This window comes from Sanguibacter suarezii NBRC 16159 (assembly GCF_001552735.1).
Taxonomy (GTDB): Bacteria; Actinomycetota; Actinomycetes; order Actinomycetales; family Cellulomonadaceae; genus Sanguibacter; species Sanguibacter suarezii.
In genome coordinates, this window is the sequence record NZ_BCRT01000009.1 from 1 (window position 1) to 57,671 (window position 57,671).

A 57,671-nucleotide genomic window follows, 5' to 3' on the forward strand; every position below is an offset into this window, starting at 1 on the left:
GGGGGGGCGGGGCTCGGACCGCAGCGGGGCGGCCCGGCCGAGAGGCGTGAGGTCAGACGGCGGCGGGGGTGCGCCCCTCGGCAGCCGCAGCGGCCGCAGCGGCCGCCGAGGCGTGGCGCTCGCGCCAGTAGGACCCGTCCGGGAAGCGGTACTCGGCCACCGACGCCGGGTGCATCTCGGTCGAGTAGCCGGGCAGGCTCGGCAGGACGTAGGCGGCATTCGTGACGACGCAGGGATCGGTGAAGTGCTCGTGCAGGTGATCGACGAACTCGGTGACGCGGCCCTCGCGGCTGCCGGAGATCGCCACGAAGTCGAGCATCGACACGTGCTGGACCATCTCGCACAGCCCGACGCCGCCCGCGTGCGGGCAGACCGGGACGTCGAACTTTGCCGCGAGCAGCAGCACCGCGACGATCTCGTTGAGGCTGGCCAGGCGGCCGGCGTCGAGCTGGCAGAAGTCGAGGGCGCCAGCCTGCATGAACTGCTTGAACATGACCCGGTTGTGGCAGTGCTCGCCGGTCGCGACCCCGATCGGCGCCACGCCGCGCTTGATGGCCGCGTGGCCGAGCACGTCGTCAGGGCTGGTGGGCTCCTCGATCCACAGCAGGTCGAATGGCGCGAGGGCGTTGGTCCACTCGATCGCCTGGTCCACGTCCCACACCTGGTTGGCGTCGATCATGAGCACACGGTCCGGACCGATCACCTCACGGGCGATCGCGCAGCGGCGGACGTCGTCCTCCAGGTTCCCGCCCACCTTGAGCTTGATGTGGTTGTAGCCCTCGTCGATCGCCTCCTGGCAGAGGCGGCGCAGCTTGTCGTCGGAGTAGCCCAGCCACCCGGCCGATGTCGTGTAGCAGGGGTAGCCGGTGGCCTCGAGCTCGGCGATGCGCCCGGCCTTCCCGGACTCCTTGGCGCGGAGCATCGCGACGGCCTCCTCGCGGGTGAGGGCGTCGGAGAGGTAGCGCAGGTCGGCGACGTCGACGAGCTGCTCGGGGGTCATGTCCGCGAGCAGGCGCCACACCGGCTTGCCGGCCAGGCGCCCGGCGAGGTCCCAGGCGGCATTCATCACAGCAGACAGCGACAGGTGGACCACACCCTTCTCCGGGCCGAGCCAGCGCATCTGGGCGTCGGAGGTGAGGAAGCGGTACACCCCGCCCATGTCCGCCACCATCTCCTCGACGTCCCGGCCGACGAGCTGCTCAGCCTGCTGGCGCGCGGCGACGGCGACGATGTCGTTGCCCCGCCCCGTCGTGAACGTCAGCCCGTACCCGGCGAGCGGGGAGCCGTCTGCGGCGGTGCCGTCGGTGCGCAGCACCACGTAGGCGGCGGAGTAGTCGCCGTCCTTGTTCATCGCGTCCGAGCCGTCTGCGGTGAGGGAGGTCGGGAAGCGGACGTCGTCGATCTCGATGCTGGTGATGCGGGCCATGTCTGGCACCCCTTCGTCATTGATGGGTGGGTGGTTCGAGCGAGAACAGGAGCAGACGTAGCCTAGCAATCATCTGATGACTGAGGCAAAGTAGTCCCGACTGCGCGGCGCAGAGCCGCTAACTACTGTTATAGATCAGATCTTTAGTGGATCGCGCCTCCTTCGAGGGGTCACCGGTCCGGAGACGAGGAAGCATGACCCACCGCCAGCGCACCCCGGGCCAGGAGTATGTCGTCGGGCTCAGCTCGGACGTGACCGCACCGGACGGCTCGACGATCTTCGGCGACGTCGGCCTGGACCGGCTCACCGAGGCGGGGCTGCGCTGGGAGGTGATGCCCGCGCTCGCCGGTCACGACCCGAGCGCCGCCGAGCTCGCCCCCTACGACGCCGTGCTGTCCTTCGGTCACTGGGGCTACTCCCGGGAGGTCGTCGCCGCGGCGCCCCGCCTCAAGCACGTCGCCCGCTTCGGAGCGGGCTTCGACGGGATCGACCTCGCCGGCCTGGCCGCCGAGGGGGTCGTGGTGACCAACACCCCGAACGGCGTGCGCCGGCCGCTCGCCCTCGCGGCGATGACCCTGCTGCTCGCCCTGAGCCATCGCCTCATGGACAACGGCCGTGCCGCCGCGCAGGGCCGCTGGCAAGACCGCGGGAGCTACCGAGGGCTGGGGCTGGCGGGGCGGACCGTGGCGATCATCGGCGTCGGCGGGGTCGGCACCGACCTGGCTCAGCTCATCGCCCCGCTCGGGGTCCGGATCGTCACGGTGGACCGCCCGAGCGTGCGCGCCCGCCAGGCGGCCGGGGAGCTGGCCGGCGTCGAGCTGCTCAGCCTGGAGGACCTCGCGGCGAGGGCCGACTACGTCGTCCTCACCGCCTCGCTCACCCCGTCCTCACGCCACATGGTCGACGCCGACTTCCTCGCGCGGATGCCGCGGACCTCCTACGTCATCAACGTCGGGCGCGGGCCGCTGATCGACCAGGACGCCCTGGTCGAGGCGCTGCGCACGGGCAGCATCGCCGGGGCCGGGCTCGACGTGCTCGAGCAGGAGCCGCCGGCCGCCGACGACCCGCTGCTCACCATGGACAACGTCATCGTCACCCCGCACGCCCTGTGCTGGACCGCCGACTTCGTCCGCGACGTCTCCACGAGCGTCGTCGACGCCCTCATCGACGTAGCCCACAACCGCCCCCCAACCCACCCCCTCAACTAACCCCACCCCACCCCCCCGCTGAGTGCTGGCTTGTGCACGCCCATATCGGACATCAGGCGTGCACAAGCCAGCACTCAGCGGGGGCGGATGGGTGGGATGGGGGGAGTGGGGTCGGCTGGGCCGGGGGTGGTGAGGGCGTGGGCGGCGCGGGTGCCGGCCTCGGTGAGCCAGCGCGCTGGGTCGGCCAGGGCGGCCGCCTCGCCGGCGAGGTCCACCAGGGAGCAGTGCCAGACGCCGTGCTCGTCCAGCCAGCGCGCGTCGGGGATCGACCCGGCGACGACGGCGGTCCGCAGCGCGGGACGCGACGCCAGGCCCACGACCTCACCGACCACCTTCCCGTCCAGGCTCGTCCCGTCGAACCGCCCCTCCCCGGTGATCAGCACGTCGGCGCCGCTCAGCAGCTCCGGGAGCCCGACGAGGGCGGCGACGTGCGCGGCACCTGAGACGACGCGCGCCTGCCAGGCGGCGATGAAGCCGAAGCCGGTGCCGCCCGCCGCTCCGGCGCCGGGAACCTGCCCTGCCCCGTCCAGCACCTGCGCGAGCCGCGCCAGCCCAGCCTCCAGCTGCTCGACGTCGCCCGCGGACGCGCCCTTCTGCGGGCCGAAGACCCGCGCCGCCCCCCGCGCGCCGAGCAACGGGTTGTCCACGTCGGTCAGCAGGACCACCCCACCCGGGGGAGGTGGGCGCAGCCCCGAGCGATCCGCCGTTGCCAGTTGGCCCAGCGCCCCTCCGCCGTCCTGGAGCACCGCGCCGGTCGCGTCGCGCAGCACCAGGCCGAGGGCGCTGAGGGCACCGGCCCCGCCGTCGGTCGAGGCCGACCCGCCGAGCGCGATCGTCACGGACTGCGCGCCGGCGTCCAGCGCTGCTGCGACCACCTCACCGAGCCCGCGGGTGGTCGCCCCCAGCGGGTCCGGGGCCGCCATCAACGTCAGCCCGCTGACCTGCGCGAGCTCGACGACCGCGTGGCGACCAGGCAGCTCGAGCCAGCGGCCCACCACGACCCGCCCGTCCGGACCCGTGCAGCCCGGTACCTCATGGACCAGGGCGCCGGGGACCGCCGCGGCGATGACCGCGAGGGTCCCTTCACCGCCGTCCGCCAGGGCCACGGTCCGCACGTCGTCGCCCGGGCGCACCGCCCTCCAGCCGCGGGCGATCGCCGCCGCGGCGCCGGCCGCGTCGAGGGATCCCTTGAAGGAGTCCGGGGCGACGACGACGCGCACTCAGACCCCGCCGACGAAGCCCGCCTGGCGCCACGCCTCGTAGATGACGATGGACGCGGAGGAGGTGAGGTTGAGGGAGCGGCGGCTGGGCAGCATCGGGATCTTCACCTGGTCGGTGATGCGCGGGTGAGCCAGGACGGCGTCCTCCAGGCCGGTCGGCTCCGGGCCGAAGAGCAGGATGTCGCTGGGACGGTAGACGATGTCCGCGTAGCGGGTCGTCGCCTTCGTGGTGAAGGCGAAGACCCGCGCGGTGAGGTCGCCGGCGAGCAGCGCCTCGAAGTCGGGGTGCACGCTGACGGAGGCGAGGTCGTGGTAGTCCAGGCCGGCGCGCTTGAGCTTGGGCTCGGACAGGTCGAAGCCGAGCGGCTCGACCAGGTGCAGCCGGGCACCGGTGACCGCCGCGAGGCGGATCGCGTTCCCGGTGTTCTGAGGGATGCGGGGTTCGTGGAAGGCGATGCTCGGCAGGGTGTCAGTCACCCGATGATTCTGCCACCCGCGCGAGGGGCTCAGCCGATCCACACCGCGGCGTCGGCGGCGTCGAGCTCCAGGCCCGCTCCGACCAGCAGTGCGAGCGACTCCCGGGCCAGGGCGAGCCGCTCGGCCGCGGAGGCCTGCGCAGGGCGCGCGGTGACCTTGACCCCGACGAAGGCGAGGTCAGCGTCACCGGCGGCGGCCAGCGCCGCGGCCACCTCCTCGACCCCGAGCAACGAGGCCGACGACGCGGCGAGGGCTGCGGACTCGCCGCGCGGTGCCATGTGGGTGTCGTCCCAGGCCGGACCCCAGGCGGTCGCCTGGTCGGTGGCCCCGGAGAAGATGATCGAGCGCAGCAGCCCGGCCTCGGCGGCGACGCGCACGTGCTCGGTCGCGGTCTCGCTCGAGCGTCCCTCGATCGCGGACCGGCCCCAGTTGATCCCCACCCCCAGTCGCGCGTCGGGCTGTGCGGCGAGCACGGTGCGGATCGCGGTGATCTCGTCGTCGATGGTGAGGAATCCCTTGACCGGTGCCTGCCCGGGGACGAGCGCGTCACAGTGCTCGACGACGATCTGCGCGCCGCCCAGGTCCCACGTCGCCAGCTCGGCGAGGGACTGGGCAAAGGCGTCGACCGACCCGAGCTCGGGGCCGGGGGCGCTGTGCACCTCGATCGCCGTCACCCGCGGACGGCCGCTCGCGGCGGCGAGGGTGTGGGCCAGGTCCCGGGCGACGGCCAGGTCCGCCAGGGCGGCGCGCCGCCCCTCGGCGTCGGTCGAGGCGAGGCCGTAGCCGGGGGAGGTGGCCAACCGCATCATGGTCCGCGGGATGCACGTGATCATGAGGTCCCACTCGGGGCGCAGCGTGCTCAGGATCCACTCCGGGTCCAGGGCCGGTGCGCCCTCGCCCAGCAGCGGGAGCTCGATCGTGGCGACGGGGAGGTCGCCCAGCCCGGTGTAGAACTCCGCCTCGGCGCGGCCGGCGTCGGCGTCGGGCCCGGGGGTGAGGGCGTAGGCGCCGAAGGTCAGGGAGGGGAGGGGAGCATGCGTCATCGGGACTCCAGGGGGCGGTCGCGGTCGCGCGGTCTTCTCGTCTGAGGACTCCATTGTCGGCTACCGCAGGCGTGGAACCTCGTTCCACGCCAGCGCCGCGCCGAGGTGTTCCACGCGCGGCCGGGACAGGCGCCCGTCGGCCACGGCGACGCGCACCGTGCGGGTCTGGGGTGCTCCGGGGGCCAGGACCGTCTGCCTCTCCCAGGCGATCGCCGAGCCGACGCCGGGGTAGGAGGCGGCGCGCACCACCCACGGGTCCGCGGCGGTGGGCGCGTCTCCTGCGGCGAAGACGAGGGTGAAGGGTGCACCGCCTCCTACCCCGGCGTCGCCAGCGTCGCCGCCGTCGCCGCCGTCGCCCGACGGCGTGGCGGTGGCCTGCCAGGCCACCCAGGGTGCGAGCGAGCCGTGCACGGCGTCCTCCCCGACGCGGTCCGGGGACCACACGTCGATCTGGCTGCAGGGAGCCACCCGCCAGAAGAACCCGCCGTACCCGCCGCCCGGGCGGCCGTTGGACCCCGGGCTGCCCAGCACGACGTCGCGCTCGGCCGCGGCGGTCAGCGTCGAGCTGGTCTCCAGGGCCCACGCCGCCTCGTCCAGCTGCCACCAGCGTGTGGTGCGCCGCTCGGTGAGCAGCGCCGAACCGTCGTGAGCCAGCCAGGTGAGCGCGTCGGTGACGTGCTCCGCGTCCTGGGTCAGCGTTCGGTCGTGGCGGATCGACCCGTGGTCGTCGCGCCAGAGGTAGCCGTGGTCACGGACGTAGGTGCGTCCGCCCCAGAGGTTGTTCCCGTCCACGTCCTGCACGCCGATGCCGGCTCCGGCGTGCCAGGTGTGGTCGGCCGGTCGGGCGTCGGTCACGGTGACGCCGGCCAGGGTGCGCACCGGGTGCAGGTGCGGGCGGGGGGAGTCGGAGGGACGCGAGCCCGACCCGTCGACGAGGCGGGCGACCTCGACCCCGGCCACGCGGGCGGTCGCCAGCTTGCGGTGCGGACCCTCGGGGGAGGGAACCGTCCACGGTGCGCCGAGGGTGGTGAAGGTCTCCAGGTGCTCGGCCACCTGCTCGCACCAGTGCTCGACGTCGGCCACCACGATGTGCGGGGAGACCGGGGGCGCGACGGTGGTCGCGGGCGGAGCCGGTGCAGCCGGTTCAGCCGGGTGCCCAGCTGCCCCCGGGAGCACCGTGGTCAGGTGCTCAGGTGAGATCTCGGCCGGGTCCGGGGCCGCCCGGACCGCATCGAGGACCCGCATGAACGCCCCCGTCCCCTGGACCGGGCACAGCAGCGCAGCGCCGTCGCGGATGTGGTCGACGAGGTTGGCCAGCAGCCCGGTCCGTCCGTGCTGCTCGGTCGTGACCTCGGCGCCGCGGCGGATCTGCACGGTGTCGGTCGTGTAGAACAGCGTCGCGCTCGCGGCCGACCCGTGCACCACGATGCGCGGCGCGGTCTGGACCGGCGCGCACAGGGTGAGCCCGAGGGCGATGACCGTGCCGGTCCGGGTCCGGATCCGCACGCTCGAGGTGTCGTCCGCCTCGATGCGGTTGCCACGGTAGAGGTCCGTGGTCACCTCGGTCACGTCGCCGGCCAGGGTGGAGCCGTCCACGGCCAGCGCGGTCGCGACCGCGTGGGCGAGCGGGTTGGTGACCACGCCGTCCACGACGGGCACGCCGTCGAGCGTGCGGCGCCCGGCCCAGCGGGCGCGCGCCCAGTAGACCTCGTCGCGGGTCCACGTCCCCACCGCGCCGATGCCGCGCACGGTGCCCAGCTCACCGGAGGTGACGAGCTCGCGGACCCGCGTGAGGGCGTGGGAGCCCAGGGACTGGAATCCGACCTGGCAGGCCAGGCCGGAGCGCTCGGCTGCGGCGAGCAGCCGCTCGAAGGTGGCCAGGGACGGGGTGGTGGGCTTCTCGAGGAAGACGTGGCTGCCGTGGGCGAAGGCCAGCTCGGCGAGCTCGAGGTGGGTGTTGATGGGCGTGCAGATGATGGTGATGTCGGGGGAGTGCGCCGCGAAGAGGTCGGCTGCGCTGGCGTAGACCCGGTCGGCGCTGAGGGTCTCGGTGATGGTGGCGGGCGGGGCCGGGTCGGCGACGGCGACGAGCTCGACGAGGGCGGGGCGCCCTTCCCGCGCGGTGGACAGGTCGGCGATGACCCGCAGGTGGGATCGGCCGTGGCCGCCGGCGCCCAGGAGTGCGACGGTCAGCGGTGACCGGTCGGAGAGTGGATGCGGCGTGGGGATCGGTTCGGTGGTGGCGACGTGCACGGTACGTGCTCCTGACTCGCGTGTGTCCAGGTGGTCATGACACCCGCCACACAGTCGTCGTTGACATGTGTCGTGCATCACTGCTAAAACTACTACATGAGTTGGAGAGCGCTCTCCAACACTCCGGGCTATCAACGAAGATTGCCGAGGCACCATGTCTGCACCAACGGAACTGCGCTCGACGACCCGCACCGCTGGACGGCGTGGTAGACGAGGGCCGGCGACCGCGTCCGAGAAGAGGGATGCCAAGGCAGCCCTGTTCTTCCTGGCCCCCTGGGCCGTCGGGCTCGTCCTCATCACCGTGGGGCCCATCACGGCCTCCCTCTACCTGTCCTTCACGGACTACAGCCTGCTCGCGCCGCCCGAGTGGATCGGCCTGGAGAACTACGAGCGGATGATCGACGACCCGCGCCTGCACACGGCGCTGGCGGTGACCTTCCGCTACGTGTTCATCTCGGTCCCGCTCCAGCTCATCGCGGCCCTCGGGCTGGCGATGATCCTCGACCGCGGTGTCCGCGGGCTCGCGATCTACCGGTCGATGTACTACCTGCCCTCCCTGCTCGGCGGGTCGGTCGCCGTCGCCATCCTGTGGCGTCAGGTCTTCGGCACGGACGGGCTCGTCAACCAGCTGCTCGCCTTCTTCGGCATCCAGGGGCAGGGCTGGGTGTCTCACCCGGAGTACGCCCTGGGCACGCTCATGATCCTCAACGTATGGACCTTCGGGGCTCCGATGGTCATCTTCCTCGCCGGGCTGCGGCAGATCCCGGAGATGTACTACGAGGCGGCCGCGATCGACGGCGCGGGCAAGGTGCGGCTGTTCTTCTCCATCACCATCCCGCTGCTCACGCCGATCATCTTCTTCAACCTCGTGCTGCAGGTCATCAACGCCTTCCAGTCCTTCACGCAGGCGTTCATCGTCTCGGGAGGCTCGGGCGGACCCGCCGACTCGACGCTCTTCTTCACGCTGTACCTCTACCAGAAGGGCTTCGGAGCCCTGGACATGGGGTACGCCTCAGCGATGGCCTGGCTGCTCCTGGGCATCATCGCTGCACTCACCGCCGTGAACTTCTTCGCCTCGAAGTATTGGGTCTTCTACAATGACTGATTCCCTTGTCCTCGCCGAGAAGTCGTCCGCGAGCGCCGGCCAGAGCTCCTCCACCTCGCGACGTCGCGAGCACCGCAAGCCCTCCGCGGCCAAGCGTCGAGCCAGGGCGGTGGTCAAGCACACGCTGCTCATCATCTTCGGCCTGATCATGCTGTACCCGCTGCTGTGGATGCTGGCCAGCTCCTTCAAGCCGAGCTCGTTGATCTTCCGGGACCCCTCGCTCATCCCGTCCACGGTCGACCTGAGCAACTACACCGGTGGCTGGAACGCACTGTCCCACCCCTTCGGGCACTACATCATGAACTCCGCGATCGTGGTGGCCGGGTCGCTGCTGGGCAACCTCATCGCCTGCTCGATGGCCGCCTACGCCTTCGCCCGGCTGAACTTCCGCGGCCGCAAGCTGCTCTTCGCGATCATGCTCATGACGATCATGCTGCCGATCCACGTCATCATCGTGCCGCAGTACATCCTGTTCTCCCAGCTGCAGTGGATCAACACCTTCCTGCCGCTGATCGTGCCGAAGCTGCTGGCCACGGACGCGTTCTTCATCTTCCTCATGGTCCAGTTCTTCCGCGGGATCCCCAAGGAGCTCGACGAGGCCGCCCGCCTGGACGGCTGCGGTCACATCCGCACGTACTTCCGGATCATGCTGCCGCTGTCGGTCCCGGCCTTGGCCACGACCGCGATCTTCACGTTCATCTGGACCTGGAACGACTTCTTCAGCCAGCTGATCTTCCTCACCCGACCGGACATGTACACGGTCCCGGTGGCGCTGCGCACCTTCGTCGACGCCACGGGTCAGACGAGCTGGGGGCCGCTGTTTGCGATGTCCATCGTCTCCCTCATCCCCATCTTCCTCGTCTTCCTCTTCGGCCAGAAGTACCTGGTCAAGGGCATCGCCACGACCGGTATCAAGTAGGCCGGCCACGCTGCCCCTCACGACGCACATCTCACCGGAACGACCCGTCAGAGCACTGCAAGGCACAAGCAAAGGAGCATGATGTCTCAGCACAGCACCTCACCGTTCCCCCCGTCCCACCCCCCACGCGCCCGACGCCGGTCGATCGCCACCACCGCGGGCCTCGCCGTGGTCGGCCTGCTCCTGGCAGGCTGCGGCGGCGGCGACGGCGGGCTCGCGCCCGCCGAGGCGTCCCCCAAGACCAGCACCTCCGCCGGCGGCGACGAGAAGGTCGAGCTGCGGTTCTCCTGGTGGGGCTCGGACACCCGGCACGCTCTCAACCAGGAGGTCATCGACCTCTTCACCGCTGAGCACCCCAACATCACGATCGTCGCCGACTACACCAGCTGGGGTGACTACTGGGACAAGCTCTCCACCACCGTCGCAGCCGGGGACACCCCGGACGTGATGATGCAGGAGGAGCGCTACCTGCGCGAGTACGCCACCAAGGGCGTGGTCCAGGACATGTCGGCCCTGACCAGCCTGGACCTGAGCGGGATCGAGGAGGAGATCCTCTCCGCCGGGAACTTCGACGACGGCCAGTTCGGTGTCCCCACCGGTATCAACACCTACGCCTTCGTCGCCGACCCCGAGGTCTACGCGGCAGCCGGCGTGGAGCTCCCGGACGACACCACGTGGACCTGGGACGACTACATCGAGGTCACGACCGCGATCTCCGCCAACTCTCCTGACGGTGTCTACGGCGCGCAGGACTACGGCTTCAACGAGCCCGGCTTCGCGATCTTCGCCCGCCAGAAGGGTGAGGAGCTCTACAACCCCGACGGCAGCCTGGGCTTCAGCAAGGAGACCCTCGCCGAGTGGTGGAGCATGTCCCTGACGCTGCAGGACGCCGGCGCGACGCCGCCTGCGACCAAGAGCGTGGAGGTGGAGAACGGCGGCCCGGAGATGTCCCTGGTGGGCACCGGGCAAGGCGGCAACTCGCTGTTCTGGACCAACCAGCTCGGCGCGCTGACCAGCGCGGCCGGTCACGAGCTCAAGCTGCTGCGTCACCCTGGCGAGGCGGACGGGGAGCGGACGGGCATGTACTTCAAGCCCTCGATGTACTACTCCATCTCCTCCACGACCGAGCACCCGGAGGAGGCGGCCCTCTTCGTCGACTTCATGCTCAACGACGTCGAGGCCGGCAAGATCATCCTCTCCGACCGTGGCCTGCCGGCCAACACCTCGGTGCGTGAGGCGGTCCAGGAGAGCTTCACCGACGTGGACAAGCAGTCCGCAGCCTTCCTGGCAGACCTGGGGCCGGTCATCGTCGACTCCCTCGCCACCCCGCCCGTCGGCTCGGGTGAGGTCGTGAACATCATCAAGCGCATCAACGAGCAGGTGCTGTTCCGTCAGATCACCCCGGAGCAGGCGGCCGAGCAGTTCATGTCAGAGGTCGAGCAGGCCACGAGCTGATCCCTGCCGGCCGGGACGCGGCACCGATCAGTGAGCTGATCGTGTGCAGCGGCTCGCGCTGACGTACTACCGTCGGCCCAGACCCGCCGGAGGGTCTGGGCCGACGGTCCGTGACAGACAAGAACAGGAGCAGTCCACGTGGGAGACAGTGCAGGTGGTGCAGTGCGACGGTACGCCGTCGTCGGGGCGGGGCACCGTGCGCAGATGTACGTCGACTCGATCCTCGCCGACCACGGCGACGTCGCGCAGATCGTGGCGTGGTGCGAGCCCAACCCCGTGCGTGCGGACTACTTCGACGGGCTGCTCCAGGCCGCCGGGCTCCCCGCGGTCCCGCGGTACCTGCCGGCCGACCTCGAGGTGATGATCGCCGACGAGCGCGTCGACACCGTCATCGTGACCAGCCCGGACGACACCCACGCGGAGATGGCCACCCGGGCCATGCGGGCCGGCGCGGACGTCGTCATCGAGAAGCCGTTGACCACGGATCTGGCGGGCAGCCGCCGATTCATCGAGGCGCTCGAGGACACCGGCCGGTCCCTCGTCCTGACGTTCAACTACCGCTACGCCGCGCGCAACTCCGCCCTCAAGGAGGTCATCTCCTCCGGGGAGATCGGGGAGGTGACCTCGGTGCACTTCGAGTGGCTGCTGGACACCATGCACGGAGCCGACTACTTCCGGCGCTGGCACCGTGACCGGGAACGGTCCGGCGGGCTGCTGGTCCACAACTCCTCCCACCACTTCGACCTCGTCAACTGGTGGCTCGACGACTTCCCCTCCCGCGTCTTCGCCAGCGGCGGCCTGCGCTTCTACGGAGACGTCAACGCCAAGGCGCGCGGCCTGGGCCGGCGCCCCGAACGCGGCACGACGACGCCGCCGAGCAACGACCCCTTCGCCCTGGACCTGCGGGACGACCCCCGCCTCAAGGCCCTCTACCTCGACGCCGAGGAGCACGACGGGTACCTGCGTGACCGGGACGTGTTCTCTCCCGGCATCACGATCGAGGACAACATGTCCGTGCTCGTCGACTACACCCGCGGCGCCTCGCTCACCTACTCCCTCAACACCCACAGCCCGTGGGAGGGGTACCGGGTGGGGATCAACGGCACCGAGGGACGGGTCGAGCTGGAGGTCGTCGAGCGCGGTGCGCTGCTGCCCCGGGCCGACGGCCGCCGCGACCTCGACGCCTCCAAGACCGGGCACGAGGACGCGCCCGGCGAGCTGCGCCCCCGCGGAGAACGCATCCTCGTCCAGCGCCACTGGGAGGCCTCGCGCGAGGTGGCGATCCACCGCACCGATGGGGCGCACGGCGGCGGCGACGCGCAGATGCTCGCCGACGTCTTCCGCGGCCCGGCCCCGGACTCCCTGGGACGACCGGCCAACTACAAGGACGGGCTCCGGTCCGTCGTCGTGGGCATCGCGGCCACGTCGTCGTTGCGGATCGGCCTCCCGGTACGCATCGCGGACCTCGGGCTCGACCTGACCTGAGGCGATCGCGCGACCTGCCCTGCTCAACCCGCCCTGCACCCACGCTTCGTCGAACCGAGAGTGAGCTCATCATGACCACCCGCCGCAGATACGCCGTCGCAGGGCTGGGCAACCGGGCCGAGATGTTCGTCGAGGCCATCGCCGGCCCCCACCAGGACGTCGCCGAGCTGGTGGCCTGGTGCGAGCCGAACCCCACCCGCGCGGCGTACTACGACGCCAGGTGCGCTGAGCTGGGCATCTGTGCGGACCCGCTGCCGCGCTACGACCCCGAGGCCCTCGAGGCGATGATCGCCGAGCAACGGGTCGACGTCGTCATCGTCACCACCCCGGACTACACCCACGCTGACCTGGTGACCCGCGCCATGCGCGCCGGGGCCGACGTCGTGGTGGAGAAGCCGCTGACCATCGACCTGGCCGGCGCCCTGGCCATCGAGGAAGCCCGCGCCGAGACCGGGCGGGACCTGACGGTGACCTTCAACTACCGCTACTCCCCGCGCAACAGCGCCCTCAAGGAGGTGCTGCGCAGCGGCGTGATCGGTGAGGTGACGTCGGTGCACTTCGAGTGGGTGCTGGACACACGGCACGGCGCCGACTACTTCCGGCGCTGGCACCGGCTCAAGGAGCAGTCCGGGGGCCTGCTCGTCCACAAGTCCTCGCACCACTTCGACCTCGTCAACTGGTGGCTCGACGACGTGCCGTCCCGCGTCTTCGCCAGCGGCGGGCTGCGGTTCTACGGGCCGGAGAACGCGGCCGCGCGCGGGCTGGAGGACCGGCCCGTGCGCGGGACCGGTGACCACGCTGCGAGCGACCCTTTCGCCCTCGACCTGCGCGACGACCCCCGCCTGCGCGACCTCTACCTCGAGGCCGAGGACCACGACGGGTACCTGCGTGACCTCGACGTCTTCACCGGTCCCATCACCATCGAGGACAACCTGGCCGTGCTCGTCGACTACCGCTCCGGGGCCACCCTCACCTACTCCCTCAACGCCCACGGCCCCTGGGAGGGGTACACCGTCGCGGTCAACGGCACGGGCGGGCGAGCGGAGCTGTCAGTCGTGGAACGGACCTCGGTCCCACCGTTCCCCGGCCACGGAGTCCTCGACGCGAGCGCCCACGACGAGCCCGGCGGGGCAGCGCGCACCCCCGGCGCCGTGAACGAGGACCTCGAGCCCGCGCGGGTGCGCGGCAACCGGCTGGTGGTCCAGCAGCACTGGGGCGAGGCCCGCACCGTCCCGGTGGCGGAGGGCGCAGGAGGGCACGGCGGGGGAGACGCCGCGCTGCTGGCCCACGTCTTCCGCGGGGTCAGCCACGACCCCCTCGGCCTGCACGCGGGGCCCCGGGACGGCTTCCGGTCCCTCGCCGTCGGGATCGCGGCGAACGCCTCGCTGGAGTCCGGCAACGCCGAGCGTGTCCTCGAGCTGGGACTGCCGCTGCACTGACACGATCCCTGAGATTTCGATCTCTGGGGAGCGCCCGCACATAACTGGCGCGAAAACAATGGTGGACATCACAGCCTTCCTAAGGCAAGATCTCTCGAGAGATCGATCTCTGCGGCAACGATGCCGCTCGGCCTGGGGAGTTGAGATGCATGGGCGACGACCCCTGGGGCCACCTCCCCGTCCGCGTCGAGGAGGACGCCGCCTCCCGCACAGAGCGCATCTCCTTCATCCTCAGCGCTGCTGACGAGACCGCTCCCCAGCTGCCGAGGCTGACCACGCACGCCTGCGCCGTCGCCCTGACCCGCCGTGAGCGGGAGACCACCCGTGCCGCGGGTCGGCTGCGACGAGCGGAGCCGAGGACCACGGTCGAACCGACCGGGCGACACGAGAGGACACGACAGACATGAGACAAGCACTCGTGGTGCGCGGGGGGTGGGACGGTCACCAGCCGGAGGCTGCGACCGACCTCTTCGTGCCCTTCCTGCGCGAGCAGGGCTTCGAGGTGGACATCGAGAAGGACAACGAGGTCTACGCCGACGCCGCACGGATGGCCGAGGTCGACCTCGTCCTGCAGAGCGTGACGATGACCGAGATCAGCGGCCCCGCCGTCGCGGGGCTGCGGGCAGCCGTCGCCGCCGGGACGGGCCTGGCCGGCTGGCACGGAGGGATCGCCGACTCCTACCGCAACAGCTCGGACTACCTCCAGCTCGTCGGGGGCCAGTTCGCCACCCACCCGGGCAAGCACCCGCAGGAGCGGGTCGGCGACGCCAGCGACAACTACCTGCGCTACACGGTCGAGGTCACCGACGCGGGGCGAGAGCACCCGATCATGGCTGGCATCGAGGACTTCGAGCTCGAGACGGAGCAGTACTGGGTGCTGCACGACGACCTCATCGACGTCCTCGCCACCACGACGCACCCCGTGCAGCCGTGGCACCCGTGGCACCGTCCCGTCACCTCGCCCGCGGTCTGGACCCGGCTGTGGGGCGCGGGACGCGTCGTCGTGGTCACCCCCGGGCACTCGCCCGAGGTGCTCACCGACCCGAATGTTCGCACGATCGTGGAGAGGGGCCTGCTGTGGGCGAGCCGCACGGAATCGGAGTAATCGGTCTCGGCGTCATCCTGGACGCGTATCTGACGACGCTGGCTGACCACCACGGGGTGCGGATCGCCGCCGTCGCCGACCTCGACCCCGCGCGGGCCGCGGCCGTCGCGGACGCCCTCCCCGGGACCCGAGCGTGCTCGGTCGACGAGCTGCTCGGTACGGACGACGTCGAGACGGTCCTCGACCTGACGACCCCCGGGGCGCACGCCGAGATCGCGCTGGCCTGCGCGCGCAGCGGGAAGAACCACTACGGCGAGAAGCCGCTCGCCTCGACGCTCGACGACGCCCGCCGCGTCGTCCAGGCGGCAGGCGCCGCGGGGATCGGGCTGGGCTGCGCGCCCGACACGGTCCTGGGCACCGGCGTCCAGACGGCGCGCGCCATCATCGACGCGGGGCTCATCGGCACCCCGACGGGCGCCGTGGCGACCTGGGTCTCACCCGGGCACGAGGCCTGGCACCCCAACCCGGACTTCTACTACCTGCCCGGCGGCGGCCCGCTGCTGGACATGGGTCCGTACTACCTCACGAGCCTGGTCCACCTGCTCGGTCCGGTCGTGGCAGTGACCGGGTCGGCCGGTCGTCTGCGCGACCGGCGGACCATCGCCTCGGGGGCCCGCGCCGGTGAGGTGGTGCCGGTGGAGGTCGCCACCCACGTCGCCGGCACCCTCGAGCACGCCACCGGTGCGATCTCGACCGTGACGGTGAGCTTCGACGCGGCCGGCACCCGGGCCCGGCCCATCGAGGTGTACGGCGACGAGGGCGCGGTCGCCGTCCCCGACCCCAACACCTTCGCGGGGGACGTCGAGCTCCTCAGGCGTGGCAGCACCTCGTGGGACCTCGTGGCGCCGCGAGCCGGCTTCGTGGACTCCTCGCGCGGCCTCGGGCTGCTCGAGATGGTCGGCTCCGCCGGCCTCGGCGCAGCCCCGGAGACGGCGCGGGCGAGCGGGGCGGTCGGGCTGCACGTCATGGAGATCATGACCGGGCTGCTCGAGGCAGCGAGCAGCGGCCGGCGCACAGCCGTCACCACGGCACCTGCCCGTCCCGACCTCGTGCCGCTGACCGAACGCGAGACGTGGCGGTGGGGCATATGAGCACCGACCACCGGACAGGGACGGCGTCGCTGCGGCTCACCAGCGAGAGCGGGGAGACGCTCGCGCACCGCGACGTCCGGGTGCGCCAGGTCCGCCACGCCCTCGAGTTCGGCTGCGCCGCCTTCGAGGTCGCCCAGGCGGGCGAGGACTACCAGCAGCTCTGGCTGGACCTCTTCGACACCGCGACGCTCCCGGTCTACTGGGGACGCTACGAGCCGGAGCGCGGCGCGACGCGACGCGACGACCTCATGACCGCGGCGCGCTGGTTCGCCGAGCGCGACGTCCGGCTCAAGGGCCACCCCCTCGTGTGGCACACGGTCAAGGCGCCGTGGGTCGACGCGCTCGCGCTCGAGGAGGCCGAGGCGCTGCTGCGCGGACGGGTGCGCCGCGAGGTGGGTGACTTCGCCGGGCTCATCACCACCTGGGACGCGATCAACGAGGTCGTCATCATGCCGCGCTTCACCAACGAGCCCGACGGCGTCCCGAACGCGATCACGCGCCTGTGCGCCCAGAAGGGGCGCGTCGAGATGGTGCGCCTCGCCGTGGAGGAGGCCCGCTCTGTGGGCACGACGCCGCGGCTGGTCCTCAACGACTTCGACCTCGGTCCCGAGTACGAGCAGCTCATCGAGGAGGTGCTCGCCGCCGGCATCGAGATCGACGCCATCGGTCTGCAGTCGCACATGCACCAGGGCTTCCGGGGCGAGGAGCAGCTGTGGGAGATCTCCGACAGGTTCGCGCGCTTCGGTCTGCCGCTGCACTGGACCGAGACGACGCTCGTCTCGGGCGACCTCATGCCGGCCGAGATCACCGACCTCAACGACCACGTCGTCGCCTCCTGGCCGAGCACCCCCGAGGGGGAGGCACGCCAGGCAGACGAGATCGTCCGTCAGTACACCACGCTCGTCGAGCACCCCGCGGTCGAGTCGATCACGTACTGGGGCATGGGTGACGCGGGTGCGTGGCTCAACGCACCGGCCGGGCTGGTGCGAGCCGACGGCTCCGCCAAGCCCGCCTACCACGCGCTGCGCGACCTCGTCCGTGGGACGTGGTGGCTCGACCCGACGACGGTGCGCACGGACGAAGACGGCCGCCTGCCCCTCGCCGGCTTCGCTGGGAGGTACGAGCTCGAGCTCGACGCGAGGTCTGCTCAGGTCGACCTCGCTCCCGGGGACCAGGCCCTGGACGTGGTGCTGTGAGCGACGACGCCGGGCTGAGGCCGCCCTGAGGACACCGCGAGGCACCCGCACGCACCACCCCCCCACGCGTCACCCACGCAGCAGACACCGACGTCCGCTGACACCGAGCAACCCGATCTCAACGAGGAGAATCATGGTTTACCGACCCACCCTTCGACCCACCCGCCCCGCCCTGCTGCGCAGGAGCGCCGCCTTCGCCGCCGTCTCGACCCTGGCGCTGGTCGCCTGCTCCTCCGGAGGTGGCGGCGGTGGCGGCGCCGCCGCCGAGGCCGGCCCCGTCGATCTCACCTGCTCCGTCGAGGACTACTCGGCCGACCAGCAGTTCACGAGCCCGGAGCCGATGGAGGTGAGCATGCTCTGGACGGACTGGCCCGAGGCGACCATGAAGGACTCCTGGGAGCTGTTCGACGAGATCGAGGCGCGCACCAACGTCACGATCACCACCACCCACATCCCCTTCAGCGACGCGCTCGAGAAGCGCGGGCTCCTCATCAGCGCGGGCGACGCTCCGACCGTCATCCCGCTCATCTACACAGGTGACGAGCGCCAGTACGCCGCCTCCGGCGCGGTGCTGCCGCTGAGCGACTACGCCGAGTACATGCCCAACTTCCAGAAGTACCTCGAGGAGTGGGACCTCGCCGGCATGATCGACAACCTGCGTCAGGCCGACGGCCGGTACTACATGACCCCGGGCCTCCAAGAGGTCTCGGTCCCGATGTTCTCCCTCATCATCCGCAAGGACGTCTTCGACGAGGTCGGCGCGCCGGTCCCGGAGACCTGGGAGGAGCTCGAGGCGGGCCTGGCGCTCATCAAGGCGAAGTACCCGGACAGCAAGCCGCTCGCTGACGGCTTCGAGGGAGCCTCGATGCTCAACTACGCCGCGCACGCCTTCGGCACGGTCGCCGGCTGGGGCTTCGGCACCGGGATGTTCTACGACGAGGCCGCCGGTGAGTTCGAGTACGCCGCCACCTCTGAGGAGTACAAGAGCATGCTCGAGTACTTCAACGGCCTCACCGAGCAGGGGCTGCTCGACACGGAGTCCTTCACGGCACCGAACGACGGCACCGGGACGGTCATCGAGAAGTTCGCCGCCGAGTCCGTCTTCGCGGCCTCCGGCGCCCCGGGCACCGTCCAGGAGTTCGCCACGGCCCTCGACGCAGCCGGCGTGACTGACTACGAGCTCGTCCAGATCGCACCCCCGGGCGGGGACGCGGGCCAGGTCGTCGAGCCGCGCAACTTCTGGAACGGCTTCATGATCACCGCCCAGGCGAAGGACGACCCCAACCTGTGCAGCACCATCCAGTTCCTCGACTGGCTGTACTACAGCCCCGAGGCGCGCGAGCTCATCCAGTGGGGCGTCGAGGGTGAGACGTACACCAAGGCTGAGGACGGCGCCATCACCTTGAACCCGGAGTACAAGTACGCCGCCTACAACCTCAACATGGACACCGGCACCACGGACATCAAGCTCGACCTCGGCTACGGCAACGACGTCCTCGCCGGGTCCACCGAGTCTCGCGAGCTCAAGGAGTCCTACAACTCCCCGCAGTACGTCGAGTACATCGACACGGTGCTCGCCACGCGGACCCCGCGTGATCCTTTCCCGCCGGCTCCGCTCGACGAGGCCGACCTCGAGCAGGCCTCGCTCCTGGGTACCCCGCTCAAGGACTCCGTGGACACCGCGACCCTGCAGTTCATCCTCGGGGAGCGTGACCTCGCCGAGTGGGACTCCTATGTCGCCGAGCTCGAGGGTCAGGGCCTGTCCGGCTACGTGGACCTCATCAACAACGCCAAGGACAGCTACGCCGAGAACAAGGGCTGACCAGCTCTGACCAGGCCTTGCGGGGTGCTCGGCCGCCGGATCACGGGAGTGCCGGCACCCCGCAGGGCCCCTGACGAAGGAGTACGGCATGACTGTCACACCCGAGCCCGCTCCGGCTCAGCCGGGGGCCGCCGCCGTCGCGGCCCCGGTCGGCCTGCTGGACGACGACACCGCGACGCCCGCATCATCCTCGACCGGTCGAGAGGCCGGTCCACCTCCAGGCCTCCGCTCCCTCCGGGTGCCCTGGAAGATGGCGCTGCGACGCGACTGGCCGCTGTACGCGATGGCCCTCGGCCCCGTCCTGTTCCTCCTGGTCTTCAAGTACATCCCGATGCTGGGCAACGTCATCGCCTTCCGGCGGTTCCGGCCCGGCGGGAGCATGTTCGGGGACGAGTGGGTCGGGATGCGCTACATCGACCTCTTCATCAACGACCCCTCGTTCTGGAAGGTCTTCGGCAACACGGTGGTGCTCGGTGGTCTCACCCTGCTCTTCTGCTTCCCGCTGCCGATCATCCTCGCGCTCATGCTCAACGAGGTGCGCAAGAAGGCCTTCAAGCGGACCATCCAGTCGATCTCCTACCTTCCCCACTTCCTCTCGATCGTCATCATCGTCGGGATGACGATGCAGATCCTCTCGGTCCAGGGCACGGCCAACCAGATCATCACCGCCTTCGGTGGCGACGCGATCCCGTTCCTGCAGCGCGCCGAGTGGTTCCGCACCGTGTACGTCGGCACCGAGGTGTGGCAGACCGTCGGGTGGGGGACGATCCTCTACCTCGCCGCGCTCACGACCGTGGACTCGAGCCTCTACGAGGCAGCCCGCATCGACGGGGCCAACCGCTGGCGCCAGACCTGGCACGTCACGCTGCCCGGCATCCGGCCCACGATGATCACCCTGCTCATCCTCAACATCGGCTCCTTCCTCAACGTCGGCTTCGAGAAGGTGCTCCTGCTGTACAACCCCTTGACCTACTCGACCGGTGACGTGATCTCGACCTACCTGTACCGCGTCGGGCTCGTGGCCAACAACTTCAGCTATGCGGCGGCGATCGGCCTGTTCCAGGCGATCATCGGCCTGATCATGATCCTGAGCGCGAACTTCCTCTCGCGCCGAGTGGTAGGAGCAAGCCTGTGGTGACCCAGAGCGCGATGACGACGCCCACCGCCTCACCGCGCGGCGGCAAGCCGGTGGGAGTGCGAGACAGCCGCGGGTACCGGGTGTTCACCTGGGTCAACGGGACACTGCTCCTCCTCATCTGTTGCGTGATGCTCTACCCCTTCGTGACCCTGCTCGCCCAGTCGTTCAGCAGCTCGGGCGCGATCAAGGCGGGCATGGTCAACGCGTGGCCGGTCGAGTTCAACATCGACACCTACCGGGCGGTCGGGCAGAACGAGATGTTCTGGCGCAACTACCGCAACACCGTCGTCTACACGGTCGTGGGAACGACCATCGCGATGGTGCTCACGACCCTCTTCGCCTTCGTCCTGTCGAAGAAGCACCTGCGCGGCCGCACTGTCCTCATCTGGATCGCGGTCTTCACGATGTTCTTCAACGGCGGCCTCATCCCCAACTACGTCCTCATCTCGACGCTGGGCATGAAGAACACCATGTGGGCTCTCGTCCTGCCCGGTGCCATCTCGGTCTTCAACCTGCTCGTCATGAAGTCCTTCTTCGAGAACCTGCCGACCGAGCTCGAGGAAGCAGCCCAGATCGACGGCCTCGGGTGGTTCGGGATCTTCGGTCGCATCGTCCTCCCGCTCTCGAAGGCGGTCATCGCCACGATGATCCTCTTCTACTCGGTGGCGATCTGGAACGACTGGTTCCCCGCCTTCCTCTACCTGGACAAGCAGGAGCTCTTCCCCGTGACGCTCTTCCTGCGCAACCTCGTCGCGGGAGCCTCGAGCACCGCCTCGGAGGGGGCGGCGGCCTCCGGCAGCACGACCGCGGCGATCTCGGCGAACATCCAGTCGGTGACGATGATCCTCACGATCATCCCGATCCTGTGCGTGTATCCCTTCGTCCAGCGGTACTTCGTCTCCGGCGTCATGCTCGGGTCGGTCAAGGGATGAGCACCGCCCACGTCGTCACCGGGACCGGCGCGCTGTCCCAGCTGACCCAGGCGGTGTACCAGCACGCCGCGCTGGCGCTGTGCCTGGTGGCAGGGTGCGCGCCGACGGTGGTCGCGCTCACGCTGCTCACCGGGGCGCCGGCCAACCTGCCGTTCTTCGTGCTCGCCCAGCTCCCGGTGGCTCCGGTGCTCTCCGCCGGGCTCTACGCCGTCCGGGGCTGGCGAGCCGACGCCGACCAGGGGCCCGTCGCCCTGTTCTGGCGGGGGTGCAGGATGAACACCCGCGACGTCCTGCGCTGGTGGGTCCCCGTGGTGCTAGTCGCCATGGTGCTCGTGGTGAACATCTGGGCAGCGGACAGCGTGGCGGGGGCTCAGATGCTCCGCCCTGCGGCCGTCGTCCTCCTCGTGATCCTCGCGCTCTGGTCCGGGCAGATGCTCCTCGTGACGACCTTCTTCAGCTTCAGGACGAGGGACGCCGCGCGGATCGGTGCCGTCATGGCCTTCTCGCGATGGCGCGTGACAGCCGTCCACGCCTCCTTGCTCGTCGTCGCCGTCGGCGTCACCACCTTCGGTTCCGACGTCCTCCTCGCCCTGTCTGCCTGGGCTCTCGTCTCGATGCTCGAGGCGGTCTCCCGTCCGGTCGTGGTCGAGGTCACCGAGAGGTTCACGGTCCGCGACGACGCGTGACCTGGCGGCTCCTGCGGCCGATACCGGCCGCAGGAGCCGTCTACACAGACTCCCGGACGACCAGCCGCGTCTCGGCGAGGACGTGTCGCGGCTCGGTGATCGGGGCTCCGAGGGAGCGCACGACGAGCCCCGCAGCGATCGACCCCATCTCCTGGAGCGGCTGGTGCACGGAGGTGAGCGGCGGGTCGGCGGTGGCGGCGACGACCGTGTCGTCGAAGCCGACCACCGAGACGTCGGTCGGCACCTGCCTGCCGCTGGCTGAGAGCACCCGCATCGCACCGACGGCCATGAGGTCGGACTGGGCGAAGAGACCGTCGACGTCGGGCGATCGCCGCAGCAGCTGCGCCATGGCAGCGGACCCGGAGGCCATCGTGAAGTCCCCACGGGCGACCGGCCCCGGTGGCAGGCCCCACGCCTCGAGCTCGTCGATGAACCCGCGCAGGCGCTCCAGCGCCGGCAGGTAGGGGTCGCGGCCGGCGATCGTCGCGATCCTCCGCCGGCCCGCCTCCAGCAGGGCTCGCGTGGCGAGCCGGGCGCCACCGTAGTTGTCGGAGTCGACGAGGGTGTCCTCCTCGGCGAGCTCGGTGGTGGGGTGGCCGACGTAGACGATGGGGATCGGCAGGCCCCTGAGCTGGCGGAACAAGGTCTCTGACTCGCGCTGCAGGATGACGACGGCGCCGTCGACGTGCCCGGAGGTCAGGTACGGCACCAGCGGGCTCGGCTCCTGGCCGTCGTCGAGCAGCAGGACGGGCAGCAGGGACTGCTCGAGGAGGGTGGTGGTCGCCCCGCGCAACGGAGCGCCGACGAAGGGACCGGCCAGTCCCTCGAGCTCGCTGTTCGGCGCGATGACGGCGACCGAGCTCGAGGCGCCGCTGCGCAGGGCGCGCGCAGCGGTGTTGGTGCGGTAGTTCAGGCGGCGGGCAGCCATCTGGACGCGGTCGGCGAGCTCGGGGTCCACGGTCGTCTGGCCGGCGAGGACACGGGAGGCGGTGGCACGCGAGACGCCCGCGGCCCGCGCGACGTCGAGGAGGGTCGGACGACCAGTGGCAGAGGTCACGCATGCATCGTCCCACCTCTGACCCGCAGGACACGGCACACGCCGAGCCCCGCAGGGCGGCGGAGCGGGTGATCTCTTCCTCAGACGGACTCTCGCGTCGTCAGCGACGTCGACAGGACCGGGACGACGGCACCGGCCGCCGCGGCGCCGTCGACCAGGAGGCGCGCCGCGGTGCGGCCCATCTCCTCCAGGGGCTGCCTGACGGAGGTGAGCGGAGGGTCGCAGGTGGCCGCGACGACGGTGTCGTCGAAGCCCACGACAGACACGTCGTCGGGGACCGTGCGGCCCGCACCGTGCAGGACCCGGACCGCACCGACTGCCATGAGGTCGGAGGAGGCGAAGACCCCGTCGATCGCCGGGTCGTGACGGAGCAGACGGGCCATCGCGGCGGCACCGGTGGCGAGGGTGAACTCCCCGCGGGCGATCCGGCCCGGGGTGAGACCCCATGCCTCGTGCTCCTCGCGGAAACCGGTCACGCGGTCCTCGCCCGACCCGATGTCGGACGGCCCGGCGATCATCACCAGCCGCCGCCGCCCGGCCTCGAGCAGCGCCCGGGTGGCCAGGCGCGCACCTTCCGCGTTGTCGCAGTCCACCACGGGGTGGGAGGGCTGTGGATCCGCAGGGCGCCCGACGTAGACGAGAGGCAGGTCGAGGTCACGAAGCTCGTCCAGCAGGAAGGTGATCTCGTGCTGGAGGATGACGATCGCGCCGTCCACGTGCCCGCGCCGGAGGTAGTGGGCGACCCTCCCCGGGTCAGCGCCGTCGACGAGCAGCAGGACCGGCTGGATCTGCGCCTCGATGAGGACCTTGGTGGCGCCGCGGACCGGCGCCGCGGTGAAGGTCCCCCCGATGCCCTGGTCCAGCTCGCTCGCCGCGGCGACCAGAGCGATCGACCCCGTCCGGCCGCTGCGCAGGGACTGGGCGGCCTTGTTGGTCTCGTAGCGCAGCTCGCGGGCCGCCCGCCACACGGCGGCAGCCATCGAGGCGTCCACCGATGTCGATCCAGACAGGACGCGTGAGGCCGTCGCCCGGGACACGCCGGCGGCGTGGGCCACGGTGACGAGGGTGGGTCGGCGTCCGGAGGTGGGGGTGGAGGGTCCGGAGGATGGCACGCATACATCGTGCCGCACGACGGCCGGGCGCACCGGCACGCGGGCAGCGCGGCGTGGCGTGGTGGTCACCGGCCAGGCGGCCCCGGGGTCGAGTCGCGGATGGTCACGGTCCCCTGGACCCGCACCACGCGGGGCTCGGGCGCCGGGGCGGCGAAGGCCAGGTCTGTCGCCGCGATCCCGATGTCGTGCAGGGGCAGGTGCACGGTGGTCAGCCGCGGCGTGACGTCCTGCAGCGCGTCGATGTCGTCGAAGCCGGCGAGGGACACGTCCTGCGGCACGCGCAGGCCGGCGTCGGTCAGCGCGGCGAGTGCGCCGAGGGCCATGACGTCGTTGACGGCGAAGATCAGCTCGGGCCTGGCCGAGCGCAGCACGTCCTGGGTGGCGTCGCGTCCGCCGTCGCGGGTGAACCGCGAGTGGACCATGGTCGTGCGGGCGCCGCCGAGCAGCGCGAGCTCCTGGGCAAAGGTCTGCGCCCGCTCTTGGGCGGTGAGGTGGTCCGCGGGCCCGGCGAGGATCGCCACGTCCCGGTAGCCGCGGGCGTGCAGGGCACGGGCGAGCGACCGGGCGCCGTCGACGTTGTCGATGACCACGGTGTCCGTCTCCAGGACGGCCTGGCCCACCAGGACCGTCGCGCCACCGGTCCGGCGGTGCTCAGCCAGAGCGCCGGTGAGGGCGGCGAGCACAGCCGGGTCGGCGCGCCGGCCGCCGACGACGACGAGCGCGTGGGCGCGCTGGGAGGACAGCAGCTCGACGAGCTCGCGCTCGCGGTTGGCGTTGGACTGCGTGCTCGCCAGCGTCACCACAAAACCGCGACGCTCGGCGGCGACCATGACACCGGAGGCGATCGCGGAGAAGTAGGGATCGGTGATCGAGTGGACGATGAGCCCCAGCTGCTTCGTCTCACCGCGGGCCATCGCCTGGGCGTTCGCGTCAGGGGAGTAGCGCAGCTTCTCCGCCGCAGCGTGGACGCGCTCGCGGATGTCGTCGCGGACCTTGCGGTTCTTGTTGCCGTTGATGGCCCGGCTCGCGGTGGCGAGGGACACCCCGGCCTCGCGGGCCACGTCGGTCAGCGTCACCCGCGGTGTCATGGGCCGATCCTAGTCCGGCCCGGCGCACTCGTGCCCCGGTCTGTTCGTGTCTGCCGTTCCGACTTCTCTTCGGCACCCGATGCAGGATGGCTGACGGTGACGACCACTAGAATGTGTTTGCGGAACGTCCCCTTACGGGGTACGTTTTGCAAACAGATCTAGGTGAGCGTTCGCATTGGAGACGACCATGGCAGCTCGTCCGACGACCGAGCAGCGTGACCGGATCTGCCGCGCCCGTTCGCTCGTCCACGAGGCCGCTGCGATCCTTGATGCGCTCGGCGACCTCCCCGGGGCGCAGCAGATCGCCGCAGCGCAGAAGACCATCGCCGACCGTCTTGATGAGCTGGAGTCCGGAAAGCATCCACATCCACCACGGCTGAGTGATCCGCAGCGGCTGCGAGACGCGATTCGCAGCGGGCCGTTGGGGGCGGTCGATGCCAGGGCGCTCGAGCGGGACTACGTCAATCCGCGCAAGGCATTGGCTGACGGTGTGGCCGACGGACGGCTGCATCGGGTGGCGCGCGGTATCTACATGGCTCGGCCGCGCACAGCGACAGACCGCTGGAAGCCGACCATCGAGACCGCAGCGGTGGCTGTCGGTGCGCTGAGGATGGGCCAGGAGATCCCCTTGATGGGGATGAGTGCGGCCCGGCTGCACAACGCGTTGCCGCGGGCGATCAACCGCGCGTGGCTGGCCGCGCCGAGGACACACCGGCCCGTCCAGCTGTGTGACGGTGGGGTCGTCCAGTTCGTCACCCGGAGAGGTCTGGGTGATCTCGACGTCGAGAAGGTCGCGACCGACCTGGGCACGGTGACTGTCACGACAGTCGAGCAGACGATCCTTGACCTCATGCGAAGGTGGGGGGCGGACGGCATGGAAGGGGAGATCGAACCTGTCGTCCGTGCCTTGGCAGACCAGACGGACTTCAAAGGCGTCGCTCGGCTGGTGGTCGAAGGCAAGGGTAGTCGTGCCGCGCTCGACCGGTTCATGAAGGTCCTCGCGTGAGTCTGGACCCGGACGAGCTCGCCGACGTCGCGGAGCACTTCGGCGTTGCGGACGAGCAGGTGCATCGGGACCACGCCATCTCCCACCTGTCGGCAGCGCTGTCGCGTGAGGTGCCGGAGAGCGTCATCTTCTTTGGCGGCACCGCTTTGTCGCGGACGCACCTCAGTGACCTGCGTCTGAGCGAGGACGTCGATCTCATCGCGGTAGGTCACCGCACCGACGTTGCACGATCGATTGCAGTGGCCTTCGACTCCCGCCCGGTGCGTCGTGAGCTGGGCCGCCTTGCCTGGCGCCCCGAACTGCACACCACGAACGGGTCGGCGCACGCGGTGGTGACCACGGCGACTGGCCATGCGATCAAGGTCCAGCTGCTCGCGGGCCACGGATATCCGAGTTGGCCCACCGAGGTGGTCGCGATCCGACAGCGCTACTCCGACGCGGCAGCTGCATCTCTGCGGGTGCTGACGCGTGACGCCTTCGCGGCCGCGAAGCTGTCCGCATGGACTGATCGCCGTGCGTCGCGAGATCTGTACGACCTCTGGGCGATGGTCAGCGAAGGGATGGTCACCGCCGGACAGACCCGGATCGCCGTCGACCAGGAGACCGCTGCAGACATCGTCGCCCGCGCATGGGATGTCGTCAGGGTGCGGTGACCGTCGCCTACTTGGCCTCCGCATACGACACCACGACCGCCACGCTCACCTGGAATTCCACGCTCGCCTCATCGGCCGCCCCGAACAGCAGCCGCCCGGCCTCGCTCGCGCACTCTCGCACGATGTCGGCGACCTCCTCGGCCAGGTGCGCCGGGGTGTGCACCATGACCTCGTCGTGCAGAAAGAACGCCAGGTGCGGGCCGGCCGTCACGTCACCGCCGGGGGTGAGGTCACGCAGCCGCAGCCGCAGCAGCGCCATCCAGCACAGCGCCCACTCCGCGGCGGTCCCCTGGACGATGAAGTTTCGCGTGAAACGTCCCCACCCCCGGGCCTGCGCCCGCGCCCGGTCCTGCTCGACGCCCGTCGCGCCCTCGCCCGAGGCCTCACCCTGGGCCAGGCGCCAGTCCTGTCCCGGACGCGGTGAGCTGCGGCCCAGCCACGTCGAGACGACCTCCCCGCGCTCGCCGGCCCGTGCCGCGTGCTCGACGAGGGCCAGGGCCTGCGGGTAGGCCTTGGTCATCCGGGGCAGCATCCGCCCGCTCTCGCCCTGGGTCCCGCCGTACATCGCCCCGAGCATGCCGTACTTGGCCTGCTGGCGGGTCTCGACGGCCCCGGTGGCGACCATGCCCTCGTACATGTCGGTGGCCTGACCTGCCCGTGCCATCGCTCGGTCCCCGGACATGGCCGCGAGGATCCGTGGTTCCAGCTGGGCAGCGTCGGCCACCACGAGGGTCCATCCTGGGTCGGCGCGCACCGCGCCACGGACCTGGTGGGGCAGCTGCAGGGCGCCGCCGCCGTCGGAGGCCCAGCGCCCGGTGACCACGCCGCCCGGGACGTACACCGGGCGGAAGCGGCCGCCGGCGACCCACGTGTCGAGCCAGTGCCAGCCGTTCGCGGTCATCAGCCGGGACATCTTCTTGTACTCCAGCAGCGGAGGGATCGCCGGATGGTCGATCTCCCGCAGCTCCCAGGACCGCGTCGAGGTGGCCGGCAGCCCAGCCAGCCGCAACGCCTTGAGCAGCTCGGCGGGGGAGTCGGGGTTGACGTCGCCGACGCCCAGGGCGCTGCGCACCTGGGCGAGCTTGGCCTCGAGCAGCTCGGGCCGGTAGCCGCTGACCGGCCGCCGCCCCAGCAGCGCGGTGAGGATCCGGTCGTGCTCGATGGCGTCCCACGGCACGCCCGCATGCGTCATCTCGGCCGCCACGAGCGAGCCTGCCGACTCCGCCGCGAGCAGCAGGGACAGCCTGCCCGACGCCGGCCGGCCGTCGTCGGCGAGGGCCGCCGCCACGGTGCGGCGCTGGCGGCGCAGCTCCTCCAGCGGGTCGAGACGGACCGGAGGATCGAGGTCGAAGAGCCGGTCCGTGGCGGTCTGGACCCGCGGCTGGTCCCACGCCGAGGCACCCGCCGAGGCGAAGGAGGTGTGCGCGGTCAGTGCGCTGGCGCGCAGGATCGCATGACACAGGCGCAGGTCCCAGCACCGGGCGACGGTCACGCCGGCGGCAAGCAGCGGCGGGTACCAGGTCGCGGTGTCCGACCACACCCAGCGTGGTGCCGGGGCGCCGGGGGCCTGCTCGCGCTCGCGGACGAAGTCCGGCAGGTCGCCTGCATCAAGGTCGGTCGTGGTCAGGACGGAGTCGTCATCGTCGAGGTCGTGCACGGACACTTGGTCAGTGGTGGTGGCGACGACGACGGAGAGCATGCCCCCAGTGTCCTCGCTGCCTGCGACAAACCTCGCGGCGGAGGTCCCCTAGACGTCCCTCATTGAGGCGCGTGCCCTGATCGCTGCGCGAGGTCGTGGGCACCATCGCCGGTGAAGGTGCCCGCGTCTTCGGGGCGACCTGACACAGCCATCAGAAGGGCCAGCGTGGTCCCTCGAACGATCGCACCTGAACCGTGGTCAAGCCCTGTGTCTGTGGCGCGCAAGCGAAGACCGGCGGCGCGTTCCTTGCCGCCGCCCATCGAGACGGTGGTCTTGAGCTGGTAGCGCAAGGCCGTGGCGATCCGGTCACAGGGGTAGGACCGCACGATCCCCAGGGGGCGGCGGATGTCCTCACCGTGCACGATCGCCTCGACCAGACGGGTCGCGAGAGCGGCGGGCGGCGTCGCGGTCGCGGTGCGAACACGCTGGAATTCCGCCAGTGTCCCGGCCGGGCTCGACCTGCGTTCCTTCGCGACGCCCCGGGCGTTGTCCCGGTCGAAGTCGAAGCCTGCCGAGATGAGACGACGGGCGAACCCGAGACGGGTCGTCGTGGCGGCATCCACAAGATGCGCCACGACGTCGTGCACGTCCCATCCCGCGCACAGCGACGGGGTTGCCCACTGCTGCGGAGTGAGGGCGGCGAGGTCTGTGATCAGCGCCTGGCGTTCGTCGTGCACTGCTGACCACACCGCGGCCGAAGGTCGGGGAGACATGCGGCAAGTGAACCAGAAGGGTGACCTCGCCGCTATGGCTGCACCTGTCCGGCTGGGGCCTAGGTGTGCACGCGTGCCAGCACTGCGGAGCTGCCGAGCAGCGCTGCCCAGACCACCGCGCCGATGCCGACCGCCATGGTGACCCCGCCCGCCTGGACGAGGACTCCCGCAGCGGCGCTGCCAGCGGCCGACCCGAGGTTGTGGCTGGTGTTGACCCAGGTGGTCGCGGCATTCTGGCGGTTCTCGCCGCCGGCGGTGTGGGCGGCGACGTACGCCACGATCATGACAGGGGAGAAGAACAGACCGGCGAGGGCCAGGACGAGGCTGACCGCCACCGCGCCCGTGGCGACCGCGACGGCCGAGGACGCCGCGAGGAGGAGGGTGGACAGCACGAGGATCTGGCGGGTCGGCGACCCTGACACCTTCAGTGCACCGTAGAGGAGCCCGCCGACGGCGCTGCCTCCGGCGAACACGCCGAGCGCCAGGCCGGCGGCGCTCGAGCCTCCGTGGTCCGCCAGGGCAGACGGTACTGCGACCCCCAGCGAGCCGGCGATCGAGCCTGCGACGAGCACCGGGAGCAGCAACCCGACGAACCGGCGGTCAGCCAGCAGCGTCCGTCCCCGCTCCGCGTTGGGTGCGGCTCGCCCGTGGGCGGGCATCTCGGCGATGACGGGGGTCGCAGCGAAGAGCAGACCTCCGACGAGGACGAGCACGGCGGGGACGAGCAGGGCCAGCCCGGGAGCCAGGAACACCAGCGCGAGGCCTGCCAGAGCCGGCCCGGCGAGGTAGAGCAGCTCTTCGACGACGGCGTCCAGGCTCAGCCCGGTGCGCAGGTGATCGTCGTCGGGGGCCAGGGATACCCAGGCCACGCGCATCGTCGGACCGAGAGGCGGAGCGACCGCGCCGGCGACGGTCGCCGACGCGATGAGCAGGCCGGCCGAGCCGCTGAGCAACGAGGCGACCGCCGTGGCGACCAGGGCGCTCGCGAAGAGCACCACGAGCGCAGACAGGACTCGGCGGGCCCCGAACCGGTCGATGAACCAGGCCCGGGTCGGGGCGAGGAAGCTCGCCGCGGCTCCGTAGGCGGCGACGGCCCCACCGGCCAGAGCGATCGATCCGGTGGCCTCCGAGACGGCGTAGAGCAGAGGGAGGAAGACGAGGGCATAGGCGGCGCGGCCCAGGAGAGCGGCGCCGAAGGTGCGGGGGACACGAGGTAGTGCGAGCACGTCGACATAGCGTGCTGTCCGGGTGGACGTCATGGGAAAACTCCATACCAAGGAGCGCGCTGTCGAGCGCGCTGTCGAGCGCGCTGGGGACAAGGATCGGCGGTCCGCGCGCCCGGCAGGGCGCGGCTCCCGATCAGTGGCAGGTATGAAGCACAGCGCCAGTGTAGAGACCGCGCCGCATCGAAGCACGGTGATATCGCAGGTCAGCGCTGGGGGCGGGAGATTCCCGCGCCGGCGGCTCTGCTCCCTGCGGACTATCGGGCTGCCGTCCAGGCCTCCTGGGACGCCGGGAAGCGGATCGCCCTGACGGTCACCGCAGCCAGCAGCGCCGCGGCGACCACGAGCACCCACCGGCTGTGGCCGCCGGTGACCAGGAAGGAACCGATCACCGCGCCGACGAGCATCGACAGGACGGACGCCCCGCGCCGCCCGATCCGGTTCCCGGCACCTCCGACGATCCGGCTGTCCGCGGCGATCGAGGTGATCGTCTTGGTCACGGCGTTGGTGGTGAGGTCGGCGACGTCGAGGGCGCGGGCGGCGGCGTTCTGCAGCCCCATGGCGATCGCCAGGACCGTGATGAGGGCGAACCTCGACGGACCGGTGAACGGCTCGCTCGCCAGGACGACCCAGCATGCGGCGGCGAGCAGCAGGACCAGCTCGACGAGCGCGGAGCGGAACATCAGCAGCCCGCGGTGGTGACCCCAGGTGCTGGCGATCTGCCCCCCTAGCAGCCCGCCGACCACGAAGGCGGCCAACCCGGTGAGGGACCCCACGGCCGAGAACTCTTCGGAGCCGCCGACGGCGACGCCGAGGAAGATCACGTTGCCCGTCATGTTGGCCACGAACACGTGCCCGAGCGCCAGGTAGCACAGAGAGTCCACCAGGCCCGTGGTGAGGGTGAAGGTGAGCACCAGCGGGGCGAGCGGTCCGTCCGTGTCGTCAGGTGCGGGGTGGATGACGTGCCATGCCTCGCTCAGGTGCTCTCTCACGGGTGCCTCGTCTCGGTGCCTCGTCTGGGTGGCCGGCGGCGGGACGGAGCCGGTCGCCAGCGCCCGGTGGCGGGGGTGGGGCGGGCGGGGTCAGCGGAAGGGCTGTGCGTCATCCATCAGTCTGGACCGGATGAGGAACCGCAGCCCCTCGGGGCTCTCGACGGAGAAGCCAGATCCGCGACCGGGCACGACGTCGACGGTGAGGTGCGTGTGGCTCCAGTAGGCGAACTGCTCGCGTGACATCCAGAAGTCGAGGGGCTGGGCCGGACCGTCCGCGGCGGCGAGGTCGAAGGTGCCCAGCAGGACGTCGGCGTCGGAGGTGTAGAACTCCCCGGCGGGATAGCACATGGGCGAGCTGCCGTCGCAGCAGCCGCCGGACTGGTGGAACATCAGCGGACCGTGCCGGTCCCAGAGCAGGCGCAGCAGGTCGACGCTCGCCTCGGTCAGCGCGACGCGCGACTGGCTCTCCCCGTCGATGACGACCGCGGCGTCGAGCATGGTGTCCTCCTGACGTGGGATCTGACGTGGGCTCTGACATGGGATCGGGGGTGTGACGGGTGCGGGGCGAGCCCCGACGGTGGCTGCCGTGGCGAGAGCGGTGAGGGTCACCGCCCTCGCCACGGTGCTCGTGCTGAAGCGGCCTAGAAGAAGCCGAGCGCCGCCTCCGAGTAGCTCACGAGCAGGTTCTTCGTCTGCTGGTAGTGGTCGAGGGCCAGCTTGGAGTTCTCCCGGCCGATCCCCGAGCTCTTGTACCCACCGAAGGCCGCCCCCGCGGGGTAGGCGTGGTAGTTGTTGATCCACACCCGCCCGGCCTTGATGTCTCGTCCGGCGCGGTAGGCGAGGTTGCCGTTGCGGGACCACACCCCGGCGCCCAGGCCGTAGAGGGTGTCGTTGGCCTTGGCGATCGCGTCGTCGTAGTCCTCGAAGCTCGTCACCGCCACGACGGGACCGAAGATCTCCTCCTGGAAGATCCGCATGGAGTTCTGCCCCTCGAAGATGGTCGGGGCGACGTAGAACCCGTCGGTGAGGTCACCACCGAGGTCTACCCTCTCCCCGCCGAGCAGCAGGCGCGCGCCCTCCTGCTTGCCGATGTCGATGTAGCTGAGGATCTTCTCGAGCTGGTCGTTGGAGGCCTGCGCGCCCACCTGGGTGTCGGTGTCCAGCGGGTTGCCCTGGACCGCCTTCTTCGTCCGGTCGAGGGCGTCGGTGAGGAAGGAGTCATAGATCGGCTTCTGGATGAGGGACCGGGACGGGCAGGTGCACACCTCGCCCTGGTTGAAGGCGAAGAGCACAAAGCCCTCCTGGGCTTTGTCGTAGAAGGAGTCGTTCTTGTCTGCGACGTCCTCGAAGAAGATGTTCGGGCTCTTGCCGCCCAGCTCGACGGTGGACGGGATGAGGTTGGCGCTCGCGTACTGGAGGATGAGCCGCCCCGTCGTCGTCTCCCCGGTGAAGGCGATCTTGCGGATGCGAGGGCTGGAGGCGAGCGGCTTGCCGGCCTCCAGGCCGAAGCCGTTGACGATGTTGAGCACCCCCGGCGGCAGGATGTCCCCGATGAGCTCGGCCAGGACGAGGATCGAGACGGGCGTCTGCTCCGCCGGCTTGAGGACGATGGTGTTGCCGCCGGCGAGGGCCGGGGCGAGCTTCCACGTCGCCATGAGGATGGGGAAGTTCCACGGGATGATCTGCCCGACGACGCCCAGCGGCTCGGCGTAGTGGTAGGCAACGGTGTCCCGGTCCAGCTCGGTGAACTCCCCCTCCTGGGCGCGGATGACCGAGGCGAAGTAGCGGAAGTGGTCTGCGGCGAGCGGGAGGTCGGCGTTGAGCGGCTCGCGGATCGGCTTGCCGTTGTCCCACGTCTCGGCGACGGCGAGCATCTCGAGGTTGGCGTCGATGACGTCGGCGATCTTGTTGAGGACGGCGGCGCGCTCGGTCCCGGTGGTCTTGCCCCACGCGGGTGCGGCCTTGTGGGCGGCGTCCAGCGCCGCGTCGATGTCTTCGGCCGTGCCGCGGGCGACCTCGGCGAAGGGCTTGCCGGTCACCGGGGAGATGTCCTCGAAGTACTGGCCCTTGACCGGGCGTACCCACTCTCCACCGATCCAGTGCTCGTAGCGGGACTTGAAGGTGACGAGGGACTCAGGGGTCCCGGGGGCTGCGTAGATGGTCATCTGTGCTCCTATGACGACGCTGTCAGGTGAGCGCTCGACGGAACTGTCGGGCTGGTGCCACCGTAGGTCGCGGGCCGTTGCATCCGGTTGCGAGCAACCTCCCGTCGCTACCCGCCCTGCCCGCGCCAGCCTGACCGCCCGCTGCCCCCTCCATCACCGCACCCGGACCGCCAGCGCGCGCTGCTGCACGGTGAAGCGCAGCTGGGAGGCCGTCCCGACGATGTCGCCGTCCGCCTCGACGGCGGTCGGACGGGCCAGGCGCACGGTGATCTGGCGCGCGGTCGCGTAGCGGAAGCTCTCCGGTGACCGTTCCTCACCCACTGGCGCGCCGGCTGCCAGCGCCTTCGCGCGGTGCCCCAGCCACCGCCCGCCCAGCCAACCCACGGTCCGTGCGAGGTGGTGGGGGGAGATGGAGACCAGGGTGAGGACGTCGAGCAACCCGTCGTCCACCACGGCGTTGGGCAGGATCGGCAGACCGCCGGCCAGGGTCGAGCAGCTGCCCACGAGCATGGTGTGCACGGCCGCGTGCACGGGGTGGCCGTCGTCGAGGCGGTACGCGGTGGCCGTGCGACCGCGCCGGAACAGGGACCGGACGATGGGCTGGACGTAGGCCGTCCACCCGAGGTGCCGCTTGAGCAGCGGGTCTGCCCCCAGGACCATGTCGGAGTCCACCCCGAACCCGGCCATGACGAAGAAGGTCTGGCGCCGCACGACCTGATGGTCGCGGGCCAGGGTCACCGTGGCGGCGTCGATCCGCCGGGTGGTGGGCCCCAGCGCGACGAGCGCGGCTGCCCGCAGGTTGGAGACGGGCAGGGCGAGGTTGCGGGCGAGAAGGTTCGCGGTCCCCACCGGCAGGATGCCCAGCGGCACGTCACCGCCGGTGAGCGCCGCGCCCACGTCCCGGACCGTCCCGTCGCCCCCGGCAGCCACGACCACCGAGGCCCCGGCGGCCAGTGCGCGTTCCACCAAGGGCTGGGGGTTCGTGCCGGGGGAGGTCGGTCGCCACGTCGACCGCGGCAGCCCGAGGGCGCGCTCCGCCTGGGCGACAGCAGGGCGCAGCCGGCTCAGGTCCGCCGCGGCGGGGTTGTAGATGATGACTGCCGCGCCTGCGGCCCGCGCAGGCGGGTGGGGCCGGGAGCCGACGTCAGGCGAGGGACACCTCAAGAGCCTCCAGGTGCGCGACGACGCCCGCCCGCTGGGGCGAGCGAGCCGGCAGCAGGCGCAGGCAGGTGGTCCACAGCGGGGCGTCGTCGGCGCACTCGTCGAGCCGGGCGAAGGCCACGAGGGTGTCCACGTCGGCGTCGGCGAGCAGGGACTCGCGCAGGGTGGTGGCCACCTCGGCGCGCAGCGCCTCGATCCCGGGTGCGGCGGACTCCGGGAGGACCGGGCCGGTGTAGCAGTCCAGCGCCACCCGGTGGGCTCCGCGGTCCAGGCTGGCGAGCACCCGGTGGGCGTCGAGGGTGACGGGACGGGTCAGCCGGTAGGGCCGCGACGCCGGGACGAGCTCGGGGACGGTCGCGGCGAGGACCTTGCGCAGGCGCACCATCTCCGCGCGCAGCGTCACCACCGCGGGCCTCCCGTAGACGGCGTAGGCCAGCTCCTCGGCGCTCAGGCCCCGGTCGTGCCAGGTGAGCAGGGTGAGGATCTCCCCGTGGCGGGCGCTCAGCCGGAGCCGGCGGGGTCCGGCCTCCAGCACCGCTTCGGTGCGGCCGAGGGCGTGCAGCACCGGCGTGCCTCGTGCGGGGGGCGCCGGCCGCAGGTGGGTGGCGCCGCGCGGGGACGGTGCAGTGGGACGCGGGAGGAGGGTGAGGAGCTGGAGCTCTGCCTCGACCGCGGCCACGGTCGCCTCGAGCAGCGGCAGGGCGGCCGGCCCGACGGCGTCAGCGCCGCCGGTGAGGTCGACCACCCCGATGATGGTCCCCGTCGTGCGGTCCCGGACGGGCACGGCGGAGCAGCTCCACGGGCGGACGGCGGTGTTGAAGTGCTCGGCTCCCACGATCTGCACGCTGCGCCCCAGTGCCAGCGCGGTGCCGGGGGCGCTCGTGCCAGCCGCGCGCTCGGACCAGTCAGCCCCGGGGACGAAGGCCATCGCCTCGGCGCGGCGCCGCAGCCCCGGGTCGCCGTCCACCCACAGCAGGCGCCCGTGCTGGTCGCCGACCGCCACGATGAGCCCGCGATCGGTGGTGTGCCGCACCAAGAGCTGGTCGATGACGCCCTGCACCCGCGCGAGCGGGTGGTTCGAGCGGCGCTCGCGGAGCTCGTCGTCGGCCAGGTCGACGACGCCAGGGACGGCATCGGGATCGAGGCGGAAGGCCTGGGACCGGCGCCAGGAGTCCGCGACCACCCGGCGCACCCCGGTGGTCGAGGTGGCGCAGGAGTTGACCCACGGGCTCAGCACACCGCTCTCCGATCACCTCGGGTGGCCGACTCTGGCCAGGGTCCACCCAATGTATCGACGGCCCCAGGGCCCCGCCACAGGTGCGGCCGGAGGCTCAGGGCTCCGGGGTGCACCCGTCGGGCTGGTCGTTCGGGAGCAGCATGGTCCACGCCCACGCCGCCGCGCGCTCGGGGGAGGGGCGGGGGTCCATGTCCAGCCAGGTGGTCAGGACGCCGACGAGCGAGCCGGTGATCCCGGCTGCCGCGATCTCCAGCGGCAACCCGATCCGGTCGAAGTCGTCGCGGTGGGAGGAGACCCCGGTGAGCGCGAGGGCGTGGATGCGGCGGCGCAGCCGGGCGGTGGCGCCGGGGGAGCCGTGGTCGCCGAGCACGCGGCGGTACAGGGCGGCGTTCTCGGCCATGTGCGTGGCGTACCGGGCGAGCAGCGCGAGCGGGTCGATGTGCAGCATCGCCGGGTCGGCGAGGTCTGCCCCGGCCTGGCGGGCCTGCTCGTCCAGGGCGTCCGCGAGCAGGGTGTCCTTGTCGGCGTAGTGCTGGTAGAAGGTCGACCGGTTGATCGTGGCCCGGTCGGCGATGTCCGCGACGGAGATGTCGTCGAGGTCCCGCTCGCGAGCGAGGGAGAGCAGCGCATCCTGGAGGAGGGTGCGCGTGCGAGCGATGCGGGGATCCATGCCCTCATTGTGTCAGCCCGCGGACACATCTGCCACAACTTAAGCAACACGCGTTGCCTAACCCACGTTCGTTGTTTACTGTGGAGACGTCGTCCGATGGTGTGCGACAGCACAGCGCCGTAACGCTCACTGCCGGGCTCGCTCGGACGACCAAGGGACCACCATGGCTTCATTTCTCTACCGGGTAGGACGCTTCTCCTTCACCCGCCGCTGGATCGTCCTGATCATCTGGCTCGTGGTGCTCGCCGCGGCCGGTGGCGGGGCCCTCGCCTCCGGCATGAAGATGACCGAGGCGATCACCATCCCCGGCACCGAGTCCGCGAACGCCCAGGAGATCCTCGAAGACCGCTTCGGCGAGGCCGCGAGCGGGGTCGGCGCAGGGACGGCTGGCTCCGCGGGCAGCGGGACCGTCGTCGACCAGCCCGCGTCCGCCCGCGTCATCGTCGAGGCGCCTGAGGGCACCAGCCTCATCGACGACGGCGGCCTCGCCGTCGTGCTCGGCACCCTGGCCCCGGTGACCGAGGCCGCGGACGTCGCCTCGATCTCCGACCCGACGACGGCCGGAACCATCTCCCCGGACGGCGCGGCCGTCTACGTCGACGTCCAGTTCACCGTCCCGGCCGACGACGTCCCGGCCGCGACCCTGGACGCCCTCACCGCGGCACAGGACCAGCTCGAGGCCGACGGGTACACCACCGTCCTCTCCGGCGGGCCGTTCACCGAGCCGCTCGAGCTGCTCTCACCCACCGAGGCCCTCGGCGTGGTCATCGCCCTCCTCGTGCTGCTGGTGACCTTCGGGTCCCTGCTCGCGGCCGGCATGCCGATCCTCACCGCGCTGCTCGGGGTCGGGACCGGCCTGGCCGGTGTGCTCGCCTTCTCGGCCGTGGTGACCATCTCCTCCGCGACGCTCACCCTGGCGCTCATGCTCGGCCTCGCCGTCGGCATCGACTACGCGCTCTTCCTGCTCTCCCGCCACCGTCAGCAGCTCGCTGAGGGCGTCGACCCGGCCGAGTCCGCCGGGCGCGCCGTCGGCACCGCCGGCAGCGCGATCGTCTTCGCCGGGCTGACCGTGGTCGTCGCCCTCTGCGGGCTCGCCGTGACCGGCGTGCCGTTCCTGGCGGTCATGGGCTTCGCCGCCGCCGCGACCGTGGCCACCGCGGTGCTCATCGCCGTGACCCTGCTGCCCGCCCTCATGGGCTTCGCCGGGACCCGGCTCGTCCCGCGCGGCCGCGCCGCCGCTCGCGCCCAGCGCTCCACCCAGGCCGAGAACCGGTGGGGCACCCTCATCACGCGCCACCCCGTCTGGACCCTGGTCGCCGGCGTCCTCGCGCTGGGCATCATCGCGATCCCGGCCACCTCCATGCGCATGGGCCTGCCCGACGCCGGCCAGGAACCCGCCACCTCCAACGAGCGCCAGGCCTACGACCTGCTCGCGGAGAACTTCGGTCCCGGCATCAACGGCCCGCTCGTCGTCCTCGTCGACGCCGCGGACAACCCGGCCGGGCTCATGGAGGCGAGCGCGGCGGTCTCCGAGGCGCTCGCCGGGGTCGAGAACATCGCCTACGTGGCACCGGCTGCCCCCAACGGCGCCGTCGGCGGGATGCTCGGCCCGGACACGCCCGCACCGGCCGGCACGCCGGAGGCTGACGCGGCCCTCGTCGTCGTGCTCCCCACCACGGGGCCCAACGACGCCGAGACCGCCGACGTGGTCCACGACATCCGCGACCTGCGCACCGAGATCGAAGAGGCGACCGGCACCCAGATCTGGGTGACCGGCGCGGCCGCGGCGAACATCGACATCACCCAGAAGCTCTCCGACGCGCTGCCGCTGTTCCTGGCGATCGTCGTCGGGCTGGCCCTGGTGCTGCTGCTGGTCGCCTTCCGCTCCATCCTCGTCCCGCTGACCGCGGTGCTGGGCTTCCTGCTCACCGTGGCCGCGGCCTTCGGTGCCACGACCGCGGTGTACCAGTGGGGATGGCTCTCTGACATCTTCCAGGTCGCCACACCCGCCCCCCTGCTGAGCTTCATGCCGGTCCTGCTCGTGGGCGTGCTCTTCGGTCTGGCGATGGACTACCAGGTCTTCCTCGTCTCACGGATGCGGGAGGACTTCGTGCACGGTGCCGCTCCGCTGGTCGCGGTGCGCTCCGGCTACGCCCACGGCGCCCGGGTGGTGCTCGCCGCCGCGCTCATCATGATCGCGGTGTTCTCCAGCTTCGTCTTCTCCGGCAACACCACGATCGGCCCGATCGCCTTCGCGATGGGCTTCGGGGTGGCTGTGGACGCCCTCGTGGTGCGCATGACGATGATCCCGGCGGTCATGGCGCTGCTCGGGAGGTCGGCCTGGTGGCTGCCGCGCTGGCTGGACCGCCTGGTCCCCAACGTCGACATCGAGGGCACCTCCCTCGAGCGGGGCGCGACGCCGGTCGAGTCCGAGCCCGCGCGACCCTGACCCTCGTCAGGACCGCACAGGTCCGCCGCTGTCGCGGACCTGTGCGGTGAGGCGGGAGAGCACGTCACCGGTGCGCAGCCCGTCGTGCTCGAACTCGTTGGTCACCCAGGTGTGCACGTTGCCCACGGCCGCCGCCGTCTCCAGGCTGAGCCCGGCGTCGACGAACATGTCGTCGAAGTACACCGCCGCCGCGACCGGCACCTCGTTGGCCGCGATCACGGCGTCGTCGTAGAGCGTGGTCCAGCGCTCGCGCCGAGCGAGCTCGTCGGCCGCGGCGGCGAAGGGGCGCAGCCCGGCGATCTCGGTGAACATCCACGGGTAGATCATCTCCCCGGTCAGCTGCAGCGGCCGGTGCCCGGGGTCGAAGCCGGGGTGCTCGGCGCGCTCGGCGTGAGCGGCCCACCCGGTCACCTGGTCGCCGGAGGCGTAGATGGACTCGTGCAGCACCGCGTACAGCGGGTTCTCCCGATAGGACGTCAGCGTCATGACCTGGTTGAGGAAGGTGTCGCTCAGCTCGGTCGACCCCGGGTCGAAGGCCTCGTCGACCAGCCAGTGCAGCCGCTCGGGCCCGGGCTTCATCCCCAGGTCCATCCCCACCGTCTGGAAGCGGTGCACCGAGAGCAGGTCGCCGTCGGGCAGGCGCACGTCGCCGTCCGCCAGCCGGTCGGCGATCCGCGCCAGCTGCGCGCCGTCGCCGGGAAAACGGGCGAGGAACCGGCGGTTCTTCTCGGCCGTGCGCGGGTAGGTGCGCCGGTAGACCTCGCGGGCGTCGGAGTGCAGCCCGGGCAGCCCGCCGGTCACGTAGCAGGCGGCAAGTCCCTGTGGCGCCTGGGACAGGTAGGTCAGGGTGAGGAAGCCCCCGTAGCTCTGGCCCAGGCTCTCCCAGCGGGCGCCGCCGTAGAGGGTCTGGCGCACGTGCTCGGCGTCGGCCACGATGGAGTCCGCGCGGAAGTGGGTGAGGTGCTCGGCCTGCTCGGCCGGGGTGCCCAGCGCGGCCATCTGAGCGCCGCGCAGCGCGCTCGAGCGGCCGGTGCCGCGCTGGTCGAGCAGAACCACGCGGTGGGTGGCGAGCATGTGACCGAGCCAGCCGTCCGGGCCGGTCGGGCGGGGCCCCTTGCCGCCGGGGCCGCCCTGCAGGAACACCAGCAGCGGCAGGTCCTCGTGACGCCGCGCCGGGGCGACCACCTCACGGACGAAGAGCGTCAGCGCGCGGGAGTCGCGGTCGTCGAACCAGTCGAGGGGGACGCTCACCTCGTGGTCGGTGATGTGCATCCCAGGGACGGTGTAGCTGTTCACGTGCTCTCCTCGCAGGCTCTGGGCCAGCGTCCGTGGCGCAGGCCCGGGGCAAGCCTATGTCCCTGCCCGCACGGGTCCGGGGACGGCCGTGGCCCGGCTCCCCGAGGGGGCCGGGCCACAGGTCGTGCTGGTGCTGGTGGTGCTGGGGTGTCAGACGACGTCGCTGTCGACCCAGTCGAAGGTCTTGGACACGGCCTTCTTCCACAGCCGGTACTGGCGCTCGCGCTCGGAGTTCTCCATCGACGGGGTCCAGCGCTTGTCCTCGGCCCAGTTGTCGATGACGTCCTGCTCGCCGTTCCAGAAGCCCACGGCGATGCCCGCCGCGTAGGCCGCGCCGAGCGCGGTGGTCTCGGCGACCTGGGGACGGACCACGTCGACGTCGAGGATGTCCGCCTGGAACTGCATGAGCAGCTCGTTGGCGACCATGCCACCGTCGACCTTGAGCTCGGTGAGGTCCACACCGGAGTCGGCGTTCATGGCGTCGAGCACCTCGCGGGTCTGGAAGGCCGTGGCCTCCAGGGCCGCGCGGGCGATGTGGTTCTTGTTGACGAAGCGGGTCAGACCCACGAGCGCGCCGCGGGCGTCCGGACGCCAGTACGGCGCGAACAGACCGGAGAAGGCCGGCACGAAGTACGCCCCGCCGTTCGTCTCGACCTTGCGGGCGTAGTACTCCACGTCACGGGCGTCCTCGAACATGCCGAGGTTGTCCCGCAGCCACTGGATGAGCGACCCGGTCACCGCGATGGATCCTTCCAGGGCGTACACCTGGGGTGCGTCACCGATCTTGTAGCAGACCGTGGTCAGCAGCCCGTTCTTGCTCGCGACCGGCTCGGTGCCGGTGTTGAGGAGCATGAAGTTTCCGGTGCCGTAGGTGTTCTTCGCGGTGCCCTTCTCGAAGCACGCCTGACCGAAGGTCGCCGCCTGCTGGTCACCGAGGATGCCGGCGATCGGCACCCCGGGCACCATGCCACGCTCGCGGCCGACGCCGTAGACCTCGGAGGAGGAACGAATCTCGGGGAGCATCGACATCGGGATGGTCATCTCCGCGGCGATGTCCTCGTTCCAGGTGAGGGTGTCGATGTTCATGAGCATGGTGCGCGAGGCGTTGGTGACGTCGGTGATGTGCACGCCGCCGTCGACGCCGCCGGTCATGTTCCACAGCACCCAGGAGTCGGTGTTGCCGAACATGAGGTCACCGCGCTCGGCCTTCTCGCGTGCGCCGTCGACGTTGTCGAGGATCCACTTGACCTTGGGGCCGGAGAAGTACGTGGCGAGCGGGAGGCCGACGCGTGACTTGTACTTCTCGGCACCCTCGCTCCCACCGAGCTCGTCGACGATGGACTGGGTGCGGGTGTCCTGCCAGACGATCGCGTTGTAGACCGGCTTGCCGGTCGTGCGGTCCCAGACCACAGCGGTCTCGCGCTGGTTGGTGATACCGATGGCGGCGATGTCGTCGTGGGTGAGGTTCCCACGGGTCAGAGCGATACCGACGACCTCACGGACGTTGGTCCAGATCTGGTCGGGGTTGTGCTCGACCCATCCGGCACGCGGGAAGATCTGGTCGTGCTCGATCTGCGCGGAGGAGAAGATCGTGCCGGCGTGGGTGAAGACGATGGCGCGGGAGCTGGTGGTGCCCTGGTCGATGGCCAGTACGTACTGTGCGGTCATGGGGGAATCCTTCACTTCGGTGTGCGGGCGAGCCGGCCGCGGCCGGCGGAGATCAGGTCAGGTGGGCGGTCAGCCGTAGACGCGGCCGAGAAGACCGGCCAGGACGGCACCGACCAGCGGGCCGGCGATTGGGACCCAGGCGTATGACCAGTCGCTCGAGCCCTTGCCGCGGATCGGCAGGATGGCGTGAGCGATACGAGGACCGAGGTCACGCGCAGGGTTGATGGCGTACCCGGTGGGACCACCGAGGCTCGCGCCGATCCCGACAACCACGAGGGCGACGGCGAGCGGGCCCAGGCCCGAGGGGGTGGACCCGGAGACGACCACGAAGAAGACGAGCACGAAGGTCGCGATGACCTCAGTGATGAAGTTCCAGCCGTAGGAGCGGATGGCCGGGCCTGTCGCGAACACGCCGAGCTTGGCGGACGGGTCCAGGTCCTCGTCGAAGTGCTTCTTGAAGGCGATGAACACGAGCACGGCACCGATGAACGCACCGATCATCTGTGCGCCGAAGTACATGAACATGTTGGAGACGGTCGGTTCGATGACGATCTCCGCCTTGCCGCCGGGACCGGTCAGCGTGGCGAAGGGCAGGTCGGCCGAGAACAGACCGAGGGTCACCGCCGGGTTGAGGTGTGCGCCGGACTTGAAGGCGACGAACACACCGGCGAAGACCGCGAGGCCCCACCCCCAGTTGATGAGGAGCCAGCCGCCGTTGAATCCCTTGGACTTGGGAAGCAGGACGGTCGCGACGACACCCCCACCGAGGAGGAGCAGTGTCGCGGTCCCCAGGACCTCCGACCAGAAGGCGTTAACTAAAATGGAATCCATCACAGGCTCTCTTTCTTGGTGGACTTCGTTGTCACCTCCTCGCAGCGGCTCTGCTGCGAGGAGTCACGGTCTGGCATGGACAGGGATCTGATGCGGGGTGCTGGGGACCGGCGAGCTGGTCAGGTCCGTCAGCTCGTCGTGGACAGGTCGGCCAGCGGGCTGACGTCGTGCGCCGCGAGGCGCACCACCTCCGCCGACGCGTCGTCGGGCTGCTCCTCGGCGGCCGCCTCGGCGTTGGCCCGTGACGTGTACGCGGCGACCTCGGCGAGCCGGGTCTCCTCGTCCCATCCCAGGCCGGCCGCGGCGATCTGCGAGATCTCCTCGAGAGCGGCCAGGCCGCGGTCGGAGACCTCGTAGTTGAGCCGGGTGCGGTGCAGCAGGATGTCCTCGAGGTGCAGGACTCCTTCATGGCTGACGGCGTAGGCGATCTCGGCCCGCAGGTACGCGGGAGCGTGCTCGAGAGGCTTGGCCATCGACGGGTCGTCCTGGCAGAGCGTGACGATGTCCGTGACCAGCGACCCGTAGCGGTGCAGCAGGTGGTCGACGAGCGCGGGGGTCCAGCCGTAGGTCGCCGCGTGGCGCCGACCCCAGTTGCGCTGGACCTCCAGTCCCACCGCGCCGAGCAGGGGGACGTTCGCCGTGATCGAGGGACGGGCCTTGGCGCCCTCGCCGAGGGCGAAGTCGACCGCGTCCTCGGCCATGACGCGGTAGGTGGTGAGCTTGCCGCCGGCGATCACGGTCAGGCCGGGCACCGGGGAGGCGACGGTGTGCTCACGCGAGACCTTGGCCGACGACGTGCCCTCCTTGGTCCCGGGCTGCAGCAGCGGGCGCAGTCCGGCCCAGGTGCCGATGATGTCGTCCCGGGTGAGCGGGTCCGCCAGCACGGCGTTGGCGTGGGCGAGGATGTAGTCGATGTCCGCCGCGGTGGCCACCGGGTGCTGAAGCTCCTGGGTCCAGGGGGTGTCGGTCGTGCCGATCACCCAGTACCGCGACCACGGGATGACGAAGAGCACGCTCTTCTCGGTCTGCAGGATCAGGCCGGCCTTGCCCTTGATGCGGTCCCGCGGGACGACGATGTGCACGCCCTTGGACGCGAGGACCTGGAGGCCTCCGGTGCCGCCGGCGAGCGACTCCGTCTCCTCGGTCCACACGCCGGTGGCGTTGATGACGTTGCGAGCCTTGACGGGGAAGGTCTCCCCGGTCTCGAGGTCGGTCAGCACCGCGCCGTCGACCCGGCCGCCCGCGTCCTTGGTCAGCTCGACGACCTGGGTCCGGCTGGCGGCCTGGGCGCCGTAGGAGGCGGCGGTGCGGATGAGGGTGCTCACCAGGCGGGCGTCGTCGACGGTGCCGTCCCAGTAGCGGATGGCGCCGACGGCTGCGTCGTGACGCAGGTCGGGGAAGAGGCGCTCCATGCCCTTGCGGGTGACGTGCTTGTGGAAGGGCAGTGCGCGCTTGCCGGGGGCCAGGCTGGCGAGGGTGTCGTACAGCATGACGCCGGCGCCGACGTACCCGCGCTCCCAGACCCGGTGCTCGAGGGGGTAGAGGAAGGAGACGGGGCGGACCAGGTGCGGGGCCAGCTTGTTGATGAGCAGGTCGCGTTCGGTCAACGCCTCGTGGACGAGGTGGAAGTCGAGCATCTGCAGGTAGCGCAGGCCGCCGTGGACCAGCTTGGAGGACCGGCTCGAGGTTCCGGAGGCCCAGTCCTGGGACTCGACGATCGCTGTGGTCAACCCGCGGGTCACCGCGTCGAGGGCGATCCCGGCGCCGGTCACACCTCCGCCGATGACCAGGACGTCGAGGGGGTCACCCTGGGCGGATCCGCGCAGCACCTCCAGGGAGCGCTCGCGGGACTGGGGGGTGAGCTTGGAGGACGTACCGGTGGTTGACATGCTTCGACCTTTCGACTCGCTAGATGTCTAGGACTAAGGTCACACTGTCAGAACGTTTGCGCAACCCGTTTGCACATATGTGCACGCGGGGGTGTGCTCGGCCTAGACCAGGGAGAAGATGCGATATGGGTGTGCGCGACCAGGACGTGCTGCGGGCCGCCTCGATGTACTACCTCCAGGACATGAAGATGGAGACGATCGCCAAGCACCTGGGTACCTCGCGGTCGACGGTCTCCCGGATGGTGAAGCTCGCCCGAGAGACCGGCCTTGTCGAGATCAATCTTCGTCCTACTCGTTCCAACGCGCCTGGGCTGGGCCAACGGATCAGCGAGGTCTACGGGATCGAGGCCTTCGTGGTGCCCGTCCCGGACGATCATTCGGAGGTGGAACGCCTCGACCAGGTGGCGCTGACCACCGCCCGGCTGATCGGGAACTGGTTCGACTCGAACATGATCCTGGCCCTGGCCTGGGGGACCACGCTGAGCGCGATCGCACCCCACCTGAGCCGCAAGACCACCCGCGGCAGCGCGGTGGTCCAGCTCAACGGAGCGGCGAACACCCGCACCAGCGGGGTGGAGTACGCGGGGGACCTCATCGCCAGCTTCGGGCGCGCCTTCGAGGCGCGGATGCACTATTTCCCAGTTCCGGCCTTCTTCGACTTCGCGCGGACGCGGGAGGCGATGTGGCGCGAACGGTCGGTGAAGCGGGTCCTGGAGCTCCAGCGCAGAGCTGACATCGCCCTCTTCTCGGTCGGCGCCATCTCCGGAGGGCTGCCCAGCCACGTCTACTCCGCGGGCTACCTCGAGGCTGAGGACGTCGCCGAGCTGGACCGTGAAGGGGTGGTGGGTGACGTCTGCACGGTGTTCCTGCGTGAGGACGGGACGTACCGCGACGTTCAGCTCAACGCCCGGGCGACCGGGCCCATGCCGCACCAGCTCCGCGCTATCCCGCGCCGGGTGTGCGCGGTGGCCGGGGACAACAAGGTGGCGCCGCTGCGTGCGGCCCTGCGCGCCCGGGTGGTGACCCACCTGATCATCGACGAGGTGACTGCGACCAGGCTGCTGCTGGAAGGAGAGGGATGAGCGACGGCGGGGTTGGGAATGTATGCAGTGGGCTGAGTAGGAGTACGTTGGACCGGTGACCGTGACAGACCAGACCGACCAGACCGACACGCCAGCCCTCCCGCGGATCAGGCCCGCTCGCCCGAGCGACGTGCGAGCGATCCGCGCCCTCGTGGAGCCCTACGCCGACCGCCGCATCCTCATCGCCAAAGAGATGGTCGCCTACTACGAGGCCGTGCAGGAGTTCCTCGTCGTCGACGCGGGGACCGACGACGCTCCCGAGATCGTCGGGTGCGGCGCGCTGCACGTCATGTGGGAGGACCTCGCGGAGATCCGCACCTTGGCGGTCTCAGCCGACCGGCTGGGCGACGGGCTGGGGCACGCGCTCGTCGAGCAGCTGCTGGAACGGGCCCGCCACCTCGGCCTGCGCCGGGTGTTCTGCCTGACCTTCGAGGTCGACTTCTTCGCCCGGCACGGATTCCACGAGATCGAGGGGACGCCGGTGGACCCGGCCGTCTACGCCGAGCTCCTGCGCTCCCACGACGACGGCGTGGCCGAGTTCCTCGACCTCGCCCGCGTGAAGCCGAACACCCTGGGCAACTCGCGGATGATCATCGACCTCTAGCTCACAGCCGGCTGTTCAGCCGGTCACGCCAGGTCGACCGGCAGGTGGTAGTGCTGACCGGTCCGGGCGATCAGGCCGTCGGCGACGAGGCCGGTCAGGCACCGCTCGAGCTGGGTGGCGTCGGGCCACACCGCGTCGATGACCGCGGCGGGCACCGGGGAGTGGGCGGCGCGCAGCGCGCCCATGACCTTGCCGCGCACCTGCCGGTCGGTCCCGGCCCAGGCCTGGGTGCGGCGTCGGGCGGCGTGGGCGTCGGCGGGGTAGCCGGCCGCGCGCCAGGCGCACAGGCTCGCCACCGGGCAGTCGTCGCAGCGCGGGGCGCGCGCGGTGCACACCACCGCCCCGAGCTCCATCGACGACGCCGCCCACAGCGCCGCCGGGGCGTCGCCGGCGGGGACGAAGGCCGCCGCGCGAGACATCTCCGCAGCGGTGAGGGACGTCGGGGGCAGCGCCTCCCCACCGACCACCCGGGCCAGCACCCGGCGGATGTTCGTGTCCACGACCACCGAGCGGTGACCGAAGGCGAAGGCCTGCACCGCGGCGGCGGTGTACGTACCGATGCCCGGGAGGGCGAGCAGCTCGGCGGTGCTGGCGGGGACCTCGCCGTCGTGCAGCTCCACGATGGCGCGGGCGCACTCCTGCAGTCGCAGCGCGCGCCGCGGGTAGCCGAGGGAACCCCAGGCGCGCAGCACCTCGGCGGTCGGTGCCTGGGCGAAGTCGGTGGGCGTGGGCCACCGGTCCATCCAGTCCAGCCAGATCGGGGCGACCCGCGCGACGGGGGTCTGCTGGGACATGACCTCGCTGACCAGCACGCCCCAGGGGGTGCGGTCAGGGGAGCGCCACGGCAGGGGTCGCGCGGTCTCCTCGAACCAGCGCCCGAGCGCCTCGGGCAGATCTGTCGGTCCAGCCGGCTCCGGGGCTGCGATCGCGATCGCGGGGTGAGGAGGTGGTGTGGAGGTCACCACTCCATTCTCGCGTGTCTTCGCCGGGGCTCCTGGCACGCCACGTACCGTGAAGGCTCACACCTGCGGCTCTGCCAGCCGATGGGCATGCGGCAGTCGCACAACGGGTACACAGCGAGCACAGACGGGACGGTCAGCCATGGAACGCGAGCGCACGGACCGTCCTGCTCGGCAGAACCAGAACCAGAACCAGAACACCAGGCCCCGGCGTCCCGCGAGCGGGACCACGGTCAGGGCGGGCGCACCGCGGCCCGCAGCGGGGCGCTCTGGCCGCGGCCCGGCGCGCCCGGGGCCCCGGCGGCCCACCCGCGGACAGCTTGTCCTGCGGTGGCTCGTCGTGCTCGTGGTCGTGAGCGGTGCGCTCGTGGGCATCGTCGCCGGAGCCAAGGCGCTCTTCGACGCCGCGAGCGAGGCGATCTCGAGCGCAGCCGCCGCCGCGAGCAGCCCCGAGCCCACGCCCACCGGGCCGCCGAAACCGGTCGACTGCACCCCGGCGGACGTCGAGATCAGCCTCGCCTCGGACGCTCAGAGCTACCGCGTGGGCAGGACGGCGACCTTCGACATCGGCATCACTCACATCGGGACGCTCCCGTGCACCCTCGACGCCGGGAACGTCGGACGCGAGCTGATCATCACCTCGGGTGAGGACCGGGTCTATTCCTCCGCCGACTGCGACACGGCAGGGTCGACGCTGCTGCTGCTCGCCCCGGGGGACCAGTACCCGGGCCGCGTCACGTGGGCGACGCAGCGGTCAGCGCCGGGCTGCCCGGCGGGGCTGCCGGCCCTGGGCGCGGGGAGCTACCAGGCGGTCGTCACAGCGGGGACCGTGACGTCACCGCCGATCGCCTTCACCGTCGGCTGACGCCGCAGCCCACCTGGCTCAGACGGAGCAGTTCTCAGACGGAGCGATCCTCAGACGGAGCGTTTCTCAGACGTAGCGTTCCAGGATGCTGGACTCGGCGAGGCGGGACAGGCCCTCTCGGACCGAGCGTGCGCGCTGCTCGCCGACGCCCTCGACGGCGATGAGGTCGTCGATGGTCGCGGCGAGGAGCTTCTGCAGCCCGCCGAAGTGGAGCACCAGGCGGCCCACGATCGTGGCGGGCAGGCGCGGGACCTTGGACAGCAGCCGGTAACCGTGCGGGGCGACCGCGGCGTCGAGCGCCTCGCCGCCACCGGGCAGGCCGAGGACCCGGCCGATGAGTCCGAGGTCGAGCAGCTCGGTGGAGTCCAGCAGGGAGAGGGCAGCCAGCACGTCCTGCACCGAGCGGTCCTTGCGGCCCACCTCGACGTAGTCGCGGATGACGAACTCCCGGTCGGAGCCGAGCCCGCCGATGAGCTCGTCGAGCTGGAGAGCGAGCAGACGCCCTTCGGTGCCGAGCTCGACGACGTACCCGGCGATCTCCTCCGAGATCCGGCCGACCATCTCCAGACGCTGCACCACGGCACAGACGTCGCGGACGGTGACGAGGTCCTCGATCTCCAGGGCCGACAGCGTGCCGCTGACCTCGTCCAGTCGCGCCTTGTAGCGCTCGAGGGTGGCCAGGGCCTGGTTGGCGCGGGACAGGATCGTGTCTGGGTCCTCGAGCACGTAGCGGGAGCCGCCGACGTACAGCGCGACGATCCGCATGGACTGGCTGACGGAGATGACCGGGAAGCCGGTCTGCTTGGCCACCCGCTCGGCCGTGCGGTGGCGGGTGCCGGACTCGGTGGTCTCGATCGTGGGGTCCGGCAGGAGCTGGACCGCCGCGCGCAGGATGTGGTTGGCGTCGCGGTCCAGGACGATCGCGCCGTCCATCTTGGCCAGCTCGCGCAGCCGGGTGGAGGAGAACTCGATGTCCAGCGAGAAGCCGCCCGAGCTCATGGTCTCGACCGTCTGGTCGAAGCCGAGCACGATGAGCGCGCCGGTGCGCCCGCGCAGGATCCGTTCCAGACCGTCGCGCAGCTCAGTCCCGGGCGCGACGGCCGCCAGGGTCTCGCGGAGAAGCTCGTCAATGTGTGCGGGGGAGTTGGCCACGGGGAGATCTTACGCGTCGATCCGCGTCGGGAGGCGGACGGCAGGCTGACTTTTGTCGAGCGCTTCTCGGACGTTGGCGACGGGGAGCAGCGTGAGCCCGGACGGAGCCTTCGCGTCGGTGCCCATCGGGACGATGGCGCGGGTGAATCCGAGCCTGGCCGCCTCGCTCAGGCGCCGGGAGATCCCGGTGACGGAGCGGATCTCGCCGGCCAGCCCGATCTCGCCGATCGCGATGGTGCCGACCGGGACCGGCTTGTCCGCGACGGCGCTCAGGGCGGCGAGCGCGATCGCGAGGTCGGCCGCCGGCTCGGTGACGCGCGCGCCGCCGATCGTGGAGACGTACACGTCCTGGTTGTGCAGCTGGACGTTGATATGGCGGTGCACGACGGCGAGGATCATCGCCAGCCGGCTCGAGTCGATGCCAGCGGTGGTGCGACGGGGGTTGGCGAGGCTGGTCGCCACGACGAGGGACTGGATCTCCAGGGCGAGCGGGCGCCGTCCCTCGAGGGTCACGGTGATGCAGGTGCCCGGGACCGCGAGGTTGATGTGGGACAGGAACAGCCCGCTCGGGTCCACCAGCCCGGTGATGCCGTCCTCGGTCAGCTCGAAGCACCCCACCTCGTCGGTGGGGCCGTAGCGGTTCTTCACGGCGCGCACCATGCGCAGGCGGGAGTGGCGGTCGCCCTCGAACTGGCAGACGACGTCCACCAGGTGCTCGAGGGTGCGGGGCCCGGCCACGGACCCGTCCTTGGTCACGTGCCCCACGAGGATGACCGGCATGTTGCGTTCCTTGGCCACGGCGATGAGCGCGGCCGCGACCTCACGGACCTGGCTCACCCCGCCGGGGGAGCCGTCCACCTGAGCCGAGGCGATGGTCTGGACGGAGTCGACGATGAGCATGTCCGGCTCGGTGGCCTCGATCTGGCCCAGGACGAGCCCGAGGTCCGTCTCGGCGGCGAGCAGCAGCCGGGGCGCGAGGGCTCCGATCCGTTCTGCCCGCAGACGCACCTGTCCGGCCGACTCCTCGCCGGTGATGTAGAGGACCCGCCGGCCCCCGCGCGCGGCGGTGGCCGCGACGTCGAGCAGGAGGGTGGACTTGCCGACGCCGGGCTCCCCGGCGAGCAGGACCACCGCCCCCGGCACGATGCCTCCGCCGAGCACGCGGTCGAACTCGCTGATCCCGGTCGGGGTGGCCTGAGCGGCGTCGACGTCGATCTCACCGATCGGCTTGGCGTACCCGCGCGTGGGGGCTGAGACCGTGGTCTTGGGCCCCGAGGAGGCGGCGGCCGTCTCGGTGACGCTGCCCCACTCCTGGCACTCCCCGCAGCGGCCGACCCACTTGGACGTGGTCCAGCCGCACTCGGTGCAGCGGTAGCCGGGGCGGGCGGCGCGGGCGGAGGAGCCCGACGAGCGAGGTGTGGAAGCCATGAGGGAACGGTATCCGGTGGCACTGACACTCAGCCCGCAGCACCTCACCGCCCCAGCGGCCCGGCTCAGATCGCGCGGGTGGTCCCGCGCACCACCAGGGAGGTGGGCAGGCGCACGAGGGTGCTCTCGGGCGGGTTGCCGTCGAGCAGGTCGATGAGCATCGCGATCCCGGCGGCGCCCATCGCCTGGATGGGCTGGTGGATGGTGGTGAGCTGAGGAGTGGTGGCCATCGACTCCGGGATGTCGTCGAAGCCGACGATGGACAGGTCGTCGGGGATCCGCAGCCCCATGGACTCGGCCACCTCCATCGCGCCGATGGCGGAGATGTCGTTGGCGGCGAACAGGGCGGTCGGCCGGTCCGGCAGGTTCAGCAGCTCTGCGGCCGAGCTGCGTGAGGAGTCCAGCTGGTAGTCACCGGAGCGGACCAGGTCAGGGTCGTAGGGGATCTTGGCCTCGTCGAGCCCTTGGCGGTAGCCGGCCTCGCGCAGCGCGGAGGAGGCGAGGTCTTCACGGCCGGCGATGAAGCCGATCCGCCGGTGGCCCAGCTCGGCCAGGTGGCGGGTGGCCAGGAGTGCGCCGGTGAGGTTGTCGGAGTCGACGGTGGGCGGGCCCAGGGGCCCTTCGTGCGGGTCGATGGCCACGACCGGGATGCCCACGTTCGCGTCGACCACGGTCGGGGTGACGATGAGCGCGCCGTCGATGAGGGTCCCGCTGAGGCGGGAGAGGTAGCGCCGCTCCCAGCCGGGTCCGCCGCTCTGGCTCGCCCCGGTGTAGGCGAGGAGCTCGTAGCCGGTCTTGGCGAGGGCGCGCCCGGCGCCCTTGAGGATCTCGGTGCTGAACGGCTCGAACTCGGCCACCAGGATGCCGATGACGTTCGTCCGGTGGGACCGCATGCTGCGGGCGACCAGGCTCGACTCGTAGCCGAGCTGCTCGATCACCTCCTGCACACGGGACGTCGTCGCGGCCGCGACGCCGTACCGGGCGTTGATGACCTTGGAGACGGTTGCCACGGAGACGCCCGCGGCCTCCGCGACGTCTGTGATCGTGACCCGTCGGTTCATGTCTTGACCATACCGTTTGTAAAACGTTATCGATAACGTTTGACACGCTCCCCGGAGCGCTGCAATAGTCAGATCCGTACCCGCAGTCGAAGACGACAAGGAGTGCTCAACGATGAGAACCGCAGTACGCACGACGATCGTCTTCACGGTGGCGCACGCCCCACAGCACCAGACGCACCGGCACTGCAGCCGAGGCGTCGCCTAGCTCCAGACCGCTGCGGGTTGACCCACCCAGCACCTTCCAGTCGCTCCTCCGGGCGACTTCTCCACCTCTGTATCGCTCTACGAAAGAGGACAGATCAATGAACGCGAAGAAGATCCTGGCGGTCTCGGCCGTCATGATGATGGCCACAGCGGGACTGAGCGCCTGCAGCAGTGACAGCGGCGGGTCGGGCGGCGACGGCGACGTCTCGATGACCTTCTGGCACAACTCCACGACCGGCCCCGGCAAGGAGTACTGGGAGAAGACGGTCGCGGACTACGAGAAGGCCAACCCAGGGGTCACGATCAAGCTGCAGGCCATCCAGAACGAAGAGATGGACGGGAAGCTGCAGACCGCGCTCAACTCGGGCGATGCGCCGGACATCTTCATGGCGCGCGGCGGCGGCAAGCTCGCTGACCTGGTCGAGGCAGGTCAGGTCATGGATCTCACGGACAGCATCTCGGAGGAGGTGAAGTCTGAGGTCCCCGAGACAGCGTTCTCTGCCTTCGCGATCGACGAGAAGGTCTACGGGATGCCGATGGCGATCCTTCCCGGCGGCATGTACTACACGCAGTCCCTCTTCGACAAGGCTGGCGTCACCGCCACCCCCACGACCATCGACGAGCTCGTCACGGTCACCGATGCCCTCGACGCGGCGGGGGTCCAGCCCATCGCCCTCGGCGGCAAGGACGCCTGGCCTGCTGCGCACTGGTACTACTTCTTCGCGCTGCGGGAGTGCTCGCAGGACGTCTTCGAGGCAGCCGACGAGCTCGACTTCTCCGACCCCTGCTGGACCAAGGCTGGCGAGAACCTCGCGGCCTTCGCAGAGACCGAGCCCTTCAACGACGGCTTCCTCACCACCTCCGCCCAGGGTAGCGCCGGATCGTCGGTCGGCCTCCTTGCCAACTACCAGGCCGGCATGGAACTCATGGGCGCTTGGAACATCGGTGTGGCCGCAGATCTGACGCCGGACAAGAAGCCGGTCCCCGACCTCAAGTGGTTCCCGTTCCCCGAGGTCGAGGGTGGCCAGGGTGACCCCGCGGCTCTCATGGGAGGCATCGACGGCCAGTCCTGCTCGGCTCAGGCCCCGAAGGAGTGCGCTGACTTCCTCAACTTCACGATGACTAAGGCCAACCAGGAGGGCTACGCGACGGCCTTCCACACCGTGCCTGCTAACACCGAGGCCCAGGGCGTCGTGGAGGACCCGGCTCTCGTCTCCGTCCTCGAGGCCTACAACGAGGCTCCCTACGTCGCCCTGTGGCTCGACTCCGCACTCGGCCAGAACGTCGGCAACGCGCTCAACGCAGCGATCGTCGAGATGCTCGCCGGTGACGGCGACGCCGCTGGGATCGTCACGGCGCTCAACGACGCCGCGGCCAAGGGATAGTCGACAACCATGAGCGACTCCTCAGGCGAGACCTCACGAGCATCACTGACCATCCCGCCTGGGGGTCGTCCGGTGGTGGGGGACGATGTGCGCATCGCCCCCGCCACCGCGCCGCGGCGCCGCAGGAGGACGGACTGGCGCAAGAACTTCGAGATCGCACTCCTCTCGGGTCCTGCCATCATCATCTTCCTGGCGTTCGTCATCTTCCCCGTGGTGATGGCGGCCTACTACGGCTTCTACAAGTGGAAGGGCTTCGGGCCCCCCACCGACTTCGTCGGGCTCGACAACTACCTCATCATCTTCAAGGACTCCGCCTTCCATGACGCGGTCCTCAACAACGGGCTCATCGTCGTCGCGTCCCTGGTCATCCAGGGACCGGTGGCCATCGCCCTGGCCCTGCTCATCAACCAGAAGATGCGAGGGCGCTCGATCGTCCGCGTCCTCATCTTCGTCCCGTACGTGATCTCCGAGGTCATCGTCGGCACCGGCTGGGGCCTCATGCTCCAGACGAACGGAGCCGTCAACGACCTGCTCCAGAAGATCGGGCTGTCCGACACCTCGATCGACTGGCTGTCCAACCCGGACATCGCCTTCTGGTCCCTCATGGTCATCATCTCGTGGAAGTACATCGGCTTCGCCGTGATCCTCTTCCTCGCCGGCCTGCAGAGCATCCCGGAGGAGCTGTTCGAGGCAGCTGCCATCGACGGCGCGTCCTACTGGGAGATGCAGCGGAGCATCACCATCCCGCTGCTCGGCCCGACGATCCGGATCTGGGCCTTCTTGTCCATCATCGGCTCGCTCCAGCTCTTCGACCTCGTCTACATCATCTGGGGCCAGTACGTCTCGGGCACCGCAGGCGTGTCGACCATGGCGATCTACATGGTCAGCGAAGGCCGCATGTCGGGGAACTACGGCTTCGGCAACGCCGTCGCAGTCGTGCTGTTCCTCATCTCCCTCGTCATCGCGCTCGTCTACCAGCGCTTCGTCCTCCGTCGTGACTTGGCCGGCGCACTGACCGAAAGGAAGAAGTGATGGCAGCGATCGCGGTCTCGGCGCCACCCACGAAGACCCCCCTCCCGCAGACGAAGAAGAACTCCGGGCTGAGCAACGCGCGGTGGTACACCTACCTCGTCGCCTACATGTTCGTGGGCATCTGCATCGCGCCCGTGCTGTTCATCGTCCTGGGCGGCTTCCGGTCCAACTCCCAGATCACCGTGGACCCCTCGGGGCTGCCCAACCCCTGGCAGCTGACGAACTACGCGGACGTGCTGACCAACCCGACCTTCTGGCGACAGATGGGCAACTCGGCCTTCGTCGGGGTCTTCACGACCCTCGGGGTCGTCGTGCTGGGAGTCATGGCGAGCTACGTCGTCGCGCGGTACAAGTTCAGTGCGAGCGGAGCGATGTACTCCCTCTTCGCCGCCGGCCTCATGTTCCCGATGACCGTGGCGATCACCCCGCTGTACATCCTCGTGCGTGAGCTCGGCCTGATGAACACCCACTGGGGGATCATCCTTCCCCAGATCGCCTTCGCGCTGCCGACGACGGTCATCATCCTCGTGCCCTTCCTGCGGGCCATCCCGCAGGAGCTCGAGGAAGCGGCGTCGATCGACGGCGCGAGCCGGTTGGGGTTCTTCTTCCGCATGGTCGTGCCGCTGTCGCTGCCCGGAGTCGTCACCGTCGGCATCCTCGCCTTCGTCGCGAGCTGGAACAGCTACATGCTCCCGCTGTTCATCCTCAACGACGCGGAGATGTACACCGTGCCGCTCGGCGTCCAGTCCTTCGCCTCGCAGTACTCCGTCGACACGGCGTCGGTCCTGGCCTTCACGTCGCTGTCGATGATCCCGGCGCTGATCTTCTTCTCGCTCTTCGAGCGGCGGATCGTCGGCGGGCTCACCGGAGCAGTCAAGGGCTGATCGCCCACCCCCCCCGACGGCGGCCGCGCGCCGCCGTCGGGCAGTCCGGGCGCACATCGAGGTGCGAGCCGGGCAACCGACGGTGAGCATGCATCTCAGACCGCCGCGGCTGCAGCACCACACACGTCAGACCCAAGGAGAGTGCCCCGTGTCCCACGTCGTCCCCGCCATGCCCGCGGTGAGCGAGCGAGTCCGCGCGCTCCACGCGCAGATGACCCTCGAAGAGAAGCTGGCCCAGATCGTGGGCTACTGGCTCGACCAGAACGGCACCGTCGCCCCGATGCAGTCTGAGATGGCCGCCGGCCAGCAGGACGCGAGCCAGCTGAGCGACATCACCCGGCACGGGATCGGTCACTTCTCGCGGGTGTACGGAACCCGGCCGGTCGACCCGGCAGAGCGCGCCGCCTGGTTGTGGGCCGAGCAGCGCCGGCTCAAGCGTCAGACCCGCCTGGGGATCCCGGCCTTGGTGCACGAGGAGTGCCTGACCGGGCTGGCCGCCTGGAAGGCGGCCACGTATCCGACGCCGCTGGCCTGGGGCGCGTCCTTCGACCCCGAGCTGGTCGCCGAGGCCGCGCGGGCGATCGGGGACTCCATGCGCGAGATCGGCATCCACCAGGGCTTGGCACCGGTCCTCGACGTCGTCCGCGACCCGCGCTGGGGGCGCGTCGACGAGTGCATCGCGGAGGACCCCTACCTCGTGGGCACGATCGGGGCCGGTTACGTGCGCGGTCTGCAGGAGGGCGGCGTGCACGCCACGCTCAAGCACTTCGTCGGATACTCCGGCTCCATCGCTGGACGCAACCACGCCCCGGCCCGGATGGGTCCGCGCGAGCTCGCCGACATCTACCTCCCGCCCTTCGAGATGGCCATCCTCGACGCCGGTGCGCGCTCGGTCATGAACTCCTACGCCGACGTCGACGGCGTGCCGATGGCCTCGAGCGTGGAGCACCTGACCACTATCCTGCGCGAGACGTGGGGATTCGACGGCGTGGTGGTCGCCGACTACTTCGCGGTCGCCTTCCTGGAGGTCATGCACGCGGTCGCAGGGGACCGTGGGGAGGCCGCTGCGCTGGCACTCACCGCCGGGATCGACGTCGAGCTGCCCACCGGTGACGCCTATCTGGCGCCGCTGGCCGAGCGGGTGCGTGCCGGTCTGCTCGACGAGGCCTACGTCGACCGCGCCGTCCTGCGGGCCCTCAAGCAGAAGGAAGAGCTCGGCCTGCTCGACGACGACGCCTTCGAGGACGACCCGCCCACCGACATCCAGCTCGACTCCCCGCGCCACCAGGCGCTGGCCCGCCGCCTCGCCGAGGAGTCGGTGATGCTGCTGACCAACGACGGCGTCCTGCCCCTGAACGGGTGGGAGGCCGCTCCCCAGCGGGTCGCGGTCGTGGGCCCCAACGCCCACCGCGCCGAGGCGCTCATGGGTTGCTACTCCTTCGCCAACCACGTGCTCGCCCACCACCCCGGTGTCCCCTTCGGCTTCGAGATCCCGACCGTGCTCGACGCGCTCGGCCCGGCCTTCGAGACCGCAGGCATGCCCCGTCCCGAGCTCGTCTTCGCCGAGGGATGCACCGCCGAGGGCGAGGACACCACCGGCTTCGCCGACGCGGTCACCGCCGTCCAGGGCGCCGACGTCGCGATCGTCGTGGTCGGCGACCAGGCCGGCCTGTTCGGGCGCGGGACCGTGGGAGAGGGCAACGACGCCGAGTCGCTCGAGCTGCCCGGCGTCCAGCGTCAGCTCGTCGAAGAGCTCCTCGCCACGGGCACCCCGGTGGTCCTGGTGCTGCTCACCGGACGCCCCTACGCCATCGGCTGGGCGCTGGACGGCGAGGGCCCGACGCCGGCCGCCGTCGTGCAGGCCTTCTTCCCCGGGGAGGGAGGCGGCCTCGCGCTGGCCGACGTGCTCACCGGAACCGTCAACCCCTCGGGCCGGCTGCCCGTGTCGCTACCGCGCTCGACCGGCGCGCAGCCCTACACCTACCTGCACCCCATCCTGGGCGGCCCCTCGGACGTGACGTCGAGCGACTCGACCCCAGCGCGGCCCTTCGGATTCGGGCTGTCCTACACGACCTTCGCCTACTCCGACCTCGAGGTGGACGAGAC

The 57,671-nt window shown here is 70.7% G+C and carries 49 protein-coding genes (1 of these 49 running past the window's edge); 24 read left to right on the forward strand and 25 right to left on the reverse strand.

The annotated features are described in order from the left end of the window. Positions 1-52: 52 nt before the first annotated feature. Positions 53-1,426: an L-fuconate dehydratase gene (locus tag SS2_RS04340; RefSeq protein WP_066461451.1), complete on the reverse strand. Its 1,374-nt coding sequence runs from the start codon at positions 1,424-1,426 to the stop codon at positions 53-55. Positions 1,427-1,620: 194 nt separating this feature from the next. Here SS2_RS04340 and SS2_RS04345 point away from each other — a divergent pair, with 194 nt between their 5' ends. Then, positions 1,621-2,634: an NAD(P)-dependent oxidoreductase gene (locus SS2_RS04345; protein ID WP_066461453.1), complete on the forward strand. Its 1,014-nt coding sequence runs from the start codon at positions 1,621-1,623 to the stop codon at positions 2,632-2,634. Positions 2,635-2,708: 74 nt separating this feature from the next. On the opposite strand, the gene SS2_RS04350 is transcribed toward SS2_RS04345, so the two are convergent. Genes SS2_RS04350 through SS2_RS04365 form a run of 4 tightly spaced genes read right to left on the reverse strand, consistent with a single transcriptional unit; the run spans position 2,709 to position 7,627 of the window. Further along, positions 2,709-3,854, reverse strand: coding sequence for a glycerate kinase (locus tag SS2_RS04350; RefSeq protein ID WP_066461456.1), 1,146 nt, complete (start codon positions 3,852-3,854; stop codon positions 2,709-2,711). Then, positions 3,855-4,331 (reverse strand): tRNA (cytidine(34)-2'-O)-methyltransferase, encoded by a 477-nt coding sequence (locus SS2_RS04355; RefSeq protein ID WP_439646289.1) that lies wholly within the window; start codon positions 4,329-4,331, stop codon positions 3,855-3,857. A 29-nt stretch (positions 4,332-4,360) separates the two neighbouring features. After that, on the reverse strand, positions 4,361-5,374 hold the full coding sequence (locus SS2_RS04360; RefSeq protein WP_083941751.1) for a DUF4862 family protein: 1,014 nt from the start codon (positions 5,372-5,374) through the stop codon (positions 4,361-4,363). A gap of 60 nt (positions 5,375-5,434) precedes the next feature. Next, positions 5,435-7,627: a DUF6807 family protein gene (locus SS2_RS04365; RefSeq protein WP_066461458.1), complete on the reverse strand. Its 2,193-nt coding sequence runs from the start codon at positions 7,625-7,627 to the stop codon at positions 5,435-5,437. A gap of 154 nt (positions 7,628-7,781) precedes the next feature. On the opposite strand from SS2_RS04365, the gene SS2_RS04370 reads away from it, so the two are divergent. The 13 genes from SS2_RS04370 (at position 7,782) to SS2_RS04430 (ending at position 22,000) form a co-directional block, all read left to right on the forward strand. Continuing rightward, a complete protein-coding gene (locus SS2_RS04370; RefSeq protein WP_066461459.1) occupies positions 7,782-8,732 on the forward strand; it encodes a carbohydrate ABC transporter permease in 951 nt (316 codons plus the stop codon). Next, the gene (locus tag SS2_RS04375) at positions 8,725-9,651 is read left to right on the forward strand and encodes a carbohydrate ABC transporter permease (RefSeq protein ID WP_083941754.1); all 927 of its coding nucleotides are present in this window, start codon (positions 8,725-8,727) and stop codon (positions 9,649-9,651) included. The genes SS2_RS04370 and SS2_RS04375 overlap by 8 nt, the downstream gene beginning before the upstream one ends. A gap of 81 nt (positions 9,652-9,732) precedes the next feature. Beyond that, positions 9,733-11,106: an ABC transporter substrate-binding protein gene (locus SS2_RS04380; protein WP_066461463.1), complete on the forward strand. Its 1,374-nt coding sequence runs from the start codon at positions 9,733-9,735 to the stop codon at positions 11,104-11,106. Positions 11,107-11,268: 162 nt separating this feature from the next. Next, a complete protein-coding gene (locus SS2_RS04385; RefSeq protein WP_369405199.1) occupies positions 11,269-12,591 on the forward strand; it encodes a Gfo/Idh/MocA family protein in 1,323 nt (440 codons plus the stop codon). 71 nt (positions 12,592-12,662) lie between these two features. Beyond that, a complete protein-coding gene (locus SS2_RS04390) occupies positions 12,663-14,030 on the forward strand; it encodes a Gfo/Idh/MocA family protein (protein WP_066461466.1) in 1,368 nt (455 codons plus the stop codon). 149 nt (positions 14,031-14,179) lie between these two features. Beyond that, positions 14,180-14,437, forward strand: a complete 258-nt coding sequence (locus SS2_RS17575; RefSeq protein WP_066461468.1) for a hypothetical protein — start codon at positions 14,180-14,182, stop codon at positions 14,435-14,437. Beyond that, complete coding sequence (locus SS2_RS04400) at positions 14,434-15,135, forward strand: ThuA domain-containing protein (RefSeq protein WP_066461470.1); 702 nt, start codon at positions 14,434-14,436, stop codon at positions 15,133-15,135. Before SS2_RS17575 ends, SS2_RS04400 begins: the two co-directional genes overlap by 4 nt. After that, a complete protein-coding gene (locus SS2_RS04405) occupies positions 15,108-16,226 on the forward strand; it encodes a Gfo/Idh/MocA family protein (RefSeq protein WP_066461473.1) in 1,119 nt (372 codons plus the stop codon). The genes SS2_RS04400 and SS2_RS04405 overlap by 28 nt, the downstream gene beginning before the upstream one ends. Then, the gene (locus tag SS2_RS04410) at positions 16,223-17,422 is read left to right on the forward strand and encodes an endo-1,4-beta-xylanase (protein WP_066461474.1); all 1,200 of its coding nucleotides are present in this window, start codon (positions 16,223-16,225) and stop codon (positions 17,420-17,422) included. Before SS2_RS04405 ends, SS2_RS04410 begins: the two co-directional genes overlap by 4 nt. A gap of 133 nt (positions 17,423-17,555) precedes the next feature. Next, on the forward strand, positions 17,556-19,244 hold the full coding sequence (locus SS2_RS04415) for an ABC transporter substrate-binding protein (RefSeq protein ID WP_066461475.1): 1,689 nt from the start codon (positions 17,556-17,558) through the stop codon (positions 19,242-19,244). A gap of 88 nt (positions 19,245-19,332) precedes the next feature. Continuing rightward, a complete protein-coding gene (locus tag SS2_RS04420; RefSeq protein ID WP_083941756.1) occupies positions 19,333-20,382 on the forward strand; it encodes an ABC transporter permease in 1,050 nt (349 codons plus the stop codon). An 11-nt stretch (positions 20,383-20,393) separates the two neighbouring features. Next, positions 20,394-21,314 carry a carbohydrate ABC transporter permease gene (locus SS2_RS04425; RefSeq protein WP_066461541.1) on the forward strand — a complete coding sequence of 307 codons (921 nt, stop codon included), beginning with the start codon at positions 20,394-20,396 and terminating at the stop codon, positions 21,312-21,314. Continuing rightward, positions 21,311-22,000: a hypothetical protein gene (locus SS2_RS04430; RefSeq protein ID WP_066461477.1), complete on the forward strand. Its 690-nt coding sequence runs from the start codon at positions 21,311-21,313 to the stop codon at positions 21,998-22,000. The genes SS2_RS04425 and SS2_RS04430 overlap by 4 nt, the downstream gene beginning before the upstream one ends. A 40-nt stretch (positions 22,001-22,040) precedes the next feature. Here the strand turns inward: SS2_RS04430 and SS2_RS04435 are convergent, their stop codons facing one another. The 3 genes from SS2_RS04435 to SS2_RS04445 form a co-directional block, all read right to left on the reverse strand. Then, positions 22,041-23,057, reverse strand: a complete 1,017-nt coding sequence (locus SS2_RS04435; RefSeq protein WP_066461479.1) for a LacI family DNA-binding transcriptional regulator — start codon at positions 23,055-23,057, stop codon at positions 22,041-22,043. Between the two features lie 80 nt (positions 23,058-23,137). After that, positions 23,138-24,169 (reverse strand): LacI family DNA-binding transcriptional regulator, encoded by a 1,032-nt coding sequence (locus tag SS2_RS04440; RefSeq protein ID WP_066461480.1) that lies wholly within the window; start codon positions 24,167-24,169, stop codon positions 23,138-23,140. 65 nt (positions 24,170-24,234) lie between these two features. Continuing rightward, on the reverse strand, positions 24,235-25,257 hold the full coding sequence (locus SS2_RS04445; RefSeq protein ID WP_066461482.1) for a LacI family DNA-binding transcriptional regulator: 1,023 nt from the start codon (positions 25,255-25,257) through the stop codon (positions 24,235-24,237). A gap of 187 nt (positions 25,258-25,444) precedes the next feature. On the opposite strand from SS2_RS04445, the gene SS2_RS04450 reads away from it, so the two are divergent. After that, positions 25,445-26,263, forward strand: coding sequence for a type IV toxin-antitoxin system AbiEi family antitoxin (locus tag SS2_RS04450; protein ID WP_157607187.1), 819 nt, complete (start codon positions 25,445-25,447; stop codon positions 26,261-26,263). After that, complete coding sequence (locus SS2_RS04455) at positions 26,260-26,916, forward strand: nucleotidyl transferase AbiEii/AbiGii toxin family protein (RefSeq protein WP_066461485.1); 657 nt, start codon at positions 26,260-26,262, stop codon at positions 26,914-26,916. Before SS2_RS04450 ends, SS2_RS04455 begins: the two co-directional genes overlap by 4 nt. 7 nt (positions 26,917-26,923) lie before the next feature. Here the strand turns inward: SS2_RS04455 and SS2_RS04460 are convergent, their stop codons facing one another. From SS2_RS04460 to SS2_RS04500, 9 genes are all read right to left on the reverse strand, one after another. Next, the gene (locus SS2_RS04460) at positions 26,924-28,615 is read right to left on the reverse strand and encodes a bifunctional 3'-5' exonuclease/DNA polymerase (protein ID WP_066461486.1); all 1,692 of its coding nucleotides are present in this window, start codon (positions 28,613-28,615) and stop codon (positions 26,924-26,926) included. Between the two features lie 59 nt (positions 28,616-28,674). Beyond that, positions 28,675-29,328 (reverse strand): maleylpyruvate isomerase family mycothiol-dependent enzyme, encoded by a 654-nt coding sequence (locus SS2_RS04465; RefSeq protein ID WP_066461488.1) that lies wholly within the window; start codon positions 29,326-29,328, stop codon positions 28,675-28,677. A 59-nt stretch (positions 29,329-29,387) separates the two neighbouring features. After that, positions 29,388-30,587, reverse strand: coding sequence for an MFS transporter (locus SS2_RS04470; protein WP_066461489.1), 1,200 nt, complete (start codon positions 30,585-30,587; stop codon positions 29,388-29,390). Between the two features lie 221 nt (positions 30,588-30,808). Then, the gene (locus tag SS2_RS04475) at positions 30,809-31,543 is read right to left on the reverse strand and encodes a YoaK family protein (protein ID WP_066461491.1); all 735 of its coding nucleotides are present in this window, start codon (positions 31,541-31,543) and stop codon (positions 30,809-30,811) included. 90 nt (positions 31,544-31,633) lie between these two features. Then, on the reverse strand, positions 31,634-32,041 hold the full coding sequence (locus tag SS2_RS04480) for a DUF779 domain-containing protein (RefSeq protein WP_066461493.1): 408 nt from the start codon (positions 32,039-32,041) through the stop codon (positions 31,634-31,636). Between the two features lie 143 nt (positions 32,042-32,184). Further along, entirely contained in the window at positions 32,185-33,708 is a 1,524-nt protein-coding gene (exaC, locus tag SS2_RS04485) for an acetaldehyde dehydrogenase ExaC (protein WP_066461494.1), read from the reverse strand. A gap of 153 nt (positions 33,709-33,861) precedes the next feature. After that, the gene (locus tag SS2_RS04490; RefSeq protein ID WP_066461495.1) at positions 33,862-34,872 is read right to left on the reverse strand and encodes a diacylglycerol/lipid kinase family protein; all 1,011 of its coding nucleotides are present in this window, start codon (positions 34,870-34,872) and stop codon (positions 33,862-33,864) included. Next, positions 34,853-36,106 carry a GAF domain-containing protein gene (locus SS2_RS18110; RefSeq protein ID WP_066461500.1) on the reverse strand — a complete coding sequence of 418 codons (1,254 nt, stop codon included), beginning with the start codon at positions 36,104-36,106 and terminating at the stop codon, positions 34,853-34,855. Before SS2_RS18110 ends, SS2_RS04490 begins: the two co-directional genes overlap by 20 nt. A 94-nt stretch (positions 36,107-36,200) precedes the next feature. Then, positions 36,201-36,776 carry a TetR/AcrR family transcriptional regulator gene (locus tag SS2_RS04500; RefSeq protein WP_066461501.1) on the reverse strand — a complete coding sequence of 192 codons (576 nt, stop codon included), beginning with the start codon at positions 36,774-36,776 and terminating at the stop codon, positions 36,201-36,203. Positions 36,777-36,939: 163 nt separating this feature from the next. Between SS2_RS04500 and SS2_RS04505 the strand changes: the two genes are divergently transcribed. Beyond that, complete coding sequence (locus SS2_RS04505) at positions 36,940-39,225, forward strand: MMPL family transporter (protein WP_066461502.1); 2,286 nt, start codon at positions 36,940-36,942, stop codon at positions 39,223-39,225. Positions 39,226-39,231: 6 nt separating this feature from the next. On the opposite strand, the gene SS2_RS04510 is transcribed toward SS2_RS04505, so the two are convergent. From SS2_RS04510 to SS2_RS04525, 4 genes are all read right to left on the reverse strand, one after another. Beyond that, entirely contained in the window at positions 39,232-40,497 is a 1,266-nt protein-coding gene (locus SS2_RS04510) for an alpha/beta fold hydrolase (RefSeq protein ID WP_066461543.1), read from the reverse strand. Positions 40,498-40,671: 174 nt separating this feature from the next. Further along, positions 40,672-42,189, reverse strand: a complete 1,518-nt coding sequence (gene glpK / locus SS2_RS04515) for a glycerol kinase GlpK (RefSeq protein ID WP_066461504.1) — start codon at positions 42,187-42,189, stop codon at positions 40,672-40,674. 69 nt (positions 42,190-42,258) lie between these two features. Continuing rightward, entirely contained in the window at positions 42,259-43,020 is a 762-nt protein-coding gene (locus SS2_RS04520; RefSeq protein ID WP_066461506.1) for an MIP/aquaporin family protein, read from the reverse strand. 128 nt (positions 43,021-43,148) lie between these two features. Further along, positions 43,149-44,909, reverse strand: a complete 1,761-nt coding sequence (locus tag SS2_RS04525; RefSeq protein WP_066461508.1) for a glycerol-3-phosphate dehydrogenase/oxidase — start codon at positions 44,907-44,909, stop codon at positions 43,149-43,151. A 125-nt stretch (positions 44,910-45,034) separates the two neighbouring features. Between SS2_RS04525 and SS2_RS04530 the strand changes: the two genes are divergently transcribed. Further along, positions 45,035-45,991 (forward strand): sugar-binding transcriptional regulator, encoded by a 957-nt coding sequence (locus SS2_RS04530; RefSeq protein WP_066461509.1) that lies wholly within the window; start codon positions 45,035-45,037, stop codon positions 45,989-45,991. Between the two features lie 61 nt (positions 45,992-46,052). Next, a complete protein-coding gene (locus SS2_RS04535; protein WP_066461549.1) occupies positions 46,053-46,595 on the forward strand; it encodes an amino-acid N-acetyltransferase in 543 nt (180 codons plus the stop codon). 23 nt (positions 46,596-46,618) lie between these two features. On the opposite strand, the gene SS2_RS04540 is transcribed toward SS2_RS04535, so the two are convergent. Then, positions 46,619-47,557 carry an iron-sulfur binding domain-containing protein gene (locus SS2_RS04540; protein ID WP_439646290.1) on the reverse strand — a complete coding sequence of 313 codons (939 nt, stop codon included), beginning with the start codon at positions 47,555-47,557 and terminating at the stop codon, positions 46,619-46,621. Between the two features lie 337 nt (positions 47,558-47,894). Here SS2_RS04540 and SS2_RS04545 point away from each other — a divergent pair, with 337 nt between their 5' ends. Further along, a complete protein-coding gene (locus SS2_RS04545; RefSeq protein ID WP_066461514.1) occupies positions 47,895-48,419 on the forward strand; it encodes a hypothetical protein in 525 nt (174 codons plus the stop codon). A gap of 66 nt (positions 48,420-48,485) precedes the next feature. On the opposite strand, the gene disA is transcribed toward SS2_RS04545, so the two are convergent. The 3 genes from disA to SS2_RS04560 form a co-directional block, all read right to left on the reverse strand. After that, complete coding sequence (gene disA, locus SS2_RS04550) at positions 48,486-49,571, reverse strand: DNA integrity scanning diadenylate cyclase DisA (RefSeq protein WP_066461516.1); 1,086 nt, start codon at positions 49,569-49,571, stop codon at positions 48,486-48,488. Positions 49,572-49,580: 9 nt separating this feature from the next. Further along, positions 49,581-50,999: a DNA repair protein RadA gene (radA, locus tag SS2_RS04555; protein WP_066461518.1), complete on the reverse strand. Its 1,419-nt coding sequence runs from the start codon at positions 50,997-50,999 to the stop codon at positions 49,581-49,583. Between the two features lie 65 nt (positions 51,000-51,064). Beyond that, on the reverse strand, positions 51,065-52,060 hold the full coding sequence (locus SS2_RS04560) for a LacI family DNA-binding transcriptional regulator (protein WP_066461520.1): 996 nt from the start codon (positions 52,058-52,060) through the stop codon (positions 51,065-51,067). Between the two features lie 302 nt (positions 52,061-52,362). On the opposite strand from SS2_RS04560, the gene SS2_RS04565 reads away from it, so the two are divergent. The 4 genes from SS2_RS04565 to SS2_RS04580 form a co-directional block, all read left to right on the forward strand. Further along, on the forward strand, positions 52,363-53,649 hold the full coding sequence (locus SS2_RS04565) for an ABC transporter substrate-binding protein (protein ID WP_066461522.1): 1,287 nt from the start codon (positions 52,363-52,365) through the stop codon (positions 53,647-53,649). A gap of 9 nt (positions 53,650-53,658) precedes the next feature. After that, positions 53,659-54,681 carry a carbohydrate ABC transporter permease gene (locus tag SS2_RS04570; protein WP_066461524.1) on the forward strand — a complete coding sequence of 341 codons (1,023 nt, stop codon included), beginning with the start codon at positions 53,659-53,661 and terminating at the stop codon, positions 54,679-54,681. Beyond that, positions 54,681-55,565, forward strand: a complete 885-nt coding sequence (locus tag SS2_RS04575) for a carbohydrate ABC transporter permease (RefSeq protein ID WP_066461525.1) — start codon at positions 54,681-54,683, stop codon at positions 55,563-55,565. The genes SS2_RS04570 and SS2_RS04575 overlap by 1 nt, the downstream gene beginning before the upstream one ends. A 169-nt stretch (positions 55,566-55,734) precedes the next feature. Further along, positions 55,735-57,671 carry the 5' portion of a beta-xylosidase/alpha-l-arabinosidase gene (locus tag SS2_RS04580; RefSeq protein ID WP_066461552.1) on the forward strand. It continues 496 nt past the right edge of the window, so the window shows 1,937 of its 2,433 coding nt (coding positions 1-1,937); it begins with the start codon at positions 55,735-55,737; its stop codon lies beyond the right edge, outside the window.

Excerpts from the sequence above, each read along its gene's own strand:
- SS2_RS04380 (WP_066461463.1), top strand. The coding sequence starts at position 9,733 with ATGTCTCAGCACAGCACCTCACCGTTCCCCCCGTCCCACCCCCCACGC.
- SS2_RS04560 (WP_066461520.1), bottom strand. The coding sequence starts at position 52,060 with ATGAACCGACGGGTCACGATCACAGACGTCGCGGAGGCCGCGGGCGTC.
- SS2_RS04450 (WP_157607187.1), top strand. The coding sequence starts at position 25,445 with ATGGCAGCTCGTCCGACGACCGAGCAGCGTGACCGGATCTGCCGCGCC.
- SS2_RS04565 (WP_066461522.1), top strand. The coding sequence starts at position 52,363 with ATGAACGCGAAGAAGATCCTGGCGGTCTCGGCCGTCATGATGATGGCC.
- glpK (WP_066461504.1), bottom strand. The coding sequence starts at position 42,189 with ATGACCGCACAGTACGTACTGGCCATCGACCAGGGCACCACCAGCTCC.
- radA (WP_066461518.1), bottom strand. The coding sequence starts at position 50,999 with ATGGCTTCCACACCTCGCTCGTCGGGCTCCTCCGCCCGCGCCGCCCGC.
- SS2_RS04345 (WP_066461453.1), top strand. The coding sequence starts at position 1,621 with ATGACCCACCGCCAGCGCACCCCGGGCCAGGAGTATGTCGTCGGGCTC.
- SS2_RS04480 (WP_066461493.1), bottom strand. The coding sequence starts at position 32,041 with ATGCTCGACGCCGCGGTCGTCATCGACGGGGAGAGCCAGTCGCGCGTC.
- SS2_RS04575 (WP_066461525.1), top strand. The coding sequence starts at position 54,681 with ATGGCAGCGATCGCGGTCTCGGCGCCACCCACGAAGACCCCCCTCCCG.
- SS2_RS04500 (WP_066461501.1), bottom strand. The coding sequence starts at position 36,776 with ATGGATCCCCGCATCGCTCGCACGCGCACCCTCCTCCAGGATGCGCTG.
- SS2_RS04445 (WP_066461482.1), bottom strand. The coding sequence starts at position 25,257 with ATGACACCGCGGGTGACGCTGACCGACGTGGCCCGCGAGGCCGGGGTG.
- SS2_RS04430 (WP_066461477.1), top strand. The coding sequence starts at position 21,311 with ATGAGCACCGCCCACGTCGTCACCGGGACCGGCGCGCTGTCCCAGCTG.
- SS2_RS04410 (WP_066461474.1), top strand. The coding sequence starts at position 16,223 with ATGAGCACCGACCACCGGACAGGGACGGCGTCGCTGCGGCTCACCAGC.
- SS2_RS04505 (WP_066461502.1), top strand. The coding sequence starts at position 36,940 with ATGGCTTCATTTCTCTACCGGGTAGGACGCTTCTCCTTCACCCGCCGC.
- SS2_RS04425 (WP_066461541.1), top strand. The coding sequence starts at position 20,394 with ATGACGACGCCCACCGCCTCACCGCGCGGCGGCAAGCCGGTGGGAGTG.
- SS2_RS04340 (WP_066461451.1), bottom strand. The coding sequence starts at position 1,426 with ATGGCCCGCATCACCAGCATCGAGATCGACGACGTCCGCTTCCCGACC.
- SS2_RS04360 (WP_083941751.1), bottom strand. The coding sequence starts at position 5,374 with ATGACGCATGCTCCCCTCCCCTCCCTGACCTTCGGCGCCTACGCCCTC.
- SS2_RS04530 (WP_066461509.1), top strand. The coding sequence starts at position 45,035 with ATGGGTGTGCGCGACCAGGACGTGCTGCGGGCCGCCTCGATGTACTAC.
- SS2_RS04465 (WP_066461488.1), bottom strand. The coding sequence starts at position 29,328 with ATGTCTCCCCGACCTTCGGCCGCGGTGTGGTCAGCAGTGCACGACGAA.
- SS2_RS04510 (WP_066461543.1), bottom strand. The coding sequence starts at position 40,497 with ATGCACATCACCGACCACGAGGTGAGCGTCCCCCTCGACTGGTTCGAC.
- SS2_RS04520 (WP_066461506.1), bottom strand. The coding sequence starts at position 43,020 with ATGGATTCCATTTTAGTTAACGCCTTCTGGTCGGAGGTCCTGGGGACC.
- exaC (WP_066461494.1), bottom strand. The coding sequence starts at position 33,708 with ATGACCATCTACGCAGCCCCCGGGACCCCTGAGTCCCTCGTCACCTTC.
- SS2_RS04370 (WP_066461459.1), top strand. The coding sequence starts at position 7,782 with ATGTCTGCACCAACGGAACTGCGCTCGACGACCCGCACCGCTGGACGG.
- SS2_RS04375 (WP_083941754.1), top strand. The coding sequence starts at position 8,725 with ATGACTGATTCCCTTGTCCTCGCCGAGAAGTCGTCCGCGAGCGCCGGC.
- SS2_RS04470 (WP_066461489.1), bottom strand. The coding sequence starts at position 30,587 with ATGACGTCCACCCGGACAGCACGCTATGTCGACGTGCTCGCACTACCT.
- SS2_RS04415 (WP_066461475.1), top strand. The coding sequence starts at position 17,556 with ATGGTTTACCGACCCACCCTTCGACCCACCCGCCCCGCCCTGCTGCGC.
- SS2_RS04460 (WP_066461486.1), bottom strand. The coding sequence starts at position 28,615 with ATGCTCTCCGTCGTCGTCGCCACCACCACTGACCAAGTGTCCGTGCAC.
- SS2_RS04420 (WP_083941756.1), top strand. The coding sequence starts at position 19,333 with ATGACTGTCACACCCGAGCCCGCTCCGGCTCAGCCGGGGGCCGCCGCC.
- SS2_RS04400 (WP_066461470.1), top strand. The coding sequence starts at position 14,434 with ATGAGACAAGCACTCGTGGTGCGCGGGGGGTGGGACGGTCACCAGCCG.
- SS2_RS04525 (WP_066461508.1), bottom strand. The coding sequence starts at position 44,909 with ATGTCAACCACCGGTACGTCCTCCAAGCTCACCCCCCAGTCCCGCGAG.
- SS2_RS04570 (WP_066461524.1), top strand. The coding sequence starts at position 53,659 with ATGAGCGACTCCTCAGGCGAGACCTCACGAGCATCACTGACCATCCCG.
- SS2_RS04390 (WP_066461466.1), top strand. The coding sequence starts at position 12,663 with ATGACCACCCGCCGCAGATACGCCGTCGCAGGGCTGGGCAACCGGGCC.
- SS2_RS17575 (WP_066461468.1), top strand. The coding sequence starts at position 14,180 with ATGGGCGACGACCCCTGGGGCCACCTCCCCGTCCGCGTCGAGGAGGAC.